The sequence below is a fragment of the Longirhabdus pacifica genome (genome assembly GCF_004115085.1).
In the GTDB taxonomy this organism is placed as follows: domain Bacteria; phylum Bacillota; class Bacilli; order Paenibacillales; family DSM-105158; genus Longirhabdus; species Longirhabdus pacifica.
Window position 1 is genome coordinate 230687 of sequence record NZ_QXJP01000001.1, and the last position, 57671, is coordinate 288357.

Genomic DNA, 57671 nt, shown 5'->3' on the forward strand with positions numbered 1-57671 from the left:
AGGATCAGTCTCAAGGCCATACAGGAGGCTTGACGCAAGCGCAAGGTGGACTGACGCAGGATCAGTCTCAAGGCCATACAGGAGGCTTGACGCAAGCGCAAGGTGGACTGACGCAAGATCAGATGCAAGGTCACTCTGGTGGGTTGACACAAGGCCAAGGTGGACTGACGCAGGATCAAATGCAGGGCCATACAGGAGATTTGACGCAAGCGCAAGGTGGACAGTCGCAAGACCAGATGCAAGGTCACTCTGGTGCGATGCAAAGTCAGGGCGGTCTTACACAGGAGCTCGGTCAAGGTCATACTGCTGGCCAGTTACAAGGTGGCGTCGCACAAGGTCAAGGTCACTCCGCTGACCAAAGTCAAGGTGGTTTCACACTAAATCAAGGTCACTCCGCTGACCAAAGTCAAGGCGGTTTCACACTCGGTCAAGGCCATTCCGCAGATCAAAGTCAAGGTGGTTTAACACAAGGTCAAGGTCACTCGGGTGAACAAATGCAAGGTGGTTTCACACTTGAGCAAAGTCAAGGCGGTTTCACACTCGGTCAAGGCCACTCTGCTGATCAAGTGCAAGGCGGACTAACATTAGGACCGCAAATACAACAACAACGTCATGGCCCTCAGACAAACGGAGATCAAACGCTGGATGGGAATTCTGTATCTGCTCCCGTCACTATCGATGGCGTTACAGTCGATGTGAAATGTAAGCCTGTCATATTTCCTTTTAAAAAAAAGAAAAAAAAGAAAAAGAATAAAAGAGATAGAAGAGTAGAAGTAGAATGCTGTGCTGAACAATTAGGTGCTTTTTTAATGGAAGTACAGTCACTTCAAAGCTCCATCATTGCGCCAGCAGATAAAGTTATCGACATTTATTTATCAAAAGTTTCCTCCTTAACGAATCCAACTCCCGATCAAAAAATTATTGCAGTAAATAACGCAGCCACCGTACAGTATAATGATGCGGATCAAGCCACCATTGAACCGAATACAACGACACAAATATGTGATGTGGCTGGGATTATGGCTACCGATACGGGAACATCTCCTAATATATTTGAACTGTTATTACAATTAGCGAACACCACCTCCACCACAACCACGAAAGATAATAACCTTCCATTCTGTTCTTGCTCTAAATGTGCAAATGGTATAGGGGAAGGCTTGCAAAACGCTGCGAACGCTGGATCTTCTGTGACGTTATCCATAAGTGGACTCAGCACTCCTATCATGGATGTATTCGTATTGAAAGTAGAAGATTGTCTAGCATATTTTGTAGATGATCTAACGACACCTACGGAAATTTATATCTTTACACTATGTGCGATTACAGCTTTCACCGTTGGTTTGTAGTTATCATTTCTACTGGTTTTTCTTCTTTTTTAGATGGACTCATATGGAATATATCTTCTAAATACGTATTAAGGAACATTCCATCGTGGTCCATTTCCTCTCTCATTTTTAAAAAGGATGACAGCATCGAATATTTTTGTTGCAGCGACTTCCCTTTTAACGTATGCATTTTCCCCCAATGTGGTCTACCATCATATTCAAGAAAAATATTTTCGATTTCTTTAAAATAAGAGGCATAGGGCATCCCTCTAAACATATGGACAGCGATATAGGCGGAATCTCTCTTATACGATGGACTGAGCCATATATCATCTGCTTTCACATATCTACATTCAATAGGAAAATGAACTGCAATCTTTTTCGCTTCAATCGTTCTTTTAATCAACGTGATGACGACTTCCATATGTTCAGCAGGGATGCAGTATTCCATCTCATGAAATTTGACTAGACGTTTGCTAGCAAATATTCGAAAGTTTTGATGAACTTTCTTCGTTGATGGGATAACAGATGCAGATAAGCGGCTGATGGGTTTACAAAGGGAAGGCAGCATACGACAGGCCATGGATAAGACATAGAATAGCCCATTTTCGATGAAGGTTTCATTGAAGGTATGGATTACACTTTGCTTTGTTGTTGGTGCATTCGTTGGTTGTAAACACTTGATTTGTGTTGTATCACTATAAGGAAAACAGTAAAATTCGAAATGGCGAAAGGAAGATTTGTAATGTGCTAGTTTTTCCATACAAGTAGAAAAAGGAATGCGTTTACTTTCATATTGTAATTTGTAAGACGGGATAACTTTTATTTTCACTTTGACTATAATACCTAGCATCCCAAGGGATAATTGTAACGCCTTGAATAGATGCGCATTTTCATTTTGACTACTGGTGATGACATTACCATCTGCTGTGACTACTGTAACTTCAAGCACTTGTGTGCTCAGGTTTCCTAGCGTTGCACCTGTACCGTGTGTGCCTGTAGTTATTGCCCCTGCAATGGATTGTGCATTAATATCGCCTAGGTTTTCTTGTGCGACCCCGTGTTTATGTAATAGTTCTCCCAGCTTCTTCAGTTTTGTTCCAGCCCACACCGTAGCAGAGCCTTCCTCATGATTGATTTCTTCAATCCCTTGCATTTCATCAAGTGAAACCATCACTTCACGACTACAAGCAAGTGGAGTAAAAGAATGCCCAGAACCTACAACTCTAATTTTTTTCCTCTCTTTTTTACACCGTTGTACAATAGATACAACTTCTTCTACGGAAGTAGGATAAAATATTTGTTCAACATGCTGCTGTATGTTTCGTGCCCAGTTAGAAAACCTTTTGTTTTTTTTCGATACTATATAAAGCATTTTCCATCTCCCCTATACGTAGTATGAGTACCCTGTATAGCGCCATTTTCAACTATATACAGTTCGTTAAATCGTTCACACAATTCTCCTGCTTTGCTGTGGCGCATAAATATAGGATCGCCAATCTCAAGGCGAACTTCTGGACTGGAGCGAAAGGAGATAGGGGTCTGTACTTCTCCTGCACCTTCCATCGTTAATAATTGACCTCCTGCTGGTAAGTAGGGAAGGGGAAGCTTATCTTTCCCACTTTGCCCAGATGCAACGTATCCACCGCCGAGACACGTATACATATGCTCGCTTGGTTTTCTGACAATTTCTATGGCATAGAGTGCGGCAGGGCGTAGGTTCAGTGCTCTGTATGGGTCAAACAAACTAGGGGCGAAGAAGGCCGAACCTACCGTGATTTCCGTAATGACATCTTCAGTACTAGTCCAGTGGATGCTTCCCGTTCCTCCTCCATTGACGATGGGCAGGTGTATGCCCCGTTCATGTAATGACTGTACGATTTCCTGACGTCTATGTTTGACTTGTTGATAAGACTTTTTTTTCAGCAACGTAATCAACGTGTTTTTCCACTTTTGCCGTGCTGTATCATCTGGTAGTCCTGCAATTTGCGCTTCATACCCCATAATGCCTTGAAGTGTCGTATATGGTGATGATTGAATATGTTCAGCTAGTTCAATGATCTCATCTGTGTGTCTAAGCGGGGAGCGATGGACACCAAAGTGCAGTAAACCATGAAAAAATACACTCGACATATCGATATCGATACATAAGGGAACGATGCAGTCGTGTTCTTTTGCCACTTGCTCTATGTATTGTATATGCGCTAAACAATCAACCATAAGTATGATTTGTTTTTGTTGTTGAAGTTGTTTGATGATATAAGTAATATGGATGGGATTAGTGATAGGGTATGCGATTAGAATATCGTCGAAGCCTTGCTCACATAGAAATACGGCTTCTTCTGGACTGTAGCACATGATACCTTGAAATTGATCACTAGCATTAAAAATCTTTTTGAGTATCGATAGACAACGAATCGATTTACTAGCAATGCGTATTTTTTTTCCGTGATTGAGGTCTAATATATGTTGCATGTTTTGCTGTAGTTGGTTCATATCACAGAAAGCATAAGGCATCGGAATATGCTGAAAAATTTCTTTGTAATAACTGTAATCGTAGCTCAATATAACATCACTCCTTATGTAAAAATTGTATGCGCTATGTTCACGTTATATGGTGCAGATCCATGATATATGAATGTTGTATCCAAGTTATCGTTTCATTTGAATTGTCTTGTATCACTTGCTATATTTATAATATAGAATGAAGAAATAATGAGATATAAGTTTACGCCTCAGTGGCCAGGCGTAAAGATTCTAACAATGAGATTTCTCCATTCTATGATTACCGGTAATAAGTTAATGAACCAGTTCATTCAACTTAATATAGAATGAAGAAATAATGAGATATAAGTTTACGCAGTAAAATATGATTTCTAAATAGAAAGGGTGATACGTGATGATTGTCATTACGAATACGATTAAAGTGAAAGAGGGATATGGGGAGCAGTTAATAGAGCGCTTCCAACAACCTCGCGAAGTACAGAAAATGGAAGGTTTTTTAGGTATGGAATTGTTGCAAACAGAAGATACGGAAGGATATCATGAATTCGTAGTAAGAACGAAATGGGTAAGTCAGTCTGCACATGATGAATGGGTGAAAAGTGATGCGTTCAAGCGCTCTCATTCTAAAGGTGGACCTGCGGATTATATGATCGATTTTAAAATTCAGAAGTATCAAGTGGTAGTTGAGCACGAAGCAGAATAAATAGAGATACTCTCCACTTAGGATTGTCATGCTAGAGTTGGTGAATGGTAAAAGCAAAACATAGGATGGAGCCACGGCCACGAATATTTACTTCATGTCCCCCCATGTAAGTGGGGGAGAAGTGTCCTATGTTCTGCTGCATCGCTTAGACAATCTTTATAAAATTTGTGTCACTGCAAGCAACTGTATATCATCTACTATAACAGGCACGTTGTTCTGTTCTTCATGTAACGGAATGTTATTAATATTGAGTACGGCTTGTGTAGTATGAAGTGGGGCAGGACTTGCAACCGCATATAAATTTTTGTATGCATTCATTAAACCAAGCGGTAGTTGATTTTTTGCAATAAATTGATTAAAGCCCCACGCTAGTAAGTTGTTATTTACATCTAAGTAATATAGATTGAAAATAAGTCCTGGGGTACTGCCTGGCGTATCCATCATCGCTGTGGCGGAAAAAGTTAAAGAAGCTGTTGCTCCTGCTTCCCATGGCATCACTTGTGTTAAGAATGCATTACTAACACCATCAAACATCGCGCTAAATGCTCCTGTAAGATGGATGGAGGATTCGACTTGCACGTTCTGGGATGTCCAATTCTCCAACGTGCCGTTTTCGAAGTTTCCGTTACTTATCATATCGACTTGTTGAATCGTCATCGTCACATGTCTCCTTTTCTAGCATACTCTCTATTAGTATATGCTGTTGCAAAAGAATGGTTTGTACGCTAATCTAGTATCATGATGTAATATGTAAAAGAACATTTATTTGGGAGTGTGACGTAATGAGTAGAAATAAAACCATAAAGTTGTCGTTGTGGTTGATTCATATATGTATGTTCTTACTCTTGTTGGTCATCGTTGTACTTTGTTTATATGCATTTATGGGATCTCAAGAGATGGTTCCTACAGCGGAGCAGACAGAAAAAGTAAATATCGTGTTGACACTGTTCCTATCGTTGAGTATCGTGCTTGAAATATTTTTATGTTGGATTAGTTTTAAGTTATGGAAAATACTCAAGCAACATCAAAATAGTATGTAAGCTTGTGCTATTTTATGATGAAAAAAGTAAGGTGCTACATGCAAAAGATATATGGCAATAGCAACTTCAGAAGTGTAAACTTGTATGGTATCATTTCCTCATCTTTTATTTTTTAACTTCTATTTATGAAGAGGACGGTTTTATTAATTGTTGAACTAGATTTTTTAAATGGTTGATTTCGTTATGAAGTAATTCATTCTCCTGATTAAACTTCTCCTCTAATTGACATTGTCTACTATATTGATCCCCGTTCAGTAAAATGAGCACTTGCTCTGTTCCTGTTCGCTCCATGACTGTATATCCATAGTTAGTATGATCACCCATACATAAGCAGCGTAGCGAAGGTTATGGTATCGTATACGTAACAGACAAATGGTCACTGGATGTACACTTGGGTTAAGTTGTAGTGTCCATGATAATAAAAGGAGCGAATGACAATGGAAAAGATAATGGGTATGGATGCTGGGGGTACATTGACCAAATGTGCTTTCTTCGGTCCAGATCAAACGTTGCAATACACTCATTTTCCTTCCGACTCATGGTGTGAGTTAGAGCAGTGGATAAAGCGTTATTCCTTCACCGATGTTTATATTACAGGAGGTAACGCATCAAAAATGAAAGAAAGGTTAGTGAGTGCATTTCCAACTCAAATGAAACGACATGTCATACACGAATTTGCAGCGACATGTAACGGAGCAGCGTATCTTTTACAGCAAAAAAAAGTGGTATTAGAAAACTATGTGATCGCAAATATGGGAACGGGCACTTCCATTCATGTCGTTTCTGGTGATGAGTTTAAGAGAGAAGCAGGAACGGGAATAGGAGGGGGTACCCTGCTAGGTTTAGGAAATTTATTATTGAATGAATCTGATTTTGCTTCCATATGTGCAATGTCTAAACATGGAGATAGAAATAAAGTAGATTTGAAAGTAAGTGATATTTACAGTGGAATACAATCGCCTTTAGCCAAGGATTTGACAGCAAGTAATTTTGGAAAAGTATTTCAAGATTTTTCGAATAATAGGGGAGCAGAGCATATAGCAGTAGGGATACAAGGGATGATAGCCGAGGTGGTCATCGTTTTAAGTATACAGGTAGCAAAACAACACAATATGGAACATATCCTCTACATCGGTTCCCCTTTGTTAAACAATAAGGTGTTGCTGGACATGCTTCAATCGTATACGATGATGTTAGGTTGTACCCCCATATTTTTAGACGTACATAGCCATTGTGGGGCAGTAGGTGCACTTTTGCAACATGGAAAAGCGCCATCATATCATAACGTATGACATGCATATAGATGAATACCACCCCGGATAGGAGGCAACGCTTTGTCTATTCATTTTAAAACATTTAGTGAGCTCTCTTTAGCGCAAGCGACGGAACTTTATAATGCAGGTTTTACTGGTTATGTTGTAGATATTCATCTTACTGTTCAGGGATTAATCGAACGACTGCATACCGTATGTATTTGCCCTGAACGTTCTTTGGTTGCTTTTGATGAATACCAGCCTGTTGGTTTTATTTTGAATGCATTTAAAACGATAAACGGGAAAAAGATCGTTTGGAACGGGGGAACAGCCGTCATTCCTACATATAGAGGTAAGAAAGTAGGGCATCAATTAATGGAAAAAACGATGCAATTGTATGAGCAGGAGCAAGTCGATGTTGCTACTTTAGAAGCGATTTCAGGAAACAAAGCTGCCATCTCGCTATACAAAAAATTCGAGTATGATGTGGTGGACAAGGCATTGTTTTTATCTTATCCAGGGAAAGGTATGGGGAGTCAAAAACCTTCACATTATCACGATTACACGTTGGAGCGGGGTATGACGCTGAATGCAAAGTTATTGTCTTTTTATGGCTATGATGTGACGTGGCAAACGTATGGCGAGCATATACGGGATGGAGAAAGTATCATAGCTTACAAAGAAGGTGCAGCTGTCGGTTATGCATTGTACAAGGAAGTGTATAAAGGTAGCACATTAGAGCAAATACTGTTGTATCAATGTCAAGTTCACCCTGATCACAAGCATAATGCAGATATCATCGTAGATGCATTGCTCACCGCTGTTTTCGAGTCATCGTCTTTATCTTATACGTGTAAAAGTATCAACTTATTAGCTTCGAACGAGGAAGCGGTCACATGGATGCATAACCAAGGGGCAAAACTACAAATTTCGCAAGTCATGATGAAGAAAGTGATGTAATATATGATACAATAAACGTTTTGAGATAGAATATAAATATCATTGTATTTTACATAGAAAGGAATTAACAACATGCACAATCAGCAAGAATCAGCACTAGATCAGGAACATTTGAATAATAATCGTCATGAAACACAGGAGATGATTGTGACGATAAAACCAGAATCGATTCGCATAGGGATGCAGGAATTAAAAGATATAGACTCCAAAATGAAGATTGTGGAGTGGCTAGACGATGGCATCGCTGTCGTACATGTGCAATCTTCTTTTCAGCATATTGCAACACATTTTATGAAGAAGCCACCGATTTTTATACAGCATATTTGTCCCGTTAATGAGAAAGTGAAGACAACCAATAGTAGGGAGGACTTGGTTCAAATTGCTGAACTCATCATAGAAAAAAAATTGTATAGAGAAAAACCAAGTACGTTTTCTGTACAAACGAGGTTCAGTGATGATGTACAAGTAGACTACAAAAAGTTTGAGATGAATCAAGCAATATCCGAGAAATGTATAGCACAAGGATTGGAGCTTGATGTGAAAAAGCCAGAGCAAATCATATCTGTCTTCGTTGCTTCATCCCGTATGTACATAGGAAGTTCTTTGTCAGTGGAGAATGTTAGCGATTGGGCTGGTGGTAAACGAAGATTTGCAATGGAGAAGGGACAAGTCAGTCGTGCACAGTTCAAACTGTTAGAAGTGCTGGAAATGTATGATCTTGTATTACCTGAAGGGGGAGAAGGCTTGGATCTTGGTGCGGCCCCAGGAGGATGGACCAATGTGCTTATTCATAAGGGGATGAACGTCACAGCGGTGGACCCTGCTTTACTCCATCCATCTATAAAAAAACATGCACAAGTTCGCTACGTTAAGGAGACAGCCCAAACTTTCTTCAAACAAACACAATCTAAGCCATACGATATCATCGTGAATGATATGAGAATAGATACGTATGAATCTGTTGACATCATGATGGAAGCTTATGATGTATTAAAATATGGCGGTTTCATCGTATTCACACTCAAAATGCCAAAGCGTAACATGATGAAGCGTTTGAAATATGCGTTACATCTACTACAGAGAAAATATGATATAGTTGGCGTAAAGCAGTTGTTTCATAACCGTTCAGAAGTTACCGTTGTTTTAGTTAAAAGTCATTGAGAGCTATTATGTTTATGATGGATGCTGTCATGGACATTCTTAAAAATTGAAGTGGATACGGGTAAGAAAGAAAAAAGTGAAGCTGCTACGATGTGGAGCAGCTCCACCATGGTTCATGTCTTCCATCATTTATTTTTTTCATCCCGTATAGGATGGATGAATTGTTGCATTTGATTTTTTAACCATTTTATTTCATCATGAAGTACTTGATTTTCCTGTTTCAGCTTATTTTGTTGTACGTATTGATCCCCATTGAGCAGTACAAGTACTTGTTTCTCACCTGTTCTTTCCATCACCCTGTAACCATAATGTGCTTTTGTAGCAACACCTTCTTCGTTCGGCATACAATAGCCGTTCACTTCACAACTGCCATCATCCCTTACACGTACTTGCCCGACTAAGCCGACGGCAGACCACTCTGGTCGTTCCGCTCTCGTCTCATAAGGACGATTGGGATCGTAATCTGGATTGACGGCGAGTTGTTTTTTCACCGTTTGTGTCTGCTTCACGTTACCGTGCTTATCTTCTTGATCTGGAAGTAGGACATGTTCTACGATGCGGCGTCCCCATTCATCGGTAACATACTGTCCTTGCCAGTGCAGTCCGCTGTTTCCGCCAAGTACACCTGGTGTCGCACTGGTGATGCCCAAAATGTATTCATCATTGCTATTGGCAATACGTATTTTATTGCCTTCAAGTGTGACGAAGTAACCGACATCAATGGGCTGACTGTCCATGCTTTCGAACATTTCAGCAAAATCACATATGTTACAGCTTGCATTCATACTGACAGTGCCCATAAAGCAAGCATCGCCGAGTGCTGCTCCGTTTGTTGTACCGCTAATAAAGGCGGCAAGACCATTGCCCGTAATGCCAAAAGCACCAGCAGCCAAGTGCCATGAGTTTTCTAGTTTAGCAGCACCACTGTTTCCCATGATGTGGGCACTGGTGAGGGTTGCACCTATAGTGGTACTGATCCCTTCGGCATGACTTGCAGCTCCGCTAGCAGTAGTCATAGCACCTTCGGCATGACTATTGATACCACTGGCCGTTGTTGCATCTCCTTCCGCATGGGATCGATTCCCCATTGCTATTGTATCTCTCCCTTGTGCATGACTATCGATACCACTGGCGGTAGTGCTGTTGCCTTCCGCATGGGATCGAACACCCAACGCCATGGTCATCAATCCTTCTGCGTGACTATCGTTAACCATGGCAATGGTCATGTCTCCTTCTGCGTGGGATTGAGCACCCATGGCCATCGTATTCTCTCCTTCGGCATGACTATCATTGCCGCTGGCAACGGTCGAGTCCCCCTCTGCATGGGCTTGAGATCCACTGGCTGTGGTTCCTGATCCTTCAGCATGGCTATTGGTGCCGCTAGCGAGTGTGTTTTGCCCTTCTGCATGAGCTTGATTACTACTAGCCATAGTGCCCATTCCTTCAGTATGCGTATTAGGAGAAACGGCCATCGTACTGACTCCTTCTGCATGGGACTGAGCCCCACTTGCAGTGCTATTAAACCCCTCTGCATGCGATATAGCACCAGAAGCCATCGTTATTTGCCCTTCACTATGGGCTTGGGCTCCACTGGCTGTAGTGTTGAACCCTTCTGCATGCGATTCATTTCCACTTGCAGTTGATTGGGTTCCTTCTGCATGTGAAGCATTACCACTAGCTGTTGTAAAAGCACCTTCTGTGTGACTTGCGATTCCATTGGCTGTTGTCATCGTTCCTTCCGCATGTGAAAGGTCTCCGTTGGCTTGTGTGTCAAGCCCCTCCGCATGGGACACTTCTCCATTTGCTTGTGAACCATTTCCTTCCGCATGAGATTGTCCCCCCATTGCTATAGTGGATTGTCCTTCCGCGTGAGCAAAGTTGGCCATTGCTAGTGAGCTAAGCCCTTCTGCATGGGATACAAAGCCACTAGCTATAGGTGAAAGCCCTTCTGCATGAGATGCAAATCCACTAGCTGTTGTGGTTACGCCTTCCGCATGAGAACCGAGTGCACTAGCAGTTGTACCCATCCCTTCCGCATGACTAGCTGCTCCACTCGCAGTTGTACCTGATCCTTCGGCATGGGAATGTAATCCAGAAGCTACAGTTCCTGTCCCCCCAGCATAAGAGCAGTCACCGATAGCTGTGGTGTTACATCCTTCTGCGTGAGCTTGATTCCCCATCGCTATGGTGCTGTTTCCTTGTGCATGACTGTCTGTACCACTCGCTGTCGTTTGACTTCCCTCTGCATGGGAGACCGAGCCACTAGCTACAGTAAGAAACCCCTCCGCATGACCAGCAAACGCATTAACTTCCACAGCGGTACCAAACCCTTCACTATGGGCGTTACTTCCACTAGCTAACGTGTTGGTTCCTTCACTGTGCGAACTACTCCCTATGGCTCTTGTGTTAGTACCTTCACTATGCGAGGCTAATCCTTGGGATTGCGTTAATGACCCTTCCGCATGCGAATTACTACCAATTGCAGTATTATTTCCTCCCTCGGCATGACTATTTGCACCATTGGCCGTCGTATTCGCGCCTTCCGCATGAGAGCAGCTGCCGTTGGCTACGGTGTCACACCCTTCACTGTGACTACCGAATCCGTTAGACGTAGTACTTGCACCTTCGGCTAACGATGCTTCCCCATTCGCAAACGTATTTTGACCGAGGGCGGTGGAGCATATATTAATGTCGTCATTTCGGTTACAACTCATTACTTTTCCTCCTTCATTTAATAGATTTGATACCTTACCACAGTGCATAAGATGGATAAATTTCAACATAAGAACCTGGAAACTGAGGCGTAAACTTAAATTCGATTATTTCTGCATCCTTTCTATTTGCTGAAACAATTTTTTATTGGCTGCAATGATTTGTTGATTTTGCAGAGCTAACGAATCTATTCGTTGTTGTAATTGCTGGTTTTTATTGGAAAATTGTTTATGCTGTAGATCGAATGTCTCCAGTTTTTCTTCAAATTGGCGTTGTTTATTATATTGATCCCCATTGAGTAGAACAAGCACTTGATTCTCACCAGTTCGCTCCATCACTCGATAACCATAATGCGCATTCGTAGCGATACCTTCTTCATTCGGCATACAATAGCCGTTCACTTTACAGCTGCCATCATCTCTTACACGTACTTGCCCGACTAAGCCAACCGCAGACCACTCTGGTCGTTCCGCTCTCGTCGCATAAGGACGATTGGGATCGTAATCTGGATTGACGGCGAGTTGTTTTTTGACCGTTTGTGTCTGCTTCACGTTACCGTGCTCATCTTCTTGATCTGGAGTTAGGACATGTTCAACGATACGACGTCCCCATTCATCGGTAACATACTGTCCTTGCCAGTGCAGTCCGCTGTTGCCGCCAAGCACACCTGGGGTGGCACTTGTGATGCCAAGAATGTATTCATCGTTGCTATTGGCAATACGTATTTTATTTCCTTCAAGTGTGACGAAGTAGCCTACATCAATAGGCTGACCGTCCATGCTTTCAAACATTTCGGCAAAGTCACATGTGTTACAGCTTGCATTCATACTCACAGTACCCATGAAGCAAGCATCTCCGAGACCTGCACCGTTCGTTGTGCCGCTAATAAAGGCGGCGAGACCATTGCCCGTAATGCCGAAAGCCCCAGCGGCTATATGCCATGAGTTTTCTAGTTTAGCAGCACCGCTGTTTCCCATGATGTGGGCACTTTCTAAGGTGGAACCAATGGAGGTACTGATCCCTTCGGCATGGGAGGCATTGGCACTAGCTACAGTAGAATTTCCTTCCGCATGAGCGGTAAAACTACTTGCAGTTGTGTTAAACCCTTCGGCATGGGAGGCATTGGCACTAGCCACAGTGGAATTTCCTTCTGCATGAGCGGTAAAATTACTTGCAGTTGTATTGAATCCTTCGGCATGGGAGGCGTTGCCACTAGCCACAGTAAAATTTCCTTCCGCATGAGCGGTAAAATTAATAGCAGTTGTACTGAATCCTTCGGCATGGGAGGCGTTGGCATTAGCCATAGTAGAATTTCCTTCCGCATGAGCGGTAAAATTACTTGCAATTGTATTGAACCCTTCGGCATGGGAGGTGTTGCCACTGGCCAGAGTGGAATTTCCTTCGGCATGGGAGGCGTTGGCACTAGCCAGAGTGGAATTTCCTTCCGCATGAGCGGTAAAATTACTAGCAGTTGTACTGAATCCTTCGGCATGGGAGGCGTTGGCACTAGCCAGAGTGGAATTTCCTTCCGCATGAGCGGTAAAATTACTAGCAGTTGTACTGAATCCTTCGGCATGGGAGGCGTTGCCACTAGCCAGAGTGGAATTTCCTTCTGCATGAGCGCTAAAATTACTTGCAGTTGTCATGAATCCTTCGGCATGACTGCTTGCACCACTAGCAGTTGTGCCAGTTCCTTCGGCGTGGGAAGCTGAATTAGAAGCAATAGAGGAATCTCCCTCCGCATGAGAAGCTGATCCACTGGCTGTTGTGCCAGTACCACCAGCATAGGAACATTCTCCCATTGCTATTGTATTACATCCTTGCGCATGGGATTGGGGTCCACTTGCGGTTGTTCCGAATCCTTCCGAATGCGCAGCAAGGCCGGAAGCTGTAGTTTCATTGCCGCTAGCATGGCTAAAGTTACCCGAGGCTATATTTGCAGTTCCTTCGGTATGGGAGATATCTCCACATGCCAAAGTTGAAAACCCTTCGGCATGAGCGTTTTCTCCACTAGCTAGGGTAGATAACCCTTCCGCATGGCTGTTACAGCCGTTAGCAATTGTGTCCCGGCCTTCCGCATGAGCAGCCATAGTACTTGCTATTGTAGAAAAACCTTCTGCATGAGAACTCGATCCACTGGCTGTTGTACCTGATCCTTCTGCATGGGATGTAAAGGCACTAGCCAAGGTATTGGCACCTTCTGCATGTGAGGAACCACCAGTAGCTTCTGTTTGACCGCCTTCACTATGACTTGCAAAGCCACTTGCTGTTGTGCCATTTCCTTCTGCATGCGCAAATTCCCCACTCGCTAGACTGAGAAACCCTTCCGCATGGCTGTTACAGCCGTTAGCAATTGTGTCCCGGCCTTCCGCATGGCTGCCAACAGCACTAGCTAATGTACTCATTCCTTCTGCATGAGAACAACTACCTGCAGCATTCGTACTTCCTCCTTCAGCGTGTGCAGCTGGGGCAGAAGCAACCGTACCACTGCCGCCAGCATAAGAAAAATTTCCTGTAGCAGAGGTCATGTTTCCCTCTGCATGTGAAACGGAGCCACTAGCTATAGTAAGGAATCCCTCGGCATGACCAGCAAACGCATTGGCCTCTACAACAGTGCCAAATCCTTCACTATGGGCGTTACTTCCACGAGCTAACGTGTTGGTGCCTTCACTGTGCGAGCTATTCCCTACGGCTCTGGTGTTGGTGCCTTCGCTGTGCGAGGCTAATCCTTGTGACTGTGTTAACGACCCTTCGGCGTGTGAATTACTGCCAATGGAAGTGTTACTGCCTCCTTCGGCATGACTATTTGCCCCATTAGCGGTAGTATTCGCCCCTTCCGCATGGGAGCAGCTGCCGTTGGCTACCGTGTCACACCCTTCACTGTGACTACCAAATCCGTTAGCTGTGGTACTTGCACCTTCGGCTAACGATGCCTCACCATTCGCAAACGTATTTTGACCTAGCGCAGTGGAGCATATATTGATGTCGTCATTCCGATTACAACTCATTACTTTTCCTCCTATGGATAGACTCCTATACCGTATGTCAGCATAATGAAAAGGGTATGGGCGGTTGACTATACCTATGGGTTAGAAATATTACTTTTAACATCAACTCTATCTTTATTTTTCTTAAAAAACTGCCCTAAATTTATTTTAGGACAGTGGAAAATGATTTCTTTTTTGATATTGTCTCTGTGTAACTAGCTTTTCTTAAGTTCGTTAATTTTGCTGTTTAGTTTCTCTATTTCCAGAAATAATGTTTTATTTATGTGTTGATTTTCAAAATCTAACGTTTCTATTTTATTTTTTAGTAACTTATTTTCCTGTTTCAGCTTATTTTGTTGCACGTATTGATCCCCATTGAGTAGTACGAGCACTTGATTCTCACCTGTTCGTTCCATCACCCGATATCCATAGTGCGCTTTCGTAGCAATACCTTCTTTATTCGGCATACAATAGCCGTTCACTTCACAACTACAATCATCTCTTACACGTACTTGCCCGACTAAGCCAACCGCAGACCACTCTGGTCGTTCCGCCCTCGTCGCATAAGGACGATTTGGATCGTAATCTGGATTGACGGCGAGTTGTTTTTTGAGCGTTTGTGTCTGGATGACATTACCGTGTTCATCTTCTTGATCTGGAGTTAGGACATGTTCAACAATACGGCGCCCCCATTCATCGGTAACATACTGTCCTTGCCAGTGCAGTCCGCTGTTCCCGCCAAGCACACCTGGTGTCGCACTGGTGATGCCCAGAATGTATTCATCATTGCTATTGGCAATACGTATTTTATTTCCTTCAAGCGTTACGAAGTAGCCTACATCAATGGGAGAACCGTCCATGCTTTCGAACATTTCGGCAAAGTCGCAAATGTTACAGCTCGCATTCATACTGACAGTACCCATAAAGCAAGCATCCCCGAGCCCTGCACCGTTCGTTGTACCGCTAATAAAGGCGGCAAGACCGTTGCCCGTAATGCCAAAAGCACCAGCTGCCAAGTGCCATGAATTTTCTAGTTTAGCAGCACCACTGTTTCCCATGATATGGGCACTGATGAGGGTTGCACCTATGGTGGTGCTGACTCCTTCTGCATGACTTGCAGCTCCGCTAGCTGTAGTCATAGCACCTTCTGCATGGCTAGCTTGACCGTCTGCAACGCTTATAGCTCCTTCCGCATGAGCACTAACTGCTAATGCCATGGTTTCTACTCCTTCCGCATGAGAAGAATTTCCCATGGCTACTGTTTCGTCTCCTTCCGCATGAGCATTAATCCCTGATGCTATAGTCCTTGCTCCCTCAGCATGACTTGCAATGCCACTAGCTACTCCAACATTTCCTTCGGCATGAGAAACAAGGCCACTCGCTGTTGTTCCTATACCTTCCGCATGCGAGGCAGTTCCTCCTGCTACTGTTCCGTTTCCTTCTGCATGCGAAGCTAGACCACTGGCTGTTGTTCCAGTTCCACCAGCATAAGAGCATACTCCCATAGCTGTGGTATTACACCCTTCAGCATGCGAAGCTAAAGCAGAAGCTGTAGTTCCAGATCCTTCCGCATGACTAGCTAATCCACTAGCCGTAGTACCTGATCCTTCTGCATGGGAAGCTAATCCAAAAGCTACAGTTCCAGTTCCACCAGCATAAGAGCAATCCCCCATAGCTGTGGTATTACACCCTTCTGCGTGGGAAGCTAAGGCACTGGCAACGGTCTGAGTTCCTTCCGCGTGGGAAGCAAATCCTGAGGCAACGGTACCGGTACCGCCAGCATAAGAGCTATCCCCACTAGCTATTGTTCTGAATCCTTCCGCATGAGCAGCAGTTCCCCCAGCTGTTGTACCCATTCCTTCTGCATGTGAAGCAGTTCCCCCAGCTGAGGTTAATTCTCCCTCTGCATGCGCAGCAGTTCCTCCTGCCGTTGTTTCCACCCCTTCCGAATGAGCTCCAGGACTACTTGCTGTCGTTTGTATTCCTTCTGCATGAGCAGAAGGCGCAGCAGCCGTTGTACCGAAACCTTCCGCATGAGCATTAGGTAAAGTAGCTATTGTATCTCTACCTTCTGCATGAGCGGCAATCGCAATTGCTGTTGTATTGAATCCTTCTGCGTGAGCAGCGGCTGCACCAGCCGTTGTAAAGAAGCCTTCTGCATGGCTATCCATGCCACTGGCAGTAGTAAACCGTCCTTCTGCATGGCTATGCATTCCACTTGCGGTAGTCTCATCACCTTCCGCATGAGAAGCAGTTCCTCCAGCTATCGTATCTATCCCCTCTGCGTGAGCAGCGGAACTGCTAGCCATAGAACGTAGTCCTTCTGCATGGCTCTGCTCCCCACTTGCGGTAGTCCCAGTCCCTTCTGCATGAGCAGCACGAGCATTTGCTATTGTATTAGACCCTTCCGAATGAGCGATAGGCCCACTTGCTGTTGTACCTAAGCCTTCCGCGTGGCTATTATCACCACTCGCTACTGTAAGTCTTCCTTCCGCATGACTGTCAAACCCGCTTGCGGTAGTCTCTATTCCTTCTGCATGACTGCTTCTTCCACTTGAGATAGTCCCAGTTCCTTCTGCATGACTAATATCACCACTTGCAATTGTGGACTGTCCTTGCGCATGACTATTATCACCACTTGCTATTGTAGATTGTCCTTGGGAATGACTGTTTGCCCCACTCGCTGTCGTTTGACTTCCCTCCGCATGGGAGGCCGAGCCACTAGCTACAGTAAGAAATCCCTCCGCATGTCCAGCAAACGCATTTACTTCCACAGTGGTTCCAAACCCTTCACTATGGGCGTTACTTCCACGAGCTATCGTGTTGGTGCCTTCACTGTGCGAACTCCCTCCTATGGCTCTGGTGTTAGTGCCTTCACTATGCGAGGCTAATCCTTGTGACTGTGTTAATGACCCCTCCGCATGCGAATTACTACCGATCGCAGTATTGCTTCCTCCCTCGGCATGACTATTTGCTCCATTCGCTGTCGTATTTGCGCCTTCCGCATGGGAGCAACTTCCGTTGGCTACCGTGTCACACCCTTCACTGTGGCTACCAAATCCGTTCGCCGTAGTACCTGCACCTTCGGCTAACGATGCTTCTCCGTTCGCAAACGTGTTTTGACCGAGCGCGGTGGAGCATATATTAATGTCGTCATTCCGGTTACAACTCATTATTTTTCCTCCTTCATATGAATAGACTTCTATACCGTATGTCACTATAGGGAAATGCGTATGGGCGGTTGACTATACCGAGGAGTAAAATAGAAAAGATTCCAGGCGTATTCATATAGTAGAGAAACTTTACAACAATAAGCAGGAATTTAGCGTAAGTTGTAGAAGTAAAAGAATAATAGTATTTTAAACTTTCATATTTTACTCACCTTTGATGCTCACAAAAGCCCTCCTCCTCATGTAGGGCAATGACTCCAATGAACACACTTATCTACCAAGACACACTAACATGACTTTATATAAGAAAATGATAGTCATCACCTGTTGTCTACTTCCATCATGCATATGATTCTGAAAACGCTTTAGATGTAAATCATGCATACAATAACTTCTCATAACAAATAAAACCAATTTTATTTTCTATCCATATCATTCATGTCGTGAACAGCTCACGCATATGTTATAGGTGGAACAACAATAATTAGCTGTCCATGCTTTCTTTTATGTTCTCTTTTTCACAATACAATGCGTGTGCTATTGTTCTCTTTTTCACAACATGCTAGCGGTGTATGGTTGAAATCTTATCCATTTCAACTTTCAAAATAAAAAAATGAAAAAACAACATGGATTGGAGGGATGTGAATGCTTCACATCGTCGCCTGTATTAAGCAGGTACCTGATACAAAAGTGATTAAATTAAATCCGAAAACGAATACCATGGATCGAACCAGTGCACCGGCAATTTTAAATCCTTATGATGCGCATGCCGTGGAAGAAGCAGTACGTCTGAAAAACAAATATGGTGGGATCGTTTCCGTCTTAACGATGGGACCTCCACCAGCAGTAAAAGCAATAAGGAAATGCATTGAAATTGGCGCAGACGAAGGATACATGATTAGTGATCGTGCCTTTGCGGGTGCGGATACGTTAGCGACGAGCTACGCCTTGACGAAAGCATTGGAAAAAATTCAGAAAGACACACCGATTGATCTCATTATTTGCGGCAAAATGACCATTGATGGAGACACAGGACAAGTCGGACCAGGCATCGCCAGAAGACTAGATATGCCACCGTTAACGAATGTGAACAAAGTAGTAGAAGTGAACAAAGAAGAGCAGTTTGCCATCATTCACCGCAAATTGGAAGATGGTCATGAAGTGATTCAAACTGCATTACCGTGCTTATTTTCGGTAGAAAAGGAGATTAACGAAGTTCCTTTTTCACCGCTTCCTCATATGATCAAAGCAGCAAGGTACAAACCTACCATATGGGCTGTCAGTGATTTGGAAGATGTGGACAAGACGCAACTAGGTTTGAAAGGTTCTCCTACCATCGTGTCCAAAGTGTGGCCACCAGAAAAGCCAAAAGGCGGGGAAATACTAGACGGTTCTCCGCAAGAAAAAGTAGAACAGATTTTAAGTATGGTACTAGAGAAAAAAGAATTGTTTCAGCAGCATAAGGAGGGAGTGTAATGGATCTTTCACAATACGTAGGCGTGTGGGTATTTATTGAAGTGAATGATGGAGTTATCGCTCCTGTTTCGCTGGAACTGCTAGGGGAAGGGCGCAAGTTAGCAGACAAAAGAAACGTCCCGTTAGCAGGATTAATGATTGGGAATCAAGTAACACACTTGTCACAATCACTATTTCACTACGGAGCAGATAGTGTATATGTATATGATGACCCTATTTTCAAATATTATCGCACCGAGTCCTATATGAAAGCCGTCATTGCCTGTGCAGAAGAACATAAACCAGAAATTATACTATATGGTGCAACCGCGACGGGAAAAGACTTGGCTAGTGCTGTAGCAACCGATTTAGAAACAGGTCTTACTGCAGATACGACGGTGTTAGATGTAGACGCAGAAAGCGGTCTATTGCTCGCCAGTCGCCCAGCTTTCGGTGGAAATATTATGGCGACGATTCTTTGTAAAAAGCACCGCCCACAAATGGCAACCGTAAGACCGAAAGTGATGAGGGCATGTGAGCCAGATACAGCAAAAAGCGGGGAACTCATACAGAAATCTATCGACGTAAAGGAAGAAGATTTAAGAACAAAAGTATTAGAGATTGTAAGGGAAACGAAGAAAGTAGCACGCATTGACGAAGCAGATATTATCGTGGCTGGCGGTAAAGGGTTAGGCAGCAAAGATGGATTTGCCATGATTCATGAGCTAGCAAAAGTGCTGGGCGGTGCCGTTGGCGCCAGCCGTGATGCTGTAGAAGCAAACTGGATTGATCATCATCATCAAGTGGGTCAAACGGGCGTGACGGTGACTCCGAAAATTTATTTTGCCATTGCTATCTCAGGTGCCATACAGCATCTTGTCGGTATGCAGAATTCAGGTTTAATTATTGCGATCAACAAAGACCCAGATGCCGCTATTTTTCAGTCCTGTCATTACGGTATCGTCGGTGACGCATTCGAAATTGTCCCGATGTTAATTGAAGCATTTGATAAAGCACTGCACAAGGAGGTACAGTATGGGTGAGAAATTTGATGTCATTATCGTAGGTGCTGGTCCAGCGGGTACAGCATGTGCCTATACACTGGCAAAGTCAGGAGTTAGTGTACTGCTTGTAGAGCGAGGAGAATATCCAGGTTCGAAAAACGTCATGGGCGGCGTGTTATATCGCAAAATGATGGAAGACGTTATCCCAGAATTTTATAAAGAAGCACCGATTGAAAGACAAATCGTAGAACAGCGCTTCATGATGCTCGATGAACAATCCGCGGTCACCTTCAGTTACAAAGGGATGGAATGGGATCAAGAGCCGTTTAACAACTTCACCGTACTTCGTGCTAAATTTGATCAATGGTTCGCAAATAAAGCGGTGGAACAAGGCGCCGTACTTGTCAATGAAACGGTAGTAGAGAGTTGTATCGTGGAGGATGGTAAAGTTGTTGGTATTCGTACCGATCGTCCAGATGGTGAAGTATATGCCGATGTGGTGGTGCTCGCCGATGGTGTTAACTCGTTATTAGCGAAGTCTTTAGGCTTCCATAAAGAATTTCGTCCTGACGAAGTCGCGCTTGCCGTCATGGAAGTTTTAAAATTAGATAAAAAAATAATTGAAGATCGCTTCAGTTTAGAAGGCAACCAAGGTTGTACATTTGAAATTTTTGGTGATTCTACAAAAGGAATATTAGGAACAGCTTGGCTATATACGAATAAAAGCAGCATAAATATAGGTGTTGGTGCAATGCTTTCTGGTCTCATTAAACATAAAATAAAACCATACCAACTTTTAGATTATGTGAAAAATCATCCGATACTCCGTAAATACATTCAAGGCGTGGAGCAGCAAGAGTATTTAGCGCATCTCATTCCAGAAGGTGGGTTTCACTCCATGCCCCAAATCGTCGGGGATGGCGTATTAGTTGTTGGGGATGCTGCACAGCTCGTGAATGCCATTCATCGTGAAGGGTCGAATATGGCCATGACATCGGGAGTGCTTGCTGCTGAAACGATCATGGCTGCCAAGGAAAGAGAAGATTATTCTACTGCGACCCTAGATAGTTATCGGGTAAACTTATTAAACAGTTTCGTTGGTAAAGACTTAAAGAAATATAAAGATGCGACGCATCATTTTGAAAAATTCCCGCACTATTTTGAAAAATATATTCCCATGATGAACAAAGCAGCAGGACAAATGTTGACGATAGACGGAACTCCGAAAAAAGACAAACAGAAAAAAATATGGAAAGAGATGGGGACAGCGGGACAGAAATTCAGCATGGCGAAAGATGCCATTAAAGCTTGGAGGGTGATGAAATGAGTGACAAGACTAATGTGCAATCCATCGAGGAAAAGCAATATCTTGTACGCTTCAAGGCCAATACAGAATCTCACTTGCACGTATTAGATTCCGATGTGTGTGCAACCAAATGTCCAGACAAAATCTGTACCATTTTTTGCCCAGCAGAAGTGTACAAATGGGAAGATATCCGAATGCATGTAGGGTATGAAGGATGTCATGAATGTGGCAGTTGCCGCATAGGCTGCCCGCATGAGAATATAAAATGGGAATACCCAAAAGGTGGTCACGGTATTATATTTAGATTGGGGTAACCACGATGATCAAAGTCGGAGATGTAGTGACCTATAGATTAGACGGTACAATTGGAACTGTCGTAGATGTGAAAAGGGATAAAATACAGATCGTTTGGGAAGATGGTTTTACTTCTTGGGAGACGCGTCAAAGTATACTCAAAAATGAAGACGAATTTATTTACTATCAGTTCAAAATTAATGAGCTATTGAATGATTAAGTGTACATCCACCTTTACGCCTGGCTACTGAGGCGTAAACTTGTCTCTCATTATGTCTATAATATATAGAAGGAAAAGGCCGCTCAGGAATGAGTGGCTTTTTGTTGTTACATTGCTATTGTTATTGGTAATACTTTCTATGGTATTGTATTTTTTCTCATCCTTTTCACATACATTCACCGTAAAATTGTTAGATGTTTGTCGCATACTAAATAAGTAAGGAAAGCACACTTAAAAAAGACGTTAGGTGACAAGGGACTTCATCCATTATAATGGGTGATGAGGTGATGACAGTGAAGCATATTTTTGTTGCAGATGATGAGCGTAACATTAGAAATATATTAGAAAAGTTTTTAGTAAAAGAAGGATACCGTGTGACATTGTTTCATGATGGCACACAAATTGCACAAGAGGTAGAGCGCCTCCAGCCAGATTTATTAGTATTAGATATTATGATGCCGCATGTAGATGGGCTAGAAGTGTGCCGTGATATTCGTGCTAAAAGTGATATTCCTATTATTTTTGTATCAGCTAGAGATGAAGAATTAGACCGCGTACTAGGGTTAGAGCTAGGTGCAGATGATTATTTAACGAAGCCCTTCAGCCCAAGAGAGCTCGTTGTTCGCATCAAAAATATATTTAAAAGAATACATATGCCGCAAAAAAATGAGCCAGATTTGCAAATCAAAGATGTGCGTCTATTACTGGAGCAGCGTAAAGTGCAAGTAAAGAATCAAGAAATTTCACTGACAGGGAAAGAATATGAGCTGTTGTCTCACTTCATTCAAAATAAAAATATGCCCTTTACACGAGAGCAGTTAATTGAAAAAATTTGGGGATACGATTACGTTGGCGATGGAAGAATAATTGATGATCTCATTAAACGAATACGTAAAAAGTTGGCACAATGTAAATCTGAATTAGAAATCACTACAGTATGGGGCTATGGCTATCGTGTGGATGAATAAATTGAAAATTGGTCAAAAATTGTTTTTGAGTTATTTTCTTATTATTAGTTTGTTTTTTTTCGTCACCGTGCTTTCCTTTAACATGATCTCGTATAACCATTTAGTCAAACAAGCACAAGAAGATTTGCAAAAAGAAGGAAATAAGATTGCTTCCGTGCTGGAAAGTAGCTATAATGGACCGCTAACTTCTAGGTTGCTCCAACAGTTTTTTGAAAAAAATCGTAAAATGCCGCTCATTAACCGACGTGCCATACTGGATGTGCAGTTTTTTGTCATGAACAATGACGGGGACATTTTATATGCTAATGCAAACGAATCCGTTGTAGATATTTGGTTACAAGATAAAAATAATTTTTCCAAACAATATGTGTCTCAGCAGCTTGCCATTACCGACTATGAAAACCAAATGCTCGGTACTATTTTTATGTTTACAGAAATTGAAGGATTGCAAGAAGTGAATGCCATGATGTGGAACACGCTCTTCATCAGTCTGGCTATATCCGCCATCCTTGCCATTTTGGTTGGATATATGATGCAGCGCAATATTACAAACCCTGTTCGTTTGCTAAATGGCTACATGAAAAAATTTAGTTTAAAGGCAAAACAAGCACCACTGTCTATGAAAGGCAATGATGAAATAAAAGAGCTATCCGATACGTTTCAAGAGTTGACGACACGGTTACAATCGTATGACATTGACCAAAAACAGTTTTTGCAAAATGCCTCTCATGAATTGAAAACGCCATTGATGGCGATACAAGGGAATGCCGAAGCTATTATGGACGAGATTGTGACAGGAGAAGATGCTACGCAAAGCTTAAACATCATCATACAAGAATGCCAACGATTAAAGTTGCTCGTAGAAGAAATAAGTTACTTAACCCGGTTGCAAACAGTAGAAGAAACGTTCCGTTTTCAAGAGGAAAATATTCATGTTATTTTGGATGAAACGATTCAAAGTATGAAGCCATTACTAGACCAAAACCATATCACATTAAATTGGAATAGCGAAGTATATCAAAATATGATCTGTGATCCAGATAAACTGAAGCAAACATTTATCAATGTAATTAGTAACAGTATCCGATATGCGAAAAGCAACATTGATCTGCAATTATTGCAGGAGAAACAAAACATGATGATTACCATAAGCGATGATGGGCCTGGTTTTAAAGCGGGAGACGAACAAAAGATTTTCCAACGTTTTTACAAAGGGGAGCAAGGTGGAACAGGAATAGGACTAGCGATAGCAAAAGTCATTGTAGAAAAGCATGGTGGCACCATTATCGCTAAGGCAAATCAACCACATGGCGCGCTTTTTGAAATAACATTACCCATTCAATATGGAAGTAACAAGAAAATCACAAAAAGTGTAAACAACAAAAAAGCTATGATAGGAAAGAAGAGGGGAAATAATGAACAATTTTCACATAAAGAACGAAATAAGTGATCACGAGCATGTATTGCAAAAAAAATGGCGTGTTATAATTAACCCTTTTTTAGCACTTTCATTTCAGAAAAAAGATCTTGCTTGGGGAATATTAGGTTTACTGACATCGTGGTTAGCGTTTTTTGTATGGGGTATCATGACCAAAAACAAGCTCATTGAGAACGCTAAAAATTTTCCGAACGAAGCAGGGGAAAAGTTATCTGAAGTGATCAACGAGATTATAGGCAATCAAGGTGGAGGTTTACTAGGCTTATTTAACATAGAAGAACGCATTAAGCAAGCGATAGAAAATTATGATTTTGGAAGTACGATTGGCGAATTTGGAAGCAGCTTTCCACTTGCACAAGATGCGCTGATCCTCGGTGGATTATCTCTTTTCGTATTGTTAAGTTCTATTTGGTTATTTGCCACCATGACTGGAGGAAGAAAACAATCGATTGTAGAACTGATAACAAAGTTAGGTAGTGCGCAGTTTTTTACTGGTATTGTATTTTTAATCTCAGCAGCTTCTACGCTTGTATCACTCAGATTATCGATGTATGTACTGCTCCTTGCTTGTTTTATTGCTCTCATTGTTACGTTTATGATGGCGAAGGATATGTTCCAAATACCTTATCAGCGAATCATTATCTTTTCTGTATTAAGTATTGCTGTGTACAATGCGGTGGTGTTTTCTTTCATTCGCATGAAACTTGCAAGTTATCCTAACATTCCGAGTTTGCCAGAACTATTGCAGCGCATGTTTGGTGCGTAAATGTGAGTACAATGGTACATTTGTTTTGCTGTATGGCATTACTAAATAGTTAGTATTTAGCTAGGAAAAGAGATCGTGTGACCAAGAAACGCCAACGTCTACTACCGTGCCAGACGTGAAGATTGGAACATTAATACGAGTAACCACGTGCAGCTAATAAATCCAATCAATGGATATAGAGTCGATAACAAATTGCTGAAGCCAATTTGACTAATTAGAAAACAACAAAGTAATACGATGGATAATGTACGACGAAAAGGAAAATCGTATTTAATATTTAATTGTGTAGTGAGCCCGTATATGTTGGCAATCAGCGTCGTTAATATCTCTAGAAATATAACGAGAAGAAAGAGGACTTGTAAAATATCATGAAAACTGTAAGTGAAATAGCCCATCGGAATTTCAAATTGAGCAATCAGCGGCATTTGACTAGATAATGACAAGTGAATCGAAAACAATAAAACACCGATGCCTAATCCACCTATTAATCCTCCACCTACAATGGTGGATTTATTTTGTATTTTAGCACCGATAGGAACGAGTAGTGATTGTGCTAGTATGAGATTAAAGGCAGTATAGAGGAATGGGGATAGCCAAACACGGAACGGATGTGCTTCAGCGTCTAAGTGTAAGAAGTTGGTTGCTTGAGACGAAGTTAACGATTGGAAAACAACGATGCCGATAAAAATAAACATGATGGGAACGACGATCGAATTAACCATGAAAATAGCCTTAATACCATGTGAGATAACGAAAAACGTAATCAATAAGGTGAAAAGTAAACCTAACTGCATCGGAAAGTGAAAAAAGTCCGAGAATAATGCCCCTGCCCCTGCAAGTACCACAGAACTAATGACTAAAAGAGTTAATATGATGAACAACGTAATACCAACCCCAATATTTTTGCCAAAAAGCATAATATTTAAGTCTTCAAACGATGTTGTCTTAGTATGATAAGCAATGACCATTAATTTTATGCCTAACCATACAAACAAACCACTGGCAATGATAATCGTTATCGTACCACTCCATCCGTACTGTGTGAAAAATTGCAATATTTCTCTTCCTGTTGCAAAGCCAGCTCCTACAATGGTGCCGATATATGTAAAAGCAATCTGCATCATTAATTTGAACTCTTTTAGCGATAATTTCAACTACAACCACTCCCTGTGACAAGCCTTATACCATTACCTTATGTTGCATAACAGACAAGCATGACAACGGAGGCGTAATCATGCATATCACTATTTCTTCTTTATACATTCCTTTATCTTTAAAGATGAAAAATATCATGATATGATGAACATAACAGGCATATCTTATGAATGTAGCTTTGTACAGTTTAAAGGTAAAGGATGACACCATACATGGATATAATAAAGAAAAAGATACAAGATGAAGCAAGGGTAGTCGACAATAATGTGCTACAACTAGATACGATTTTAAATCACCTCATTGATCCATCATTTATGATGGAAGTAGGGAAGGAGTTTGCGTCTCGTTTTAGTGAGAAGCAAATAGACAAAGTGGTAACCGTAGAAAGTTCTGGCATACCTGTGGCTTTTGCAACAGCAATGCAACTGCAAGTCCCTTTTGTATTCGCAAGGAAAAGAAAGACCAAGATGACAAGTGATCAGATGTTGAGTGAGCGTGTTGCGAGTTATACGCAAGGTGTAGTGGTGGACATTCTACTTTCTCCAAACGTCATTAAGCCAAATGAACAAGTTCTCATCGTCGATGATATTATTTCTAACGGGGAAGTATTGAATGGACTTATACAAATTACGAAACGCGCAGGGGCTGACGTCGTTGGAGCTGGAGTCGTATTGGAGAAAAGCTATGAGAAAGGAGCAGAATGGATTCGATCACAGCACATTGACTTACAATCTATCGTGACGGTTTCATCGGTTTCTAATAGTGAAATTCAGTTTAAATAGCGGCTTAAGTAGGGGTTATATTCATTTTGGAGTAATGTGTCTTCCATCTTTTTGAAGTTTCACATATAATAAAGCTATATGGATGAGAGGAGGAGAATAGCATGGGGAATCAAGGAAATGAAACATTTTTCAGTGAGAAATTGCTTGAATCCAAAGAAAGCTTTGAGCGAGCGCTTGAATGTAAGCATACAGAGTTTGATGATCTATATCCCTACATGACAGAACATCCTCAATTTTTTTGGTATAAACGATATGTAGCGTGGTCACAATTATTAACGATTGTTAAAATATGCAAAGAATTAGAATTTGATTGGGAACAGCAATTTACTCCTCATCAAATCAAATATATAAATAAACGCGTCATGTCAAGTAATGTATTAGATAAATGGTTTGAAAAAAATAAATTGGAAAAAGAGATGAAGTAATATGGCGCTGCATAAGCCAGTGAGTGATGAAGTGCTGGATCAGTATAGACTGAATAATACGAAGATAAGAGTTGTCCGTGACGCTGATCCAGCGAATGACGTAGTGGGAAGAGTAGTAGCATGGGATGAACAGCATGTGCTCATTCGAAAACAAAATAGAAACGTACGTAAATTGCTGAGAACGTATCATTTTGAGCCAGCAAGTGAAGAGAGGACATCACCTTTTACCAATGCATAAGTAGAAGGCACATATAGATATAAGACAGCAAACAATTACCACTGTATTGTTGGTTAAACTTTCTCATTTATGTTCACACTATAAGTAAATGATTTACGGAGGTGTGCAAAATGGGGTCTGATGGTGAAGAATTGATTCGTTACGTAACGGAGACCATTGTTACACGTTGGAACCGTGATAGCAAAAGGGAAAAAGACGAAGAGAAAGAGCGGGTTGAGCAAAAAGAACATTGGCAAACACAATGGTTTGGGATGATTCCACTTTCGATTCATTTATGGAGAAAAAATAAGAAAGACATGATTGCTCCAAAGTCAACAACATTTAAAAAGAAGCTAAATTAAACAATACAAAGTAAGATGAAGAAATGATGAAGCTGCATTATTTATATGCTGTATAATGAAAGATGCCTCAACGTTTTTATTATACAGCATACAATACATGCAGTTTATTTGTGTTTATTTTTATGTTTTTATCATTCATTGTTGATCTGCACTACTATCCACTATATAGTATTCTGGATCATATGCTTGGAGCAGTGAGAATGGAATGAATCTTGATCCGAATTGTTCCACTTCCAAGTATGTCTCGTTGTCCCATTGATGATAACCTGTAATAGATAGTGGTGCATTCACATTGCCGGTTAAAATTTTTATTTTACATAGCAGCACTTTCTTTTCTTGTATCATGGATTGTATCTGCTCTAAATCTTGTAGCTGTTGAGGTTCTTCAAGCATCCATTGAATATTTTCGTAAGGATCTTGATATATCCCATCCTTAATCTGTTCTAATTGTGTTACCTCATGGATCACATTCCAAGGCTCTTCCACGTGTGAAGTCGTTACTTTAAACTGCTCCCAATTTTTTTCTATGTGTTGATAACGATCTGGTGTTTTGCCGTCAAAAATCATAGGGGATGCATCCTTTATGTCTGCTACCCATAAAGCATGAAAGGGATCCAAGTACCAAGGTTTGAATGTGTTTGCGGCAGGCGTATCATATTGTATGTTGGACAGGGTCCCCTCCAAGCTATGCTGGCTGAACATCGCATGCTCGCCATTTCCATATTCCATTAACGTATATTGATTTTGTTCATTTGCTGCTAAAATCATATACCCAATATCTTTATCTTGATGACGGATATGTACAATCCACATATGCGTATTGGCACCGAGAGACTTTACTTCCCACTTGCTATGTTCCCATGCTAAAAATTGCTTGTCTTGTATAATTTGTTTGATCCATGTATGTAGTTGTTCGTCCAACTTTTTTTCATTGTAGATGGGAGGAGAGACAAAAGCTTGAATAGGATAAACGTTAGTGATACACAGCATGCACAAGATCAATAGGGTTGGAATCCACCGTGCAACTTTCTTTTTCATGAGATTTCCACCTTTCTTTAACTATAGTAGATGAAACAATCCGCAATTGATGGTATTCACCACGATTCTAGGTTCATACTGCCACATCATTTCTGCTTTGCGGTCTTCGTACTGTCGCTCCATATTTTCTTTTACCTCTGGATCTACGGCTTGTCCAATTAAAATCTCATAGTATGTCTCCAGTCTTTGCAGCTCTGCTGTTAATCTATGATGTGCTTCCATACTCCACTCATGATCCATGACTTTTACTTTATTCCATAAGTAATGCTCTAATTCTTTCGCTGCCCTGCTGAGCGAAATTGTATCTTTTAACAATACGTTAGAAGGAATTTTCGGTGATAAATCTTTATCTTTTAATAAAGAGAAAAACTGTTCTTTGATTTCACCAGTAGAAAGACAAATACCTAGACTGTATATCATTTCTTTTTTCAAATCGCAAATGCTTTCTATTTTAAAATTAACGTTTAGCCACGTATTGCAGTAAGTTTCCTTGTAAGGAACGTGTTGCTGAGGTACTTCGAACATGGTGACAAATTTACCGTTTCCTTTAATGGTGCTAAATATTTTTTGTAGTTTCTCTGCACCTGGATGAAGCGGGGCTTCGATTGCTCTTTTTTCTCTTATGGGTGCAAAACGGCCTTGCGGCATAGGCTGATTTTGCTGTTGTGGCTGTTCCAATGATGCCATGTTTTTTTGCTCATTATATTGTTGCTCGTCAAAGATGAAGGTGAATGTCATTGTCTCTGGTTCGACATTGCATCGTTCTACAAAGCCCCAATAGTATTCTCGATTTGTTAAGTCTTTGTCGGCTTGTGGTGATAGTTTTGCAGTGAAATGATGCGATCCCTTTTCTATAATATGTGAGTTGTTTTCATTTAAGTACTTTTCTACAATGTTTTTTATGGTTTCTTGCTTCATGTCATTTCTCCCCCGATGATGTGGAATAATCAACATGCATACGTGACATGTTTGCTATGATGACGTAGTAGTGTTTAACCATGAGTGCAAATTAGTGTGGAGCAGGAGAAAGCGAATCTCCAAGTTTGCTTATTTTTGCCCGCAGCTCTTGTTCGTCGTTCGTTTTGACGATGAGATTCATAATTTCTTTTTCTAAAGGGTTGCCCACCTTTTCTAGTATGACATCTAGGTTGCCTACTACTTTTTCAAACAAATTAATTTTTTCATGTAGAAGATGTAAAATATGTTCTTCTATCGTGTTTTTCGTTGATAAATTATATATGTTCACATCTTGCGCTTGGCCGAGTCGATGCACTCTTCCGATACGTTGTTCGACACGCATAGGATTCCAAGGGAGGTCAAAGTTGATGACATGATGACAAAATTGCAGATTGATACCTTCACCACCAGCTTCGGTTGCGATCATCACTTGCGCACGACGTTTGAACAAGTCCATCATCCAATCTTTTTTGCCGCGGTTCATCCCTCCTCGATATGGTACGCAAATAATTTGATGTTCTTTCAAAAAGTGCAGCAAGTATTCTTGCGAGGCACGGTATTCGGTAAAGATGATGACTTTGTCATTGACTTTTTTAATTAAATCTAACGTCGTATCTGCTTTGGTGTTAGACTCGATGCTTTTGATTTGTAAAATAAGTTCCCATATCGGTGATCGAAGCGGGGAGTCTTCACGCAGTTTCTTGAACATATTGAACAATGTCACAAAGACGGCATCCCTACTGCTGCATACTTCACGTTGAAGTGTGACTAAAGATAACAAGCTTTTCATTCCAGCTTGTTGATACGTATCTTTAATGTATTTTGTCACGTTATCATACAGCGCTTGTTCATCTTTAGATAAATCTAATGTGATGTTTTGTACGTTTCGCTTTGTAAAAGGGATGTTGCTTTCGGATCTTAAATTGCGAATCATCACTTTTTGAATTTCTTGTTTCAACTCTGTTTCGTTTTTCGGTTGTCTTTTATCCACTACGAAATTTTGCTTGAAGTTCCCTAATGCGCCTAAATGTCCTGGTTTGAGTAAAGTGACTAAGTTGTAAAGTTCTTTCAAGTCGTTTTGCATCGGTGTTGCCGTTAAGAGAAGGCAATATTTTTTCGTTAATTGCGTAATGAATTGATAGTTTGTCGTTTTTTTGTTTTTCAGTTTATGGGCTTCATCGATAATGAGCATGTCATAGTTCATACCTAATAGCATTTCTTTATGTGGATCACGTTTCGCTGTATCCATCGATGCGACGACAATAGGGTGCTCCCACATGTATTTCTTTTTTTGTGCCACTGCGGGGATTCCGAATTTTTGATTTAATTCACGAACCCACTGTAAGACGAGGGACGCAGGTACCAAAATGAGTGCCTTGCGTACGAGTCCTCGGATCATATATTCTTTTAGTATGAGGCCTGCTTCAATCGTTTTGCCTAGGCCTACTTCGTCAGCTAAAATGGCTCTTCCTCTCATCTCATACAGCACGCGTTTTGCCGTGTCGATTTGATGTGGAAGTGGCGTAATGTGCTGAATTTGTGCAAGGCATTGCAAGTCATCAAAACTAGGAATGAGACGTTCGGTTTCTATTTCATATGCTAGTTTGTAATATTCATAGTTGTCCCATGGGCCGTTGTGATCCATTTTGTTTTGTAATGTTTCTTTCCACCCTTGATCCATGTGCATGTTCAATTGTTCATGTATAGGCAACGTGTGATCATGTGAACGATTATGTGAACTCATATGATCTCCTTTTTAAATGGTTGCTTTTTTATTTTCGTTGCGATATGCTTTCTTACGTTAAAGGTTGGACTGGAACTTTCCGTTTGAGCTTTGACATGATGCATGCTTTTCTTTTAGTATTCACAAAGGATAGAAGAAGTTATTCATTTGCAATTATTATTCATTCCAATATAGAGGTGTCGACATTGAAAACAAATGAAAAAGTGTGGCGTTTTATACAATCTGATGCTGGTTCACCAGCAATGAATATGGCGATAGATGAAGCGATTTCTACGATGGTGAGTGAAAAGAAATCTCCACCGACATTACGTTTTTATACATGGGAAGTGCCTACATTATCATTAGGGTATTTTCAAAAGGCAGAAAAGGAAGTAGATTTTGCAGCTTTAAAACAACAAAAACTTGGATTTGTTCGCAGAGCAACAGGTGGAAGAGCGGTGTTACACGATAAGGAGCTTACGTATAGTATGATCGTCAATGAAGATGATCCGATGATTCCAAAAACCGTAACGGAAGCGTATCGTGTGCTAAGTGAAGGGTTGGTTGTAGGGTTTCAAACATTAGGTTTGGCGGCCAGTATGACCAATCTTGCATCCAATGAGGAGAAGGCCAAGTACAGTCAAGCTAGTTCCGCTGCTTGTTTTGACGCACCTTCTTGGTACGAGCTAGTAGTAGAAGGCAAGAAAATAGCGGGCAGTGCACAAACGAGGCAAAAAGGTGTTGTATTGCAGCACGGCTCTATTTTGCTCGATATGGATGTGGATATGTTGTTTTCAGTACTGAAATTTTCCAATGAAAAAGTGCGCGATCGATTGAAGGCTTCCTTTTACAATAAAGCGGTGGCCATTAATGATATAAAAAGAGAAATGGGACAATCGACGGTAGCTTTACCAGAAGTCATGACAGCATTTCAAGCAGGCATTGCGCAAGGACTCGGTGTGACGTTAGCTCCAGCAACTTTAACGCCAGAAGAAGAAGCGTTAGCACAGCAGTTAGTTCAGGAGAAATACGGACATGATGATTGGAATTTGAAGCGGTAATATGTTTACACACCATGGTTGTTGTTTTACTTTATAAAAAATAATGTGTAGCGGATTTACAACAAATGAAGCCTTGCCATATGTATACTCGGCAGGCTTCTTTTCTATTTACCCTTCATTCCAAGTACGTTCGTATGCACGCTGTAATGCCGTTGTGATTTCACCTATTTGTTGATCTGCGATGACGTCATCATTGACGACGATGACAGGCATGACTTCGATGTTGGTTCCCGTCATAAATATTTCGTCTGCTTGTAGCAAGTCTTCTTGTGTAAAGGGTGCTTCTTTTATTTGATATTGAAGTTGTTGGGCAAGGTCTAGTACGATATTTCTTGTTACTCCAGTTAAAATAAGTGGGGAAGAAGGGTGGGTGTGTATGGTGTTGTTTTTCACGATAAAGATATTGGAAGATGCACCTTCGGTAACGTAATGGTCACGGATATAAATTGCTTCTGTTGCTCCTTTTTCTGTTGCTTTTTGTTTCGCTAAAACGTTAGGTAGTAAATTGAGTGATTTAATGTTACATCGTAGCCAACGATCGTCCTCAGTTGTAATGACTTTAACACCGTTTTTAATATTGCGAAGCGGTCTAGGGAACGGTTTTACATAAGCGATAAGGGTTGGTTGTACGTTGGTGGGAAACGCATGTCTTCTTTCGGATACGCCCCTCGTAATTTGCAAATAAACAAAGCCTGTTTTCAATCGGTTAAAACTTACTAATTTGTCCATTCGTTCACTGATTTCTTCCATTGTCCATGGAATAGGAAGCCGAATCTCATCCAGTCCAAATTGCAGTCGATGTAAATGAGCTTCTTTGGCATAAAGTTTACCGTCATATACTTTGATAAGCTCATAAACTCCATCACCAAAACAAAATCCTCGATCTAGAAAAGATACTTTTACGGTTTTTTGCTGCACAAATACATCATTGAATAAATAAATATAACATCCCCCTTTCTCATGTATTATGTTTTTTTCCATTTGCCTGAATGATGGAATACAACAATGTATGCTTTGATTTCTCATTTTCATGCTGATAATTATATTTTATGCTGCAACCTGTTTTTTTTCACTGCTTTTTTTAGTGAATACATAGGTTCTGTTATGACTAAATAAACAAAAACTAGACCTTGGGGGCACAGCGCTCAAGGTCTTAAGCATTCCACTTAAACATGATAAAGGATTAGTGTCTAATCATCGTAATACAAATGATATACGTTTTATACGTTCTTGTAGATGTTACAAATGACTGCCGCCGGTCACATCGATGTTGTGGCCAGTAATAAAACTTGCTTTTTCACCAGCTAGAAAAGAAACGACATTGGCGATTTCCTTTGGTTGTCCTTCTCTTTCTAATGCGCTCATTTGTTTTGCATTTTCCTGTCCTTGTTCGGTATGCAACCAAGATGCCGTTGCATCGGTGTCAATAATCCCTGGCATGACACCATGGACACGAATGTTTCTTGGTCCCAGTGCTTTGGCTAGTGTGAATGTCATCGTATTGATTGCCCCTTTGGTCATGCTGTACACCATCATATGAGGAAATGCAATGCGCGTCACGCCGGATGAGATATGAATGATAGTACCTCCGTCTTGCACATGATTCACTAATGCTTGACTGATGAAGTAAGGTGCTTTCACGTTGGCATTAAAGACTTGATCGAATTCGTCATAATCTACTTCTCCAAATCCGTTTGAACTTGCATGGCCAGCGTTATGCACGATCGTATGAAGTGGCATAGAGCTATGTTGGCTCAGTACATCCTTAACACGATCAATAAAAGATTGGATGCCTTCACTGGAGTTAAAATCACCTTGAATCACCTCTGCACTCGTACCTAAGGCGTGTATTTCCTCTTTCACTTTCCATACTTTCTCTTTGTTGTGATTGTAATGTAGAAGTAAGTGAAAACCATCTTTCGCAAGTTGAATGGCTATGGCTTTACCTATTCCTCTAGAAGCTCCTGTTACTAGAGCGTAATTTGTTTTCGTCCCTGTTTTGATCATATGTTATTCCCTCCTTAGAGAGAATATAAGGTCTTCCCCAAGGGAAAAGTCAAACGCCAGAAGTTTCAACATGTAAAGGAAAGATAAATGCAGAGAAGCGCTTGGGAGAGTATAAGTAGTCATCAGAATTTAAGATACGCTCGAATACATAAGGTTTTTTCCATTGCATTTGTTGATTCTTAGTGATGTTTTTTATTTTTAATATAGATTCCGACTGTTCCGCATAGGGATCTACTTCGTAAAAATAACAGGTGGATTCAAAGCCAAAGTAAGTTTGGTGTGTGAATATATCATTTTCAAGTTGGTGATGGTGTTTTAATGGAACAGCAATGGCAACGGGGTAAATATCGTTCTGTATGCTTTCATACTTAATGATTTTTTGGGTATGGTCATATTGATGAACCTTGCTCCATTCTTCTGCTTGGTTAATCGCGCTACATATGTTTTCACTTTGTAATATGTTGTATTCAGCTACTGGTAAAGCTTCTACGTAACACGTTGTTACATCACCTTCAGATGCTGTGATCGTATTGGAAAGCATATTTAATTGTTGTATGGTCTGATTGGCTTCCATGACCTTATCCATTTGTATTTGAAGCTGTTTTTGGATTAAGTCATTGATTTCATCATGGGATAGTGCTTCATTTACGACTTTTTCTATTTCTTTTAAAGTAAGACCTGCCTGTTTTAATAGCTTGATTCGTTTTGCCATTAGCAGTTGATTTGTATTGTAGTATCGATAGTCATTTACTGGGTCAATATAGGAAGGATGTAAGATGTTTTTTTGTTCGTAAATATATAAAGCTTTTCTCGATAGTCCTGTTAATTTACTAAATTCGTTAATAAGCAGCAGATTGTTCCCCACGTATACTCTCCTTCTTTCACATCAAAATAGATCTACTTATGGATTATATCTTCTCAGTTCTTAGTCATAGTATGGATTACATTTATGGATCACCTATATCTAAATATTTTGTTTTTCATTCATGAAGTCATATTATGTTTTTCTGTTCCGTTCATCTATACCATATAACGTACTTTCCATTCAAACATGTACTTTGTATCCATCATTATAACGTACGTTTCAAAATATGCTTCAAACACAACTCATCTACATCATGTTACAAATTTTCGTATGTCCTCTTGTGTGTATGTTTATATTTTTTTATTATTACTGTCAATCGCCTTGCTGCACACAGCTTTATGTCAATTCTTGTTCATATTTTGGAAAAGCAAGTACCGATTTGAATGTAAAAATGACGTATTCGGGAGATATTATAAAATAAAATACAAGAAATGAGGATGCAACGTATAAAATTGATTTTACGTGTCTTTGCTTAAAAAAACCACAATATGTAGTATATAAATAATAGCCTATCATCCATATGTTGAATCTAATTCACTTACATCGGTGTCTGTACATACTTTATAACAAACATTACTTTCTTCATTATTTAAATTGTAATCATTAAACCATATTGAATCACGATGAAATCTTGTTAAATTTCAAGCTGAAGGGATAGAAGAAGATGAATCAACCTTTATCAGGACTAAGTGAAAAAATATTTCTAGATCGCTATGCATTAAAACAAGCAGACGTAAAAGAGACGAAAGTAGGAGACTATGTATTAGTTTTGACACAAGATGATGTGAAGTTTCCAACGAAAGAAGTAGGAGTAGTGTTGGAGAGAGATGGGGACACAGTCAAAGTACAATTAAGAAATGATGACATCATAGAAACGAATGTGAATAAATTAACGTTGACGATAGAGAAAACACCAGAAGAAATGTGGGATCGCTTAGCTAAAGCGATGGCATCTGTAGAAAAAACAGAAGAAAAACAGCATGAGTGGCAGCAAAAATTTCGTGCTGTGTTAGATGACTGGAAGTTGGTTCCGGGTGGTAGGATTGCAGCTGGTGCAGGTGCAAGTGATGAGCTTACGTTGTTTAATTGTTACGTTATTCCTTCTCCTCACGATAGTAGAGGCGGAATTATGGAAACACTGACAGAAATGACAGAGATCATGTCCAGAGGCGGCGGCGTTGGCATTAATTTATCGAGCTTACGACCCACGAGAGCAATCGTACGTGGTGTGAATGGAACTTCCAGTGGTGCAGTTTCATGGGGAGGATTATTCAGTTATACCACAGGTTTAATAGAACAGGGTGGTAGTCGTAGAGGCGCGTTAATGTTGATGATTAATGATTGGCATCCGGATATGCTACGTTTTATCACGGTCAAACAAAATGCTGGTGAGATTACGAATGCTAATTTATCTGTATGTGTGAGTAATGATTTTATGAAAGCTGTGAAGGAAGATTTAGATTGGGAACTTGTTTTCCCGGACACTAGCGATCCAGATTATGATTCGCTATGGGACGGGGATTTAAATAAATGGAAAGATGCAGGGAAAAAAGTCATTCCTTATCAAACGGTGAAGGCTCGGGAAGTATGGCACACGATCATTTCCTCTGCTTGGAAATCTGCGGAGCCAGGCGTAGTTTTCACAGAATATTACAATCAAATGTCAAACAGTTGGTATTTCAACCCGATTATTTGCACGAATCCTTGCGGGGAACAAGGTTTGCCAGCATGGGGAGTATGCAATTTATCGGCACTCAATTTGTCCAAATTCTACGATGATGTCCATCATGATGTTGCGTGGGATGAATTGAAAACAGCGGTACACACGGCTGTCCGCTTCTTAGATAATGTGATTGACAAAACACCGTATCATTTTGAAGAAAATAAGCAAAACCAACAAGCAGAAAGACGTGTAGGGCTTGGTACGATGGGCCTTGCGGAGTTGTTAATTAAGCTAAAAATAAGATACGGTAGCGCTGATTCTCTGGAATTTTTGGATCATTTATATGCTTTCATTGCAAAAGAGTCGTATTTAGCATCATCGTCTATCGCTGCGGAAAAAGGTTCATTCACACATTTTGAGACCGATCTTTTCCTCCAAAGTGGTTTTATGAAAAATATGATAGAACATCATCCCGAAGTAGGAAAAGCGATAAGAGAACAAGGTATGCGCAACGTCACGGTGATTACGCAAGCGCCAACAGGAAGTACGGGAACGATGGTAGGAACATCTACGGGAATTGAGCCTTATTTTGCTTTTGAATACTATCGTCAAAGTCGACTTGGGTTTGATAAACAGTATGTCCCGATTGCACAGCTGTGGAACGATCAACATCCTGATGAAGATTTTCCTGATTATTTTGTAACAGCAATGAATTTGTCTGCTGAAGATCATATTCGAGTACAGGCGGCTATCCAAAAATGGGTGGATAGTTCTATCTCTAAGACGGCAAATTGCCCTGCCGATTTTACGATTGAAGATACGAAAGCATTATATGAGCTTGCTTTTGATCTTGGTTGTAAAGGGGTTACGATTTATCGAGACGGAAGTCGTGATGAGCAAGTGTTGCATACGACGGACGAGCAAGATAGCGCTGAGAGCAGTGGGGAAAGTGAAGCGGCAAGTACGACAGTGTCCGAAACGGTTGAAACGACAAGCACGATAGACAATAAGAGTATAGCAGCGGCGGTACAGCAACCAACACCATCCACATCATTTAAAACTAACATTGTCGATCATCAATACAAAAAGCGACCACAAGTATTAGAGGGAGCGACATATAAATATAATACACCTTTTGGTATGGCCTATATTACGATCAATGATTTAGACGGAATACCGAGTGAAATTTTCTTAAACGTAGGGAAAGCAGGTTCCGATGTGTTTGCCATGTCAGAAGCGCTAGGAAGAGTATGTTCATTGTTTTTAAGATATGGGGAGCACGGGGAAAAAGAAAAATTGCTCATTAAGCATCTGAAAGGGATTGGCGGATCTGGTGCTATCGGATTTGGAAGTAATCGGGTGGAATCCATCGCGGATGCGGTTGCCCAAGCGCTGCAAATGCATATGAGTAAGCTAGAGTTGAAGCGGGATGCCATGGCTTCATTGGTTGAAAGTGGAGCGACGTTACAACAAGAGCAAGAAGGGTTAATGACAATAAGTCTTGATGGTGAAGTGCACGGTGATGATGTAGGTCAGGTTGTTCACGAAGTGAATGATGGATCGGATTTACATGCATCGAAGGATTTATGTCCTGCTTGTGGATCGGCTTCGCTCATTAACGCGGAAGGATGTAAAACTTGTGGTCAGTGCGGGTATAGTAAATGTTCGTAGGCGCGCGATGTTTCGCAGCATGGTCTTGTTGCCGTGAAGTGTTAGCGTAGAAAGTCCGTTTTCCATCATTACGCAGGAACGGGCGAAACAATGGTTAAGCTGCCGAAGCATAGGTTGGCCGCCCGTTATGTCCCTGCTCCATGACGGAAAACTAGGTGGTCACGGCAAAGGCCCAAGGCTGCGAAACATCGCTTACTTTGGTTAAAAGCGAAGGCGCGGTGGTTTCGCAGCAAGGTCTTGTTGCCGTGAAGTGTTAGCGTAGAAAGTCCGTTTTCCATCATTACGCAGGAACGGGCGAAACAATGGTTAAGCTTTCGAAGCGTAGGTTGGCCGCCCGTTATGTTCCTGCTCCATGACGGAAAACTAGGTGGTCACGGCAAAGGCCCAAGGCTGTGAAACATCGCTTGCTTTGGTTAAAAGCGAAGGCGCGGTGGTTTCGCAGCAAGGTCTTGTTGCCGTGAATGATTAGCGTGGGCTGTCCGTTTTCCTTCATTACGCAGGAACGGGCGAAACAATGTATAGGCTTTCGAAGCGTAGGTTGGCCGCCCGTTATGTCCCTGCTCCATGACGGAAAACTAGGTGGTCACGGCAAAGAGGCCCGAAGCTGCGAAACATCGCTTACTTTGGTGAAAAGCAAGAGCGCGGTGGTTTCGCAGCAAGGTCTTGTTGCCGTGAAGTGTTAGCTTGTTATGTCCGTTTTCCTTCATTACGCAGGAACGGGCGAAACAATGTATAGGCTTTCGAAGCGTAGGTTGGCCGCCCGTTATGTCCCTGCTCCATGACGGAAAACTAGGTTGTCACGGCAAAGGCCCAAGGCTGCGAAACATCGCTATTTTTATTAATCAAAAAAAATTGTTTTATTAGGAAGTGAATGATGGTATAATGAAATTAGTTTCATAGTTCTAGAATCTTGCAAGTGAAATTACAATCTTCTTTCTTTTATTTATTTTACATATCACGGTAGTGCTACATTTTAAACATATAAAGGAGTGTTAGGGATGAGTGCTTTATTTTCACCAATAACGATTCAAGGAGTGACCTTGAAAAATAGAATTGTCATGTCTCCCATGTGTATGTACTCATGTATGGATGAGGATGGTATTCTTACGGATTGGCATCGTACGCATTATATTTCTCGCGCAGTAGGGCAAGTAGGATTAATTATGTTGGAAGCTAGTGCGGTTACACCACAAGGGCGTATTTCTAATCAAGATTTAGGCATATGGGGTGACGAACATATTGAAGGGTTGAAAGAGTTAGTGACGGAGTTGAAGAAGCAAGGTAGTAAGACTAGTATTCAACTGGCTCATGCTGGGCGTAAAGCGGAGGTAGATGGTGATATTATTGCCCCTTCTGCTATTGCGTTTAGTGAAAAGTATAAAACACCTCAAGAAATGACGAAAGATATGATAAAAGAAACGGTTCAAGCTTTTGTAGATGCAGCAGGAAGAGCGAAAAAGGCTGGTTTTGATGTGATTGAAATTCACGGTGCTCACGGTTATCTTATTAATCAATTTTTATCTCCTTTGACTAACCATCGCACGGATGAATACGGAAAAACAAAAGAAGGACGTTATTTATTTTTACAACAAATTATTGATGGAATAAAAGAAGTGTGGAGTGGGCCGCTTTTTGTACGTATTTCAGCGGAAGAGTACGCAGAAGGTGGGAATCATGTGGATGATTATGTTGAATATGCAAAACACATGAAAGAGCAAGGCGTACATTTAATTGATTGTAGTTCTGGAGCAGTGGTGAATGTACCACTAAATCTTTATCCTGGATATCAAGTTCCTTTAGCTGATCAAATTAAAAAAGAAGCTGGCATTGCTACAGGAGCAGTTGGTGCTATCACTACAGGATTGCAGGCAGAGGAGATTTTGCAAAACGAACGTGCTGATCTCATATTTATTGCTCGCCAATTGCTGAAAGATCCGTATTGGGCAAGAACAGCGGCCAAAGAATTAGAAGTGGAACTAGAGGCTCCTATTCAGTATTCACGAGTGTGGTAAGAAAAACAAGCGAGGTGTACGATGTAAATGTATACCTCGCTTCTTTGTGATGACACTAAGGTATAGTGTGCTGTGTGGAGAATGAATTACAAGTTGAAAAAGCTTAATGTGCAATGTGTGTAGTCAAGTAGTCTTCAAAAGCAGATAGACTGGTAAAACAGTAGTGGGGAGAAGGGTCGAAGTGCAGTTGCTGCACGTTATCCATCCACTGTGCGCCTACTGTTGTGATGTTTGACGCTAAACCAGCTGCAATATCTGCATTACTATCTCCAACGTAAATCGTCTCTTCAGGTTTTGAATGAAAAAATTGCATCGCTTTCAAAATTCCTTCTGGATGAGGCTTGTATTCTTTTACTTCATCACCTGCAATAGTGAGATCGAACAGCGATGTCATGTTCAAACGTTGCAAAGAAATGTTTAAACTTTTTCTTGCTTTTCCAGTAATGAGTCCAATGTTCATATTTTTTGTTTTTAAATACGCTAATATCTTTTCCATTTCCTCATTGCGATGAGCGAGTTTGTCATGCTCGCGTTCATATACATTGTAAAACAGTTGCAATGCCTCTTCTTGCACACCTTCATCGATATGTCGCTTGATGATACCTTTTTCACAAGGTCCAAAATATTGCTTGATGTCTTCATCAGATAAATGGACTTGATTATGTACGTTGAACACTTCACGAAAAGATTGAAAAATAACAGGTAATGTATTTGCAACGGTGCCGTCAAAGTCAAATAATACTGTTTTAATCATGTACTCACTCCTCATTAATTGTTTGATTCATTCCGTTCAAAACATAGTTGATCTCACAAAACCTTTACAAGTTTGCTTATATTCTTCTATTTTATATTATATATGGAGATACCTCAGATGTGTAGTAGAAAGTCCGCACAGATCGCACAGAGAATGTGTGGTTACAGTGTGTCACATGGTATAATCAAAAAATAATATTTGTATGACAGGGGGCTTTAAAGTGAATCCGATAGCCAAAGCACTTATATTCGGTGGCTTCACGCTTATTATACTAGGAGTAATTTGGCAGTTTGGCGGGCGCTTTTTAAATTTGGGCAGGCTGCCTGGTGACATTGTGATTGAAAAAGAAAACGTCAAATTTTATTTTCCTATCGTTACGTGCATCGTTTTATCTATTGTCATTTCCCTTATCATGTACTTGCTGCGAATGTTCCGTTAATATCATCATAAAAAGATAGTGGAAGAAATGTGTAGAGAGTGAGCACATTTCTTTTTTTGAAATTTTTTTGATATTTTCGAATCTTTTATGTATAATAACCTTAATACAGATAAAAAATACTAAACGGTCTCTTAAATTTTTATAACTCAAGAGGAGGTTTTTGGATATGAAGCAAACAATGGATCAACATCCGACAGTGAAATTATATCGGCATAAAAATCAGCACGAAGTTGGAACACAACCAGTACAGGAAAAGTTGGATGCCTCTATGTTGCGTCGAATAGTGATGGAAGCAGGTGCAGATGATGTGGGTTTTGTTTCTATGCACCGACATGAATTAGATGACCAGAGAAAAGAAATATTGTCTTTGTTTCCTGAAGCAAAATCTTGTATAAGTTATGTTTGCAAAATGGCACAAGAACCACTCCGTTCAACTGCTCGTTCCATTGCTAATAATGAATTTCACCATGTTAATGACAAAATAACGGAAGTTGGACATCGGATTGTTGCTGCTCTAGAGAAGAGGCAGGTAAAAGCCATATATGAACCAGCTGGGTTTCCGATGGAAGTGGAGCGGAATGAAAAAAAGTGGGTCATCTCTCATAAGCCAATATCCGTCGCTGCTGGATTAGGGAAAATAGGGTTACACCGCAATGTTATTCACCCTACATTTGGGAATTTTATTTTATTAGGTACCGTCGTGTTGAACAAAGCAATTAGTGAAGAAGGGCAACTATTGGATTACAATCCATGCTTAGATTGTAAATTATGTGTGGCTGCATGTCCCGTAGGTGCAATTGAACCAGATGGAAAGTTTAATTTTTCTGCATGTTTTACTCATAACTATCGTGAATTTTTTGGTGGGTTTACAGAGTGGGCAGAATCAATGGCAAGTAGTAAAGATGCTAAAACATATCGAAACTCATTTTCTAGTGGTGAAAGTGCTTCTATGTGGCAAAGTTTATCTTTCGGCGCAAATTACAAAGCGGCTTACTGCCTTTCTGTTTGCCCCGCAGGTGAGGATGTTATCGGTCAATATATTGATAGAAAGAAAGAATTTGTGAATAGCGTTTTAAAACCACTACAAAATAAAGAAGAAACATTGTATATAACAAAAAATTCAGATGCAAGGGCATACGCACAAAAACGATATCCTCACAAAAAGGTGAAAATAGTGCACAGTGGTTTGCGAGCATCTTCTGTTGCTTCATTCTACTTATATTTACCTCATACATTTCAACGTAAAAAAGCAAAGACAATGGATGCAACCTATCACTTTATATTCTACGGTAAAGAAGAAATGCAATTTACGGTCAACATTTCCAAAGGTGAAATCACTACAGAGAAGAAGCTAGTGGGCGAAGCGGATCTTACAGTAATAGCAGACAGTGAAACGTGGATTGATGTACTAAATGGAGATAAAAAATTGCTCTGGGCCTTACTTGCAAGAAAACTGAAAATTAATGGACCGATTTCATTAATGAAATCGTTTCGTAGATGTTTTGCGACTTAATATAGCCATTGTCCATGTAAAGATTTAAATGTAAAAAATTAAATGTCAAAATGTAGATCGAGGAGTTTATCCCCGATCTAGTATGATGACAAGATTAAATTAGTTCTCCATGTATTGCCCTCTTGAAAGCTTATAATTATTGCTATGATTGTTATCCCAATATGTTGTACCATTCACTTCATAAGAAATAGCAAATTGTATAAATGCTCCGTTTGAAGGTATATCAAAAGTCCAGCTCTCCAAACTATTGTTTGAATTGTTCAAACTGCCAACGTAAACTGCAGAAGCGGTTTGAACTGTATTCCAATTGTCAACTGTGTAAGTAACCTTTACATTTTTTACTGGAGAAAGATTTTTTAAGAAGATACTCCCACTTAAAAAATAACCTGTGTACTTAGTATGATAAGCAGCATTAGATAGTTTTACAACAGATTTGCTAAGGCTGTAATCTGGAGCATAGCCTCCCACCTTATAATTGCTGCCGTTATTGTTATCCCAAAAAGTTTGACCATTGGCAATATATTTTACGGCAAATTCAACCGTTTCATTCGTATTAATATCTAGCTCAAAATCCCAAGTTTCGTATCCATTCTGAGCAGGGGCACTATAGGTAGCATATAAATCTTTCCACTGCCCATTTCCTGTTGTATAGTGGATGACGACTTGTTTGTTATAAGTGAAGTTATTAACTTCAACAGATCCTGTTAGTCGTTCACGCACTTGATTTATTCCTTTTATTTTTGCATAAGCTAATTGAACATTGGGTGAGAATGCTGTATCCACACTCTCGGAAGTTGATGCTCCTGCCTTTTGTCCAACCATTCCAGATAATCCCATCATTAGTGCAAACGATACCACAACAAGCAATGCTTTTTTTACTAGTTTCATGTTCTCCACTCCTATTTTTTTATATTTTTTTATTTACTAGAAACATGACCTACAACTAGCAGCAATGATATAAAATTCTTCTATAACTATATTTGTTAAACACCTCCTAAAACAAAAAACCCCGGTTACAAAAAACCGCGGTTATTTTTTTTATTCAGTTTCAACATAGAAGTATATACATATTATAAGCAAATTCTTTTTTTATTGTCAATAATTTCAATGGTAATAAATATATCATTTACAAATTATTAAAATTTGACTCAAATAAAGATAGAGTTCTGTAGTATTAACTTTTATTTTGTAACTATTTAACATTTAGATTGGAGTAGCCTATTTCGCGGTATATCATAATGTAAATGAACAAGTCACTCCATATTTAGTAGACTGAGATGACTCTATTTGCTGCTAGTTTAGTAATGAATTAAAATATAGATTGTATAAGGGCTAAAAGAGAGGACTTACATGATGACACCATTTACTGAAAAGGTAGTTTCTATTCTCAAACAAATTCCAGCAGGTAAGGTGATTACTTACGGGCAAGTTGCTAACTTAGCAGGAAGCCCTCGTGCTGCCCGCCAAGTTGTTCGTATCCTTCATTCTATGAGTAAAAAATATCAATTGCCATGGCATCGTGTCATTAACAGTAAAGGATATATCGCTCTAAAAGAGGATGAAGCATTTTATACTCAAAAACATGCACTAGAAAGTGAGGGTATTACGGTAGGGGACAATGGAGAAATAGAGTTGCGAGTGTACCAGTGGATTCCTGAGTAGATTAGAATAGATAAATATATATTCATGACGTTAAGCTACATATAACTTGAATAAAAATGGTGGAGCCTACACCAGGCTCCTTAATCATGGTGCAAAAATACTTTACCAACTGTTAATGCAAAATATGAAATGTTCCCATCTTTAATCCGAACGCTTGTCCCACGATAAAGTCATACTGAGGTTGGGCATGAAAACTACCAGAAGATAAAATGTTTGTTTCACTATTCATCATAAATAAACTAACATCTGTTCTAGCACCAGAACCTTTGTCACTCCAAATAAGATCACCAATGGAAGTTTCTGCAACAAAGTCTTGTCTAACGCACGTCACTTGTGTCGTGTTAGGCTTATTATAATTGGGTGTAGCAACATGACCTAAACTTGTATATCCTTGACTGCACAATGGTTTCCAAAAAGATCCATCCATGTCACCATCAGATTTATGGTCTGCCCAAATCAATTCATAATCCGTGGGATCTTTCAATACTGGATTTTGAGTATTTGGTTTATCGTTACTAGCTAATACAATTACTTTGCCTGTAGAAAGATCATAATTACCTTGTGCATAATCTCCTACAGATTTAAATCCTTCAATAGGAGGAGTTCGCCAAACTGTACCATCTTGATGAGAACCTGTTCCTTTATCGTTGTATACAAATTGCGTTGCAGGAGCATAGAATGCAAATAATAACGGTTGATCAGGTATATCCACAATGAGTCTTTTTCTGAATTGGTCAATATCTTTCCAATTATCATGAACGGTTTTAAGTTGATGGAGTGCGTACTCTTTTACATCCAAATTTACTTTGCTGATTTCTTCAGAAAGTGTTTGAAATTTTGCAGTTACAATTAACCAGTGATTTATAATAGGTTCCAAACTATCTGAAGCCTTTTCTAATGTAGATTTAAAATCACTTACATGGGTTGACATTGTTGCTACACTATTTTTCATTTGTTCTTTTTTCAATCTTTCATTTTTTTTATCTTCTAATTGTTGTTCGTAGTCCAAAATATAAGCTTTCAGTAATCGTATGACGTCAAGGTGCTCACCTGGTGTAATTTCTATTTCTTTATGCAAACGGGCAATTTCAGTATTGATTACGCTAATTTCTATATCTAGGGAAGCAATCTCAGCATTTACGATGGCAGTAACATCTCTGAGATCACTTTCGAAAGATCGTATATCTTGTGAGAGCATGCTTCTAAAATCATTTAAATGAGGTATTAGATTATCTATTTCTTGCTTGTTTGTGTTTGCATCTTGTTTAAACGTATCTAATTGTTTTATTACAGCATCCCAATCTTCATTGTTCACATGATTTACTATTTCACTATACTGTTCAATAAACGATGTAGCGTGGACTGTAATATCGTTACTTGTTCTAACGACAGATGACTTTAAACTTTTATCCCAATGATCAGCGTGATCCATTACGGATTGTGCGTGCATGCTTAATCTATTTCCAACTTCGTTATTCATAGTAGTGTACATTCCTTTATACCCTTTAAAAATCGGAGCAAACTTTTCCATCTCTTGTACATGAACATGTAGGTTCTCTAAAGCACTTTTTACATCTTCTGTCTCCATAAAATTTGCTATATGTTGGTTTTCAATGTTTTCGTAATCATCTGAAGAGCTGATACTCATACTCACCTGTGTGAGTATGTCAGTATTTGTTGGTGACTCTAGTTTTAAGAGGTTCTCTTGCGTAACAGCCTCCGCATAGTTAAGCTTGAAAGGGAAAAGTATAAGAAGAAGCAAAATTGAAAATAAAAAAACATAAAAAGTTATTAATTTTATACATTTTAGTAGCATCATATCACCTCTATCATAAATTAGATATAAAATCAGATGGGGGAATTCACTGCATTCGCCCCATCTGATTTATATGATTGACAAGCATTGAATTGTTATCTATTGTAATTTTGTTGCGGTGTCACCTTTTTTCATAGTTTTTCTATTATTTATTGAGGCACCAAGGATCCATTTAGAGGAACTTCTTCATACCCTACATCTTTAAATATCTCTCTGGCCGTATTACTGGCATCTTCCCAGCTATCTTTTGCTGTATCTAATTTTGATTTTATAAATGGGAAAACATGATCAGGATTAACCTCATCGATGGATTCCTTTAAGGTTGTAAATTTTGTGTTTAGTTCCAACCAGTTGTCTCGCAAATTTTCTAATGTGTTAACAGCTATATCAATAATTTCTACAAGTTCACCTACATTTTCTTTTGCCATTTCCAGAACAAGCATTTCGTTCTCAATAATGTGTAACTCTTGCGTTGCTTTCATTAGCTTCTTTCTATTTTCGTCCAATTCTTTTTCTTCCAAAGAAGCCCATACTGTGAGTCCAATACCTGCAGCAACAACAACTGCAGATGCTCCACCTGTTGCAGGAAGAAGCGCTGTTCCTACGGCAATGCTAGCGATCCCAATTGGTTTAGTAATAGCGATTCGATCTATGATGTCGTTGTTTTTATCATTGTATGTCTTAATTTGTTGTCTTAATGATGGTAAGACAGCCTTATCGCCATTAATCAAGGCAGTGACTTTCTCAGCATCGTCACGAAAATTTCTACCATCTGCCGATAATTTAGTTCTATAATCACTTAATTTTGTAATGACGTCTCCTACTCTATTTGCCTTTTTTTTCACACTGTCTTGAAGGATATCAAGCCCTACGATTACTAATTCTTTATTACCTTGCTGAGCAAAATCATATATAGGGCTATGCAAATTTTGAAATTCTGTATTATAACCTATGATGTCTTGATTGACTTGTTTCATATAAGGCTTCAGACTATCTAACCAATAGTTTGCGTTTCCTCGTGCTATATTGAGATGGTTGTCAAGAGATAGTGAAACTTTCGCATTATCTTCTTGTTGTCTTATACCATTAAGGTTGAAATCGGGCTGTCTTGATACCGCAAATGCATACATGTCCATTATGAGTGTTTTAGAATGTGTTTGGAGGGCTGCATTTTTTAAATCTTGTGCTCCAATGGAGGTTGGATTGTTATTTTGTGTGAAAAAGACGTTACCCGATTCTAATTGTTCCCCTTGATTAGCAGCCTCAGCATGGTTGTGAGGGAATGGAAAGTGTGAAAGAAGAAGCAAAATGGAAAGTGAAACGATAACAAAAAATTTTAATTTCATAGATTTTAACATTATCATGTTACTCCTCTCTGATTATGGAATTAGTTGGATGCTTCTTTTAATAGACAATATAGAATAGTTTGCTCACAATTTGCCTCATTCCTCACCTCCTTTACTGTATGAATTTTTTTATCATTTAGACTGTGACTCTTTTAAGCTTTTATGCTATAAAGTTAAAGTGTAAAATGGTAAAATAAGTTATATAAACCATAGGGTTAAAAAATTCATTTCTAGAATATATACTTTTTTATTTTTATCACCCTATTTACTAGATGAATTAATGATATATTATTACTTATATTGTGAAAAGAACCACATTTTTCATTTTACTATACCACTTTAAGGAGGTATTTGATGTCGCATATTCATCTTTCAATGGATTCTTATTTTTATCGCTATGCACACAAGTATGAAGCTTTATACCACGCTTTATACGATGCTATTTTGAGTGGGAGAATTTACAAAGGTGAAAAACTACCATCATCCAGAAAATTGGCTGAATACTATGAAATATCTAGAGGAACCGTGAATCAAGTATATGAGATGTTAATTGCGGAAGGAGTGCTAGAAACTATAAAAGGAAGTGGTACATATGTTTCCTTTACTTTTTCATCATCAAGTACTTTAAAGAAAGATTTGCTCCCTGTTTCTTTATCAGAGGTGGGAGAGAAAATGAAACGGATTAGTTCCATTTCTCGTCCAGATGTTAATCAACCAATTCATTTCCATATTGGATTATCCGATATGGATTATTTTCCATATAAGCAGTGGAGACGTAGCTTGCGACATGAAATGGGTAAAATGGAAGATGAAATTAAATTTAGTAATATGAATTCACAGAAATTTTATTCGCTTACCACAGAGATTGCCAAGCACTTACGTCACTATCACGGTCTTGATTGTAAAAATGAACAAATTGTTTTGGTGGAGGATACTGCACAATCTCTTTTTATGCTATTGCAGTTGCTCATTAATGTGAAAGAAGATAGTGTTGTTATGGAAGATCCAGGTTATTTAGGTTGGGAGAAAGTAGTTTTAGCAACAGGAGCTCAGCTTAAACGACTATGTGTGGATAGTGATGGAATGCAATTTAAAGAACTGGATGCAAAGTTAGCAATAGTCAACGCAGACTGTCATTTTCCTACTGGAGTGGCTTTAAGTTTGGAACGAAAAAAAAGAATGCTTCAATGGGCAGATAAACAAGAGGCTTTTATCATTGATGCCCAGTATGGCGTTGAGCTTTGTTATGATGAAAAGTCAAAAAATGCTTTAATGATGTTAGATCAATCCAGTCGAGTCATTATGACTGGTACATTTTCGTTAACCATGATGTCATCTATGAAATTAGGGTATATTGTTTTTCCAGAGGCTCTTATAGATATAGCAAACAGAATGAAACACTTGTTTGATGCTTGTGAGAGAGAGACATTTGAACAAAGGGCATTGGCTCATTTCATGAATACTGGGGATTACAGCCGACATTTAAATCACATGCAGCGTATTTACCATCATAAAAAAGCATTATTTAGTCAACTGTTTCAAATGTATTGTTCACAATGGTTCAAGGTACTACCTAACAACAGTGCGACGTTCATCTTGACGAAGTGGAATGGAGATACAGCATCTTACGATGAAGCAATGAAAATTTGTGAACAAGAGGGTACAAGCTGGACAGATGCTAATCTGATTTATTTTGAACGGAAGGAATCTTATGCTTCTTTTTCATTTGCTCATTTAAATGAGCAAAGCATGGAGAAAGGATTGATTAGATTAGCCTTTGTATTAGGTAAAATAAATATAAAAACCGAAGGTGTTTTGTAGTCTTTATGCAATGAGATAGTGTTATGATCAGATGGACAAAAAATTCATCTGATCATAAATCAGGGTAGTATAGTTGCTATAATATAATTTTTTCGATATAATCTAACTAACGATAGTTAGATTATTGCTTTTAAGTTATAAGTAAACTTAAACTTGCATGATTTCATGCATATAAGCAAAAGTTTGTTGACAACCTATCTTTATGGTCTATTTTTATGACTAGATCATTAAACAAGAACACTTTAAAACATCGCACTTATTTCACACTGGAGGCGTTTGTATGGCTTGGTTATACCTTATTATCGGTGGGATTTTTGAAATTGGTTGGGCATTTGGTTTGAAATACGCAGAAGGTTTCACTAATATTCCTGTGGCCATTTTAACCGTAATACTTATGATACTCAGTTTTTATTGTTTTGCACAATCACTAAAACGTCTTCCTATTTCGACGGCGTATGCTGTTTTTACAGGGATCGGGTCATTTGGGACAGCACTGATCGGCATGCTTTTCTTGGGGGATGCGGTTAGTGTGTTGAAGGTTATATTCGTTTTTGTACTCATAAGTTGTATTGTAGGTTTGAAGTTTGTTTCAAGTGAGCCGAAAAGAAAGGAAGGTGCATAATATGAGTTGGACTATACTAATAACAGCTGGTTTGTTGGAGATTGGCGGCGTATTTTTTTTGAAACTATCAGAAGGTTTCTCAAAATTAAAGCCAACTCTTTTATATATTTTGTTTATGGGTTCAAGTTTTTATCTTCTTTCTGTATCATTAAAAGTAATCCCCATTAGTGTGGCATACGGAATATGGACAGGTATCGGTGCTGTTGGAAGTGTATTACTAGGTATGTTTCTTTTTAAAGAACCTAAGAGCATAAAGAAATTAGCACTCGTGGCGGGTATTATTATCAGTATTGTAGGTTTGAAATTTGTTTCCTAATTATGATTGCAATGAATGCATAAAATGAGGTGAGAGGTTGAGCAAGGGAGAGGAGACAAAGCAGAAGATTTTACAGCAAGCACTAATGCTGTTTTCTGTCAAAGGTTATGAAGAAACATCACTAAAAGACATAGCGACAAGTGTAAATATAAAAGCCCCTTCTATTTATGCTTATTTTAAAAGTAAAGAATCGTTATTTGAAAATGTCATTGATGTTGTGATGGATGAATATTTATTTTTTATACGGAGCCAGGCTGACACAGATGTTTCACTTCCTACAGAGAAACAATTGTATACACTGATGGATAACTTGAACAAGTATTTTTATAAACAAAATTTAGGACTTTTTATTAAGCGATATGGTCTAGTGCCACCTGAAAAATTTAGAGATTACTTGTTACATAAATATAATGAATCAGAAAGAGAAATAAGAAAACTATTGTATGACATTTTAGAAAGTAGCAGCAAACCATATAAAAGCGATTTAGATACCGTTGTCACATCATTTATTTGTGTGCTAGATGGACTATTTACTTATTTGGTGAATTACTCAGAACAAGAATATGAACAAAGACTAAAAGCAGCTTGGGAAGTGTATTGGCAAGGGATAACTACCTCATGATATAAAGATAACCATATAGTCAAAAAAACGCCGTTTTTGATCAAATTTGATCAAAACGGCGTTTTTAAATGGAATTTGTGAACTCACCTGATTTTCCACTTGATTAAAGTGACATTGTATAGTTTTAAGGTAAAAAAGCTAAATAAGTACATCTCCAATAACTAGGTCTTTCCTCGCAAGTATCTAAAAACAAGATTTTACCTGCATATATTTTTTTGGGAATGGTGGAGAATGTAGGATACTGTGTTTTCCAAAAAATCTGAACAGAACGATCTGGAGCTACATCTTGTGTAGATGCTGATGTAATGGGAACAGACAGCGCTAAAACTAAAGCAAATGAAATAATTAAAAATAAAGATTTCTTCATGCTATTTTTCCCCTTTCAACTTTTTCATTTGACCCAAAACGATGACATTTCTTGTCATATTGTGAAATTATCTTACGGAATATATCCACCGTAATAGATACATCTCCATTTATTTCCCGATGCACTAAAGCACTCCGATAAATATAGTGGTCCACCTATGACGCGAGGAACATCTGTCCACCAGTTCGGGTAATCTTGTTTTGAATAGTATACAATCCTCTTGCTACTTGCAGCGTCTTTTTCAAATGAAGAAGCAGAAATTGCAGATACAGATATTCCAAGTACTAAAGCAATGGCAACAATAGAAATCAATACTTTTTTCATACTTAACCTCCTTTTTTTGAATTTTCAAATAATATAACAAGCATAGCAACTCAGTGCTCATAAAAATGTGATCCAGATCACATTTTTTCAAACTGACACCATATTTTTTCAATTAGTATAATGAATATCGTAAAATATAAAACTACTTATATCATGCATTAACACCCTTTAACGTACTATTTAGCATATATTTTATCTCAATGAAAACGTTTGCTTGACGTAAAAACATTAGAGCTGTACAATAAGATAAAACCTTTAATCTTTCATATCATCTATATATCAACATGTGTCAACTAAGTTTAGATAGAATAAAGGAGGAATAATTTTGCAATGTGGTTAAACGTTTCACCTTTATAGTGATAACATGTAGTTGCAATAGAATCACATGAGCAAAAGAAGGAATGAAAAAATATACGATAAAAGATGTTGCTAATAAAGCAGGCGTCTCCATTGCTACTGTATCTAATGTGATTAATGCCAAAGGTCGCGTCTCAACGCAAACGATTGCACGAGTGAGAAAAGTGATAGAGGAGTTGCAATATTATCCGAATTTAGCTGCCAGAAACTTAAAAGATAAAAAGACTCACTTAATAGCAGTACTCGTTCCTTTGACGGATCAAAGTAATATTCATGACAACCCATTTTACTTGGAATTGCTTTCCGGAATTGAAAAAGGAGCCCGTCAATCCGATTTACATGTGCTATTGATTGGTTTGAAAGAGGGAGATAACTTATCTTTTATCCACGAACGTAATTTAGATGGCATTATTGTCGTCGGTGTGCATGAGCATAGTTTGTTGTATGAGAACATTACGCAATTACATGTTCCATGTGTGTTTATGGATAGTTATCTCAATCAATGCAACTATGATCAAGTTAATATTGATGATCAATTAGGTGGATATTTGGCAACCAAGCACTTAATTTCACTAGGTCATCGCCATATAGTGTTGTTTGGTGGGGAACGCAAAAACAATAGTGTATATCATTCAAGGTGGTTAGGTTATAGAAAAGCATTGAATGAAGCAAGGATACAGTACAGAGAAAAATATGCGATAGAGAGTCAAGTTACAATGGAAGCGGCATATCAATGTGCACAGCATTGTATTGCAACCGATAGAGAAATAACAGCAGTATGTGTTGGTTCTGATGTAGCGGCAATGGGGTTTGTTAAAGGACTACATGACGTTGGATTACATGTGCCCGAACACATTTCTGTAATCGGTTTTGATGATTTGTTCTTCGCTCATTATATGGTTCCTACATTGACAACCATATATCAAAATATTACAGAAAAAGGAACTAAGGCAGTAGAACTGCTGTTTGAACAAATATATGAAGAAAGATTTCGACCAGCTAAAAAAGTATTCGTTCCTATTCAACTAAAAATAGGGCAGAGCACTAGAGAAATATCTAAGATGGAGAAATGATGAGATTCAAGCTTACGACTCAATAGCCGTTCGTAAAGGTTGTGATATAGAAAATTTCTTCATCTTGTGCATAGTGATAATAAGTTATTTATTTAGGGAGGATATACAATGCAAACAAGTGAAACGATTCATCCAGATTTACAGCGTCAGGAGACAGTTGCGAAAGATTTAAAAATAGGAGCAATTAAAAGTTTTAAATCTATCTCATCTCATACTATTTTACTCTACGGAGAGCATGCCAATGTGATGCTGCAATTTAAGCATGAGAATATATTAAGAATCAAGCTTTTATTGAGCGATGAAGTGGATGAGTCTACTACCGCAGCAGTGATCTTACAGTCATCAAAAGAAGAAGCTTACAATGTCGAAGAAAATGATCAAGAAATTATTTTTTCCAGTCATGCCATGAGTGCACACATTCAAAAAGCAGATTATAAGTTGAGTGTTGTTCATCATAACGGCAATCCTATTTTTGAAAACGGTGATATGCATTGGACAAAAAATGATGCTGTGACCGTCACATTGCCAAAAAATGATCAATCTCATTTTTACGGTTTAGGTGAAAAAACAGGTTTCCTTGATAAGCAAAACGAAAAATATTCAAATTGGAACAAAGACGTGTACGATCCACATGTACCTGAAATTGAATCATTGTATGCTACGATTCCATTTATGATTCATCACAAATTTGATCAAGCAGACTACGGTATTTTCCTTGATAATCCAGGGGAAACAAGCTTTGATATGAGAAATTCAAACGATGCATTTCAACTAGAAACAAAAACAGGCGCTTGTGACTACTATATTATTATTGGCGACAACATGAAAGATATTATTTCAAACTATACGTTACTTACTGGGCGCATGCCATTACCTGCAAAATGGTCTATCGGCTACCATCAATCTAGATACTCTTATATGAACCAAGAAGAAGTATTAAATTTAGCAAGAACGTTTAAAGAGAAGCAAATCCCAATTGATGCGATTCATTTAGACATTCATTATATGGATAGGTATCGTGTGTTCACTTGGGATAAAGAGCGTTTCCCAAATCCACAACAAATGATGGATGAGTTGAAAGAAATGGGTATCCGCATTATTACCATAGTAGATCCAGGTGTGAAACAAGATCCAAAGTATGAAGTATATAAAGACGGTATTCAAAAAGATATGTTCTGTAAGTATATGGAAGGTCATTTGTTTATCGGTAAAGTGTGGCCAGGAGAAAGTGCATTCCCTGACTTTACGAAACAAGATGTAAGAGAATGGTGGGGAGAGCAGCAGTCTAAATTTTTGCAGTCTGGAGTAAGTGGTGTTTGGAATGATATGAACGAACCTGCTGTATTTAATGAAACGAAAACGATGGATCTCGACGTCATGCATGGCATGGATGAGGGCGAAGCAAAAACACATGAAGAAATGCACAACATGTATGGATATTTTATGTCACAAGCTTCTTACGAAGGATTGAAAATGCATGTTCCTAATGAACGTCCTTTCGTATTAACTCGTGCAGCTTATGCTGGGGTACAGCGATATGCTGCAGTTTGGACAGGAGATAACCGTAGTTTTTGGGAGCATCTATCTATGGCCATGCCAATGGTATTGAACATGGGTTTATCTGGTATTCCTCTTGCAGGTCCAGATATCGGAGGGTTTGCTCACCATTCTAATGGAGAATTGTTAGCGCGCTGGACGCAAATGGGTGTATTCTTCCCATACGTAAGAAATCATAGTGCGACAGGTACTTTGCGTCAGGAACCATGGAGTTTTGGAGAAGAAGTAGAAGAAATTAATCGTAAATATATCCAAATGCGTTACGATTTCATGCCTTACATTTATACGCTATTTTATGAAGCGACACAGACAGGACTTCCTATCATGCGTCCATTGATTTTAGAATACGAAAACGATAAAAATGTGTATAATATGTCCGATCAATTTTTAGTTGGAAGTGATTTGTTGGTAGCACCAATTACGCGTCCTGGCACATTCCATCGTAGTGTTTATCTGCCTGAAGGAGAATGGTATAACTACTGGAATGATGAAAAAATAGTTGGAGGACAGCATATTGGAGTAGATGCTCCCCTAGACACCATTCCATTATTCGTAAAAGCAGGTTCCTTGCTACCGAAGCATGAAGGAAATGATCTTGTCATCCATGTGTACCCTAAAGGAACGACTAGTGAATATAGCTACAGTCTTTACGAAGACGATGGTTTGACGTACGAATATGAAAAAGGTGCATGTCGTCACGTTCATTTCCAAGTAGAAGAAACAGAAAAAGAATGCAACGTAAATGTATCTATGGAGCAACAACAGCAATGGACTTCAAATAGTGAAAAAATGATCTTGTGTGTTCATGGAGCAGCAGGGGAAACTAGAATGGAGATTAATCTGAAATCCGGAAATGAAAGTTACACGACATCTAAATAATGAACACGAATAAACAACAAATCAACAGCGAATGAATAGGAAAAGCTCCCGCCAGAACAACAGGCAGGAGCTTTTTTATTACAATCATTCATCATATGCATGTAGATGCAAAATGCATCATCAACCTAGTTTATTTACACCATCACTTTACAAACATCATTAGAGAAAGCGACAGGGTCTTGTAGTGGTAAGCCTTCAATAAGAAGCGCTTGGCTGTACAATAAGTTAGCATATAGCGCAAACTTTTCTTTATCGCCTGCAAATGAATCTTTAAGACTTTCGAATACTTCATGTTGTGTATTGATTTCAAGTATTTTATCTGCTTTCACATTTTGATTGTCCGGCATTTGTTGCAATACTTTTTCCATTTCAATGGAAACATCTCCAGCGGCAGCTAAACATACAGGGTGAGTTTTAAGACGCTTAGAAACTTTGACATCAGAAACTTTTCCACTTAAGATGTTTTTGATTTCTGCAAATAGTTCTTTGTTCTCATCCGTTTCTGTTTCTGCTTCTTTCTTTTCTTCTTCAGACTCTAACCCTAAGTCACTGCTAGAAACAGATTTAAACTGCTTTTCTTTGTAATTCATGAGCATTTGGATAGAAAATTCATCGATGTCCTCAGTGAAATAAAGTATTTCGTAATCTTTGTCTGCTACTAATTCCGTCTGTGGCATTTTTTCGATACGCTCGTTACTTTCACCAGTCGCATAATAAATGAATTTTTGCTCTTCTGGCATGCGCTCTACATATTCAGCAAGCGTAACCATCTTTTTCTCCGTAGAAGAATAGAACATAATAAGGTCTTGCAAGTCTTCTTTATGCATACCGTATTCGCTATATACACCGTATTTTAATTGGCGACCGAAGGATTCGAAAAACTCGTTATATTTTTCTCTATCCTCCTTCAACAAGCTTTGCAATTCACTTTTAATTTTCTTTTTAATATTTTTTGCAATCAAAGTCAACTGACGGTCGTGTTGCAACAATTCCCT

Annotated in this window: 51 protein-coding genes (2 of these 51 running past the window's edge); 30 read left to right on the forward strand and 21 right to left on the reverse strand. The window is 39.5% G+C overall.

Features of this window, described 5'->3' with window-relative positions; genetic code table 11:
• Positions 1-1349 carry the 3' portion of a hypothetical protein gene (locus tag D1Z92_RS01085; protein WP_128893790.1) on the forward strand. 1024 nt of this gene lie to the left of the window's left edge, so 1349 of the gene's 2373 nt are visible here — the last part of the coding sequence; its start codon lies off the left edge, out of view; its stop codon occupies positions 1347-1349.
• Here the strand turns inward: D1Z92_RS01085 and D1Z92_RS01090 are convergent.
• Complete coding sequence (locus D1Z92_RS01090; protein ID WP_206099697.1) at positions 1333-2694, reverse strand: D-arabinono-1,4-lactone oxidase; 1362 nt, start codon at positions 2692-2694, stop codon at positions 1333-1335. The two genes, D1Z92_RS01085 and D1Z92_RS01090, sit on opposite strands and share 17 nt — an antisense overlap.
• The gene (locus D1Z92_RS01095; RefSeq protein ID WP_306438799.1) at positions 2691-3893 is read right to left on the reverse strand and encodes an amino acid deaminase/aldolase; all 1203 of its coding nucleotides are present in this window, start codon (positions 3891-3893) and stop codon (positions 2691-2693) included. Before D1Z92_RS01095 ends, D1Z92_RS01090 begins: the two co-directional genes overlap by 4 nt.
• A 334-nt stretch (positions 3894-4227) precedes the next feature.
• Here D1Z92_RS01095 and D1Z92_RS01100 point away from each other — a divergent pair, with 334 nt between their 5' ends.
• On the forward strand, positions 4228-4536 hold the full coding sequence (locus tag D1Z92_RS01100; RefSeq protein WP_128893792.1) for an antibiotic biosynthesis monooxygenase: 309 nt from the start codon (positions 4228-4230) through the stop codon (positions 4534-4536).
• A 156-nt stretch (positions 4537-4692) separates the two neighbouring features.
• On the opposite strand, the gene D1Z92_RS01105 is transcribed toward D1Z92_RS01100, so the two are convergent.
• Entirely contained in the window at positions 4693-5193 is a 501-nt protein-coding gene (locus D1Z92_RS01105; protein WP_128893793.1) for an NTTRR-F1 domain, read from the reverse strand.
• A gap of 125 nt (positions 5194-5318) precedes the next feature.
• Here D1Z92_RS01105 and D1Z92_RS01110 point away from each other — a divergent pair, with 125 nt between their 5' ends.
• On the forward strand, positions 5319-5576 hold the full coding sequence (locus D1Z92_RS01110) for a hypothetical protein (protein WP_128893794.1): 258 nt from the start codon (positions 5319-5321) through the stop codon (positions 5574-5576).
• 123 nt (positions 5577-5699) lie between these two features.
• Here D1Z92_RS01110 and D1Z92_RS17175 read toward each other — a convergent pair whose 3' ends face one another.
• Positions 5700-5867: a hypothetical protein gene (locus D1Z92_RS17175; protein ID WP_164931379.1), complete on the reverse strand. Its 168-nt coding sequence runs from the start codon at positions 5865-5867 to the stop codon at positions 5700-5702.
• Positions 5868-6013: 146 nt separating this feature from the next.
• Here D1Z92_RS17175 and coaW point away from each other — a divergent pair, with 146 nt between their 5' ends.
• The 3 genes from coaW to D1Z92_RS01125 all read left to right on the forward strand — a co-directional run bounded on the left by coaW (position 6014) and on the right by D1Z92_RS01125 (position 8950).
• Positions 6014-6868, forward strand: a complete 855-nt coding sequence (gene coaW / locus D1Z92_RS01115) for a type II pantothenate kinase (protein WP_164931380.1) — start codon at positions 6014-6016, stop codon at positions 6866-6868.
• Positions 6869-6910: 42 nt separating this feature from the next.
• On the forward strand, positions 6911-7789 hold the full coding sequence (locus D1Z92_RS01120) for a GNAT family N-acetyltransferase (RefSeq protein ID WP_164931381.1): 879 nt from the start codon (positions 6911-6913) through the stop codon (positions 7787-7789).
• 72 nt (positions 7790-7861) lie between these two features.
• Entirely contained in the window at positions 7862-8950 is a 1089-nt protein-coding gene (locus tag D1Z92_RS01125) for an SAM-dependent methyltransferase (protein WP_128893797.1), read from the forward strand.
• A gap of 125 nt (positions 8951-9075) precedes the next feature.
• Here the strand turns inward: D1Z92_RS01125 and D1Z92_RS01130 are convergent, their stop codons facing one another.
• The 3 genes from D1Z92_RS01130 to D1Z92_RS01140 all read right to left on the reverse strand — a co-directional run bounded on the left by D1Z92_RS01130 (position 9076) and on the right by D1Z92_RS01140 (position 17822).
• On the reverse strand, positions 9076-11664 hold the full coding sequence (locus D1Z92_RS01130) for a peptidase G2 autoproteolytic cleavage domain-containing protein (protein WP_128893798.1): 2589 nt from the start codon (positions 11662-11664) through the stop codon (positions 9076-9078).
• A 105-nt stretch (positions 11665-11769) separates the two neighbouring features.
• Entirely contained in the window at positions 11770-14670 is a 2901-nt protein-coding gene (locus D1Z92_RS01135) for a peptidase G2 autoproteolytic cleavage domain-containing protein (protein WP_128893799.1), read from the reverse strand.
• Between the two features lie 194 nt (positions 14671-14864).
• Positions 14865-17822, reverse strand: a complete 2958-nt coding sequence (locus D1Z92_RS01140) for a peptidase G2 autoproteolytic cleavage domain-containing protein (RefSeq protein WP_128893800.1) — start codon at positions 17820-17822, stop codon at positions 14865-14867.
• A 642-nt stretch (positions 17823-18464) separates the two neighbouring features.
• Here D1Z92_RS01140 and D1Z92_RS01145 point away from each other — a divergent pair.
• The 8 genes from D1Z92_RS01145 to D1Z92_RS01180 all read left to right on the forward strand — a co-directional run bounded on the left by D1Z92_RS01145 (position 18465) and on the right by D1Z92_RS01180 (position 25270).
• A complete protein-coding gene (locus D1Z92_RS01145) occupies positions 18465-19295 on the forward strand; it encodes an electron transfer flavoprotein subunit beta/FixA family protein (RefSeq protein ID WP_128893801.1) in 831 nt (276 codons plus the stop codon).
• Entirely contained in the window at positions 19295-20317 is a 1023-nt protein-coding gene (locus D1Z92_RS01150; RefSeq protein ID WP_128893802.1) for an electron transfer flavoprotein subunit alpha/FixB family protein, read from the forward strand. Before D1Z92_RS01145 ends, D1Z92_RS01150 begins: the two co-directional genes overlap by 1 nt.
• Positions 20310-21605, forward strand: a complete 1296-nt coding sequence (locus D1Z92_RS01155; protein ID WP_128893803.1) for an FAD-dependent oxidoreductase — start codon at positions 20310-20312, stop codon at positions 21603-21605. The genes D1Z92_RS01150 and D1Z92_RS01155 overlap by 8 nt, the downstream gene beginning before the upstream one ends.
• The gene (locus D1Z92_RS01160; RefSeq protein WP_128893804.1) at positions 21602-21898 is read left to right on the forward strand and encodes a ferredoxin family protein; all 297 of its coding nucleotides are present in this window, start codon (positions 21602-21604) and stop codon (positions 21896-21898) included. The genes D1Z92_RS01155 and D1Z92_RS01160 overlap by 4 nt, the downstream gene beginning before the upstream one ends.
• 5 nt (positions 21899-21903) lie before the next feature.
• A complete protein-coding gene (locus tag D1Z92_RS01165; protein ID WP_128893805.1) occupies positions 21904-22098 on the forward strand; it encodes a hypothetical protein in 195 nt (64 codons plus the stop codon).
• Positions 22099-22385: 287 nt separating this feature from the next.
• On the forward strand, positions 22386-23066 hold the full coding sequence (locus tag D1Z92_RS01170; RefSeq protein WP_206099695.1) for a response regulator transcription factor: 681 nt from the start codon (positions 22386-22388) through the stop codon (positions 23064-23066).
• On the forward strand, positions 23059-24516 hold the full coding sequence (locus D1Z92_RS01175) for a sensor histidine kinase (RefSeq protein WP_240666527.1): 1458 nt from the start codon (positions 23059-23061) through the stop codon (positions 24514-24516). The genes D1Z92_RS01170 and D1Z92_RS01175 overlap by 8 nt, the downstream gene beginning before the upstream one ends.
• Positions 24482-25270 carry a hypothetical protein gene (locus tag D1Z92_RS01180; protein WP_128893807.1) on the forward strand — a complete coding sequence of 263 codons (789 nt, stop codon included), beginning with the start codon at positions 24482-24484 and terminating at the stop codon, positions 25268-25270. The genes D1Z92_RS01175 and D1Z92_RS01180 overlap by 35 nt, the downstream gene beginning before the upstream one ends.
• Before the next feature lie 101 nt (positions 25271-25371).
• Here the strand turns inward: D1Z92_RS01180 and D1Z92_RS01185 are convergent, their stop codons facing one another.
• Positions 25372-26424 (reverse strand): YkvI family membrane protein, encoded by a 1053-nt coding sequence (locus D1Z92_RS01185; protein ID WP_128893808.1) that lies wholly within the window; start codon positions 26422-26424, stop codon positions 25372-25374.
• A gap of 213 nt (positions 26425-26637) precedes the next feature.
• Here D1Z92_RS01185 and D1Z92_RS01190 point away from each other — a divergent pair, with 213 nt between their 5' ends.
• The 4 genes from D1Z92_RS01190 to D1Z92_RS01205 all read left to right on the forward strand — a co-directional run bounded on the left by D1Z92_RS01190 (position 26638) and on the right by D1Z92_RS01205 (position 28211).
• Complete coding sequence (locus D1Z92_RS01190) at positions 26638-27207, forward strand: xanthine phosphoribosyltransferase (protein ID WP_128893809.1); 570 nt, start codon at positions 26638-26640, stop codon at positions 27205-27207.
• 101 nt (positions 27208-27308) lie between these two features.
• On the forward strand, positions 27309-27632 hold the full coding sequence (locus tag D1Z92_RS01195) for a hypothetical protein (protein ID WP_128893810.1): 324 nt from the start codon (positions 27309-27311) through the stop codon (positions 27630-27632).
• Between the two features lies 1 nt (position 27633).
• Positions 27634-27870, forward strand: coding sequence for a hypothetical protein (locus D1Z92_RS01200; RefSeq protein WP_128893811.1), 237 nt, complete (start codon positions 27634-27636; stop codon positions 27868-27870).
• 110 nt (positions 27871-27980) lie between these two features.
• Positions 27981-28211, forward strand: a complete 231-nt coding sequence (locus D1Z92_RS01205) for a YqzE family protein (RefSeq protein ID WP_128893812.1) — start codon at positions 27981-27983, stop codon at positions 28209-28211.
• Between the two features lie 135 nt (positions 28212-28346).
• On the opposite strand, the gene D1Z92_RS01210 is transcribed toward D1Z92_RS01205, so the two are convergent.
• The 3 genes from D1Z92_RS01210 to D1Z92_RS01220 form a co-directional block, all read right to left on the reverse strand.
• Positions 28347-29249, reverse strand: coding sequence for a hypothetical protein (locus D1Z92_RS01210; protein ID WP_128893813.1), 903 nt, complete (start codon positions 29247-29249; stop codon positions 28347-28349).
• A gap of 21 nt (positions 29250-29270) precedes the next feature.
• Positions 29271-30167 (reverse strand): YqhG family protein, encoded by an 897-nt coding sequence (locus D1Z92_RS01215; RefSeq protein ID WP_164931383.1) that lies wholly within the window; start codon positions 30165-30167, stop codon positions 29271-29273.
• A gap of 91 nt (positions 30168-30258) precedes the next feature.
• A complete protein-coding gene (locus D1Z92_RS01220) occupies positions 30259-31950 on the reverse strand; it encodes a DEAD/DEAH box helicase (protein ID WP_128893815.1) in 1692 nt (563 codons plus the stop codon).
• Positions 31951-32135: 185 nt separating this feature from the next.
• On the opposite strand from D1Z92_RS01220, the gene lipM reads away from it, so the two are divergent.
• Positions 32136-32990 (forward strand): octanoyltransferase LipM, encoded by an 855-nt coding sequence (gene lipM, locus D1Z92_RS01225; RefSeq protein ID WP_503104913.1) that lies wholly within the window; start codon positions 32136-32138, stop codon positions 32988-32990.
• A gap of 108 nt (positions 32991-33098) precedes the next feature.
• On the opposite strand, the gene dat is transcribed toward lipM, so the two are convergent.
• From dat to D1Z92_RS01240, 3 genes are all read right to left on the reverse strand, one after another.
• Positions 33099-33971, reverse strand: a complete 873-nt coding sequence (gene dat, locus D1Z92_RS01230) for a D-amino-acid transaminase (protein ID WP_276318851.1) — start codon at positions 33969-33971, stop codon at positions 33099-33101.
• A 258-nt stretch (positions 33972-34229) separates the two neighbouring features.
• On the reverse strand, positions 34230-34997 hold the full coding sequence (locus D1Z92_RS01235; protein WP_128893817.1) for an SDR family NAD(P)-dependent oxidoreductase: 768 nt from the start codon (positions 34995-34997) through the stop codon (positions 34230-34232).
• Between the two features lie 49 nt (positions 34998-35046).
• Positions 35047-35862, reverse strand: a complete 816-nt coding sequence (locus D1Z92_RS01240; protein WP_128893818.1) for a MerR family transcriptional regulator — start codon at positions 35860-35862, stop codon at positions 35047-35049.
• Between the two features lie 664 nt (positions 35863-36526).
• Here D1Z92_RS01240 and D1Z92_RS01245 point away from each other — a divergent pair.
• Positions 36527-39196: an adenosylcobalamin-dependent ribonucleoside-diphosphate reductase gene (locus tag D1Z92_RS01245; protein ID WP_128893819.1), complete on the forward strand. Its 2670-nt coding sequence runs from the start codon at positions 36527-36529 to the stop codon at positions 39194-39196.
• Positions 39197-40194: 998 nt separating this feature from the next.
• Positions 40195-41208, forward strand: coding sequence for an NADPH dehydrogenase NamA (gene namA, locus D1Z92_RS01250; RefSeq protein ID WP_128893820.1), 1014 nt, complete (start codon positions 40195-40197; stop codon positions 41206-41208).
• A 103-nt stretch (positions 41209-41311) separates the two neighbouring features.
• On the opposite strand, the gene D1Z92_RS01255 is transcribed toward namA, so the two are convergent.
• Positions 41312-41962 carry an HAD family hydrolase gene (locus tag D1Z92_RS01255; protein ID WP_164931385.1) on the reverse strand — a complete coding sequence of 217 codons (651 nt, stop codon included), beginning with the start codon at positions 41960-41962 and terminating at the stop codon, positions 41312-41314.
• Positions 41963-42182: 220 nt separating this feature from the next.
• Here D1Z92_RS01255 and D1Z92_RS01260 point away from each other — a divergent pair, with 220 nt between their 5' ends.
• Both D1Z92_RS01260 and D1Z92_RS01265 read left to right on the forward strand, forming a co-directional pair.
• Positions 42183-42401 carry a DUF2905 domain-containing protein gene (locus D1Z92_RS01260; RefSeq protein ID WP_128893822.1) on the forward strand — a complete coding sequence of 73 codons (219 nt, stop codon included), beginning with the start codon at positions 42183-42185 and terminating at the stop codon, positions 42399-42401.
• A gap of 166 nt (positions 42402-42567) precedes the next feature.
• Complete coding sequence (locus D1Z92_RS01265; protein ID WP_128893823.1) at positions 42568-43914, forward strand: SCP2 sterol-binding domain-containing protein; 1347 nt, start codon at positions 42568-42570, stop codon at positions 43912-43914.
• 99 nt (positions 43915-44013) lie between these two features.
• On the opposite strand, the gene D1Z92_RS01270 is transcribed toward D1Z92_RS01265, so the two are convergent.
• A complete protein-coding gene (locus D1Z92_RS01270) occupies positions 44014-44802 on the reverse strand; it encodes a carbohydrate-binding protein (protein ID WP_128893824.1) in 789 nt (262 codons plus the stop codon).
• A gap of 465 nt (positions 44803-45267) precedes the next feature.
• Between D1Z92_RS01270 and D1Z92_RS01275 the strand changes: the two genes are divergently transcribed.
• Positions 45268-45576 (forward strand): MGMT family protein, encoded by a 309-nt coding sequence (locus tag D1Z92_RS01275; protein WP_128893878.1) that lies wholly within the window; start codon positions 45268-45270, stop codon positions 45574-45576.
• A 112-nt stretch (positions 45577-45688) separates the two neighbouring features.
• Here D1Z92_RS01275 and D1Z92_RS01280 read toward each other — a convergent pair whose 3' ends face one another.
• Both D1Z92_RS01280 and D1Z92_RS01285 read right to left on the reverse strand, forming a co-directional pair.
• Complete coding sequence (locus D1Z92_RS01280; RefSeq protein ID WP_164931386.1) at positions 45689-47224, reverse strand: HBL/NHE enterotoxin family protein; 1536 nt, start codon at positions 47222-47224, stop codon at positions 45689-45691.
• Positions 47225-47541: 317 nt separating this feature from the next.
• The gene (locus D1Z92_RS01285) at positions 47542-48750 is read right to left on the reverse strand and encodes a ClyA family alpha-helical pore-forming toxin (protein ID WP_164931387.1); all 1209 of its coding nucleotides are present in this window, start codon (positions 48748-48750) and stop codon (positions 47542-47544) included.
• Between the two features lie 342 nt (positions 48751-49092).
• Here D1Z92_RS01285 and pdxR point away from each other — a divergent pair, with 342 nt between their 5' ends.
• From pdxR to D1Z92_RS01305, 4 genes are all read left to right on the forward strand, one after another.
• Positions 49093-50559 carry a MocR-like pyridoxine biosynthesis transcription factor PdxR gene (gene pdxR, locus D1Z92_RS01290; RefSeq protein WP_128893827.1) on the forward strand — a complete coding sequence of 489 codons (1467 nt, stop codon included), beginning with the start codon at positions 49093-49095 and terminating at the stop codon, positions 50557-50559.
• Positions 50560-50839: 280 nt separating this feature from the next.
• Positions 50840-51181, forward strand: a complete 342-nt coding sequence (locus D1Z92_RS01295; protein ID WP_128893828.1) for a DMT family transporter — start codon at positions 50840-50842, stop codon at positions 51179-51181.
• Position 51182: 1 nt separating this feature from the next.
• Positions 51183-51497 carry a DMT family transporter gene (locus D1Z92_RS01300; RefSeq protein WP_128893829.1) on the forward strand — a complete coding sequence of 105 codons (315 nt, stop codon included), beginning with the start codon at positions 51183-51185 and terminating at the stop codon, positions 51495-51497.
• A 37-nt stretch (positions 51498-51534) separates the two neighbouring features.
• Complete coding sequence (locus D1Z92_RS01305) at positions 51535-52119, forward strand: TetR/AcrR family transcriptional regulator (RefSeq protein WP_128893830.1); 585 nt, start codon at positions 51535-51537, stop codon at positions 52117-52119.
• 124 nt (positions 52120-52243) lie between these two features.
• Here the strand turns inward: D1Z92_RS01305 and D1Z92_RS01310 are convergent, their stop codons facing one another.
• Together D1Z92_RS01310 and D1Z92_RS01315 are read right to left on the reverse strand one after the other, a co-directional pair.
• Positions 52244-52486: a hypothetical protein gene (locus tag D1Z92_RS01310; RefSeq protein ID WP_128893831.1), complete on the reverse strand. Its 243-nt coding sequence runs from the start codon at positions 52484-52486 to the stop codon at positions 52244-52246.
• A gap of 72 nt (positions 52487-52558) precedes the next feature.
• Positions 52559-52810, reverse strand: coding sequence for a hypothetical protein (locus tag D1Z92_RS01315; protein WP_128893832.1), 252 nt, complete (start codon positions 52808-52810; stop codon positions 52559-52561).
• A 401-nt stretch (positions 52811-53211) separates the two neighbouring features.
• Here D1Z92_RS01315 and D1Z92_RS01320 point away from each other — a divergent pair, with 401 nt between their 5' ends.
• Positions 53212-54240, forward strand: coding sequence for a LacI family DNA-binding transcriptional regulator (locus D1Z92_RS01320; protein ID WP_128893833.1), 1029 nt, complete (start codon positions 53212-53214; stop codon positions 54238-54240).
• Between the two features lie 108 nt (positions 54241-54348).
• Entirely contained in the window at positions 54349-56676 is a 2328-nt protein-coding gene (locus tag D1Z92_RS01325; RefSeq protein ID WP_128893834.1) for a glycoside hydrolase family 31 protein, read from the forward strand.
• A gap of 134 nt (positions 56677-56810) precedes the next feature.
• On the opposite strand, the gene htpG is transcribed toward D1Z92_RS01325, so the two are convergent.
• A protein-coding gene (gene htpG, locus D1Z92_RS01330) for a molecular chaperone HtpG (protein WP_240666529.1) crosses the window boundary here: on the reverse strand, positions 56811-57671 show its 3' portion. The gene runs 996 nt beyond the window's last position; the window shows 861 of its 1857 coding nt (coding positions 997-1857); the start codon falls outside the window, past its right edge; it ends in the stop codon at positions 56811-56813.

Coding starts and splice junctions, on each gene's coding strand:
- D1Z92_RS01100 (WP_128893792.1), top strand. CDS start 4,228: ATGATTGTCATTACGAATACGATTAAAGTGAAAGAGGGATATGGGGAG.
- D1Z92_RS01105 (WP_128893793.1), bottom strand. CDS start 5,193: ATGACGATTCAACAAGTCGATATGATAAGTAACGGAAACTTCGAAAAC.
- D1Z92_RS01110 (WP_128893794.1), top strand. CDS start 5,319: ATGAGTAGAAATAAAACCATAAAGTTGTCGTTGTGGTTGATTCATATA.
- D1Z92_RS17175 (WP_164931379.1), bottom strand. CDS start 5,867: ATGGAGCGAACAGGAACAGAGCAAGTGCTCATTTTACTGAACGGGGAT.
- coaW (WP_164931380.1), top strand. CDS start 6,014: ATGGAAAAGATAATGGGTATGGATGCTGGGGGTACATTGACCAAATGT.
- D1Z92_RS01125 (WP_128893797.1), top strand. CDS start 7,862: ATGCACAATCAGCAAGAATCAGCACTAGATCAGGAACATTTGAATAAT.
- D1Z92_RS01130 (WP_128893798.1), bottom strand. CDS start 11,664: ATGAGTTGTAACCGAAATGACGACATTAATATATGCTCCACCGCCCTC.
- D1Z92_RS01135 (WP_128893799.1), bottom strand. CDS start 14,670: ATGAGTTGTAATCGGAATGACGACATCAATATATGCTCCACTGCGCTA.
- D1Z92_RS01140 (WP_128893800.1), bottom strand. CDS start 17,822: ATGAGTTGTAACCGGAATGACGACATTAATATATGCTCCACCGCGCTC.
- D1Z92_RS01145 (WP_128893801.1), top strand. CDS start 18,465: ATGCTTCACATCGTCGCCTGTATTAAGCAGGTACCTGATACAAAAGTG.
- D1Z92_RS01150 (WP_128893802.1), top strand. CDS start 19,295: ATGGATCTTTCACAATACGTAGGCGTGTGGGTATTTATTGAAGTGAAT.
- D1Z92_RS01155 (WP_128893803.1), top strand. CDS start 20,310: ATGGGTGAGAAATTTGATGTCATTATCGTAGGTGCTGGTCCAGCGGGT.
- D1Z92_RS01160 (WP_128893804.1), top strand. CDS start 21,602: ATGAGTGACAAGACTAATGTGCAATCCATCGAGGAAAAGCAATATCTT.
- D1Z92_RS01165 (WP_128893805.1), top strand. CDS start 21,904: ATGATCAAAGTCGGAGATGTAGTGACCTATAGATTAGACGGTACAATT.
- D1Z92_RS01170 (WP_206099695.1), top strand. CDS start 22,386: ATGACAGTGAAGCATATTTTTGTTGCAGATGATGAGCGTAACATTAGA.
- D1Z92_RS01175 (WP_240666527.1), top strand. CDS start 23,059: ATGAATAAATTGAAAATTGGTCAAAAATTGTTTTTGAGTTATTTTCTT.
- D1Z92_RS01180 (WP_128893807.1), top strand. CDS start 24,482: ATGAACAATTTTCACATAAAGAACGAAATAAGTGATCACGAGCATGTA.
- D1Z92_RS01190 (WP_128893809.1), top strand. CDS start 26,638: ATGGATATAATAAAGAAAAAGATACAAGATGAAGCAAGGGTAGTCGAC.
- D1Z92_RS01195 (WP_128893810.1), top strand. CDS start 27,309: ATGGGGAATCAAGGAAATGAAACATTTTTCAGTGAGAAATTGCTTGAA.
- D1Z92_RS01200 (WP_128893811.1), top strand. CDS start 27,634: ATGGCGCTGCATAAGCCAGTGAGTGATGAAGTGCTGGATCAGTATAGA.
- D1Z92_RS01205 (WP_128893812.1), top strand. CDS start 27,981: ATGGGGTCTGATGGTGAAGAATTGATTCGTTACGTAACGGAGACCATT.
- D1Z92_RS01210 (WP_128893813.1), bottom strand. CDS start 29,249: ATGAAAAAGAAAGTTGCACGGTGGATTCCAACCCTATTGATCTTGTGC.
- D1Z92_RS01215 (WP_164931383.1), bottom strand. CDS start 30,167: ATGAAGCAAGAAACCATAAAAAACATTGTAGAAAAGTACTTAAATGAA.
- D1Z92_RS01220 (WP_128893815.1), bottom strand. CDS start 31,950: ATGAGTTCACATAATCGTTCACATGATCACACGTTGCCTATACATGAA.
- dat (WP_276318851.1), bottom strand. CDS start 33,971: ATGGAAAAAAACATAATACATGAGAAAGGGGGATGTTATATTTATTTA.
- D1Z92_RS01235 (WP_128893817.1), bottom strand. CDS start 34,997: ATGATCAAAACAGGGACGAAAACAAATTACGCTCTAGTAACAGGAGCT.
- D1Z92_RS01245 (WP_128893819.1), top strand. CDS start 36,527: ATGAATCAACCTTTATCAGGACTAAGTGAAAAAATATTTCTAGATCGC.
- namA (WP_128893820.1), top strand. CDS start 40,195: ATGAGTGCTTTATTTTCACCAATAACGATTCAAGGAGTGACCTTGAAA.
- D1Z92_RS01255 (WP_164931385.1), bottom strand. CDS start 41,962: ATGATTAAAACAGTATTATTTGACTTTGACGGCACCGTTGCAAATACA.
- D1Z92_RS01265 (WP_128893823.1), top strand. CDS start 42,568: ATGAAGCAAACAATGGATCAACATCCGACAGTGAAATTATATCGGCAT.
- D1Z92_RS01270 (WP_128893824.1), bottom strand. CDS start 44,802: ATGAAACTAGTAAAAAAAGCATTGCTTGTTGTGGTATCGTTTGCACTA.
- D1Z92_RS01275 (WP_128893878.1), top strand. CDS start 45,268: ATGACACCATTTACTGAAAAGGTAGTTTCTATTCTCAAACAAATTCCA.
- D1Z92_RS01280 (WP_164931386.1), bottom strand. CDS start 47,224: ATGAGTATCAGCTCTTCAGATGATTACGAAAACATTGAAAACCAACAT.
- D1Z92_RS01285 (WP_164931387.1), bottom strand. CDS start 48,750: ATGTTAAAATCTATGAAATTAAAATTTTTTGTTATCGTTTCACTTTCC.
- pdxR (WP_128893827.1), top strand. CDS start 49,093: ATGTCGCATATTCATCTTTCAATGGATTCTTATTTTTATCGCTATGCA.
- D1Z92_RS01295 (WP_128893828.1), top strand. CDS start 50,840: ATGGCTTGGTTATACCTTATTATCGGTGGGATTTTTGAAATTGGTTGG.
- D1Z92_RS01300 (WP_128893829.1), top strand. CDS start 51,183: ATGAGTTGGACTATACTAATAACAGCTGGTTTGTTGGAGATTGGCGGC.
- D1Z92_RS01310 (WP_128893831.1), bottom strand. CDS start 52,486: ATGAAGAAATCTTTATTTTTAATTATTTCATTTGCTTTAGTTTTAGCG.
- D1Z92_RS01315 (WP_128893832.1), bottom strand. CDS start 52,810: ATGAAAAAAGTATTGATTTCTATTGTTGCCATTGCTTTAGTACTTGGA.
- D1Z92_RS01320 (WP_128893833.1), top strand. CDS start 53,212: ATGAAAAAATATACGATAAAAGATGTTGCTAATAAAGCAGGCGTCTCC.
- D1Z92_RS01325 (WP_128893834.1), top strand. CDS start 54,349: ATGCAAACAAGTGAAACGATTCATCCAGATTTACAGCGTCAGGAGACA.